Here is a 57,671-nt window from a genome sequence, read left to right as displayed (position 1 = left end):
CGCCGCAAGCGCCGCAAGAAACGCAATCAAAGACTTGGAAACAGGCATGGCCTCTCCTTGGTCGATCGTCTGGGGCGGCGGCGTGTTCGGCTTCCGCGATGAGGTCAAGGTACGGCAAATGACGGGTGTCGGCACCGACGGGGTCACCACGATCTGCTCGCCCGTCCGCAGGGACATGAGGCCGGTCGGCGATGCGGGTGTCGACGCGAGGTAGCCGTCGCCGCGATGGGCGGCAACGAACTGCTTCAATGCATCGGACTCACGCCTCGCCAGCGCTTCATCGCGTGGCGCATGGACGACGAAAGCCGTGAAACGGCGGTCGAGCATGATGGCGTTGTTGCCGTAGCGGTCGTGCAGGGCGCTCAGGCCCCGCGTCGTGGCAAGACATCGCCACGGCGATTCCGCGTCGGTTAGCGCGGCGATGGGCGGAAGCGTGTCGAGGGCATGGGCCACCAGTAACGACGACTCGCCCACGTCCAGCGCCGCCTGCCACTGGCGTATGGCCGATTCGATAAAGGGACCGGACGCGGTGCGCCACCGATCGGGCACATCCAGGTACACAGTCGCTCGCCGCCAGGATGCCGGTGCCAGCCTTTCGCTCCGCGTGGCGGCATCCACGATCGGGTCCGCAAAAGGTGCCAGAACGTCGGAGACACGCTCCCAAACGATATCGATACCGGCATCATCAAGCCCCAGCCACCCACGAAGTCCTCCCCTGGCCTGGAAACCGACTTCAGGACGCTCTGCCAGCATCTGCAGGAAGGCGCGTCGGGATACGTAGTGGACGGCCTGTGCGCAAAGCCGGTGGATATCGCCCGGGGCGGCGGGCGGCGCCTCGTTGTGCGCAGACCGCAGCACGTCGGCGACCACATGCGCCAGGCTGACGAATGCGTTCCGCGTGTGACTGACGATGAATCGTTCGTGTCGGTTCGCTTCGGGGAACCACGCCGCAGCAAGGTGTCGAAGCTCATCGGCCGACAAACCTTGCGGTCCCCACGCGCCGGCCAACGGATTCCAGGCAGGGCCGCCTCCGAAAGGGTTCAGCCGAAGGACGGTCCTCCCGGGTGCCGCGTGTGCGAAGGCAAGGCTGCGGGAGCCGCAGTCGATGACGAGGGTGGACCCGTCTGCGTGTCGCAGCGACGCAAGGACGACGGCGTGCGCCTCAGGGTAATACGGAGCGGATACGATGACTGACGCGGCATCGGGTGCGCCCAGCGTGCGCCCACGCTCTTTCGTTACGTGAATTACACCGGGCTTGATCGCGGTAAGCAGGAGGGACGAGGCTGATAAGCGGTCGAATGGGCCGGACACCGGGACCGAGGGAGCCCGGCGCCGCAAAAACACGATACCCAGGCACCACAGCAATAGCGGCAGCACCAGCCCCGCGCCCGCGCAGATCGCGATGCGCGTTGCGTAGGGGCGGTAAGCCGGCTGATCGAGCACCTGCCAGTAGTCGTGCCACAGGCCGGGTGCGAAGGCCGACATCGGCAGGCCTAGTGAGAAAAGGATCAATCCGCTCGCGAGAGAGGGGGCGATCGCACACGCGCCGAGGGCCGAAACAGCCGCGCCGACGCGCCAGAACCATGGCTCCATGCCATTCCTTGGTGATTGTTTTCCGGGTCGAATTATCGCATGGGTACGGCCACGGCAAACTTGCCGACGCGACTCAGACGATGTTCGTCCACCGCCACCAGTCGGTCTTCTTCTCTTCGCGCACGAAGGTGAAAAGCCCCGCGCCGAGAATCAGCACGATGCCCACGAGCATCGGCCAGTCGAGATGATCGTGGAAAATCAGATACCCGAACAGGATCGCCCACAACATCTGGCTGTACTGGGTCGGTGCCACGCGCGCCGCCGGGGCGTTCTGCGTGGCAAGCATCAGCAGGACCGCGCCCGCCGCCGCGAGCAGCCCGTAGCCAAGCACCAGGAACCACTGGTGCAGGTCCGGCCACACGAAGTGCGGCAGCATCATGATGAAGCCGGCGATCATCGGCCCGATCACGCCCGCGCCGTAGAGGGTGATGCGCTTCTCGGTGGCTCCGGCCATGCGTAGGGCGATGATCGACAAGGCGCCGGTGATTCCGCAGATGATCGCCGCGACGTGGCCCTGGCCCAGGTGACGGAAGCCGGGCCGCAGAACGACCAGTACGCCGAGAAATCCCACGACCACCGCGGACCAGCGTCGCCAGCCCACGTGCTCGCGGAGGAAGACCACCGAGAGAATCGTCACGAAGATCGGCAGCAGGAAGATCAGCGAGAACGCCTCGGCCATCGGCAGGGCCGTAAAAGCCATGACGGCGGTGATGTTGCCGATGGCGCCGGCCATGGCGCGCAGCAGCCAGAGGCCGGGCATCTTCGACACCACGACCTCGCTCCAGCGGTCCCCCGGCTTCTTCAGGAACGGAAACGCCGCCATGGCGAGCACGGCGCCAAAGAACACCGCTTCGTACGGCGGCAGGGAGCCCTCGAGGGACTTCACGAAGGCATCGCTCCACGCGTAAGCCGCGTAGCAGGCGAAACCGAGCAGGACGCCTTTGAACATGGGGAAAATCCTGAAGGCGGGGGCATCCCATTATGCAAACGTTTGCAGCCCTCGTATGCATGTTGCGGGACGCCATGACCCCGACCCCGCGCGGGTCTACAATCGAGGGCTTTCCGGCTGCCCACGTACGAGTACCCGCATGGCTCACCGTCTCGACCCGCTCGATCTTTACGACGTCCGCTCGCTGCTTACCGATGAGGAGCGCGCCGTGCAGGACGCCGTTGGCCGTTTTGTCGACGAAAAGGTGTTGCCGATCATCGGCGACGCGTTCGAGCAGGGGCGTTTCCCGGCGGAACTGGTCTCCGAGATCGCCTCGCTGGGCCTGCTCGGCGCCACGCTGCCCGAGGAATACGGCTGCGCCGGCATGAACGCCGTGAGCTATGGCCTGATCTGCCAGGAGCTGGAGCGAGGCGATTCCGGTCTGCGCAGCTTCGCCTCGGTGCAGAGCTCGCTGTGCATGTATCCGATCTCCGCCTACGGTTCCGAGGAACAGAAACGCGAGTACCTGCCGCGCATGGCCGCGGGCGAGGTGATCGGGTGCTTCGGTCTGACCGAGCCGCACGGCGGGTCGGACCCTGCCAACATGAAAACCGTGGCCCGCCAGGACGGCGGCGACTGGGTGATCAACGGTGCCAAGATGTGGATCACCAACGGCAACCTGGCGCACATCGCCATCGTCTGGGCGCAGACCGACGACGGCATCCAGGGCTTCATCGTGCCGACGGACACCAGGGGTTTCGCCGCGCAGGAAGTCCACAAGAAGATGAGTCTGCGCGCCTCGGTGACGTCGGGCCTGTTCTTCGACGACGTACGTGTTCCCGATAGCGCGCGGCTGCCCAACGTCAAGGGTCTGAAGGGCCCGTTGGGCTGCCTCAACCAGGCGCGCTACGGCATCACCTGGGGCCCGATCGGCGCCGCGCAGGCCTGCCTGAAGGAAGTGCTCGACTACGCCTCGCAGCGCATTCTGTTCGGCCGCCCGCTGGCGGCCAACCAGGCCGTGCAGATCCGCGTCTCCGACATGGCACGCCGCATCACGACGGCGCAGCTGCTTTCGTTGCAGCTCGGTCGCCTGAAAGATGCCGGCCGGCTTCAGCCGACGCAGGTGTCGCTGGCGAAGTGGAACAACGTGCGCATGGCGATCGATATCGCGCGTGACTGCCGCGACATCCTCGGTGGCGCGGGTATCACGACCGAGCATTCGGCAATCCGCCACGCGCTGAACCTGGAATCGGTCATCACCTATGAAGGCACCGAGACCGTTCACCAGCTGGTGGTCGGTCGGGAGCTCACCGGCATCAACGCATTCTGAGGCACGTGCCATGCACGGCCCGCGTATCGAGACCGATCGGCTGATCCTGCGCCCCACCGCGGCGGAGGATTTCGAGGCGTGGGCCGCATGCATGGGCGATCCGGAAGTGAATCGCTTCCTGGGCGGCCCGCAGCCACGCGCCGTGGCCTGGCGCAACTTCATGACCATGGCCGGCTGCTGGAGCATCAACGGCTTCGGCATGTTCTCCGTCATCGAGCGCGCGAGCGGTCGCTGGATCGGTCGTCTGGGTCCCTGGCAGCCCGAGGGCTGGCCGGGCCATGAGATCGGCTGGGGCATGGCGCGGGATACCTGGGGCAAGGGCTACGCGACCGAAGGCGCCGCCGCGTCGATGGACTGGGCGTTCGACCATCTCGGCTGGAGCCAGGTGATTCATTCGATCGCGCCGACGAATATCGCGTCCATCGCCGTGGCGAAGAAGCTCGGTTCTCGCTGGCAGGGGCCCGGCGCGCTGCCGGCGCCGTCCACGGACGTTGTCGTCGACCTCTGGGGCCAGACGCGCGAGCAGTGGCTCGCCCGGCGTCGCTGACGTATACGCCGGGCGGGCTCGTGTGTGGCCTCGCCCGGCTCTCTCTCTTACGAGTATTTCGCCATGTCCGTCCCACATCCCATCCCCGCCCGGCACAAGGGCTTCAACCGCGCCGAGATCGTCGACCAGAACTTCGTCGAGTACGTGCAGTTCTGGCAGGGCGACGTCGCGCGCGCGCCGCAGGACGATGAACCGGTATTGCCGGGCAGCGCGCTGGATGCACGCGATTTTCGCGAACTGCTCGAGTCGCAGCTGATCAGCCGCCATCTCGATCTGATGGCACGGGTGCTGCGCGTACAGAATAAGGTGTTCTATACGATTGGCTCGTCGGGGCACGAGGGTAACGCGATGGTGGCGCGGCTGACGCGGCACACCGATCCGGCCTTCCTGCATTATCGCAGCGGCGGTTTCATGGCCGAGCGGTTCCGCAAGCTGCCGGGCATGGATCCGGTGATGGATTCCGCGCTGTCATTCGCGGCGAGCCGCGAAGATCCCGCCTCGGGCGGGCGGCACAAGGTGTGGGGCAGCAAACCGTTATGGGTGTTGCCGCAGACCTCCACCATCGCATCGCACCTGCCCAAGGCGCTGGGCACGGCCATTGCGATCGAGCAAGGACGCCGCATCGGGCATGCCCTGCCGATCCCTCAGGATTCGATCGCGGTGTGCTCGTTCGGCGATGCATCCTCGAACCACGCGACCGCGCAGACGGCCTTCAATGCGGCGGCGTGGACCGCGTACCAGAAGCTGCCCGCCCCGGTGCTGTTCGTCTGCGAGGACAACGGCATCGGCATCTCGGTGAAGACGCCGGGCGGCTGGGTCGCCAACAACTTCCGTCACCGCCCCGATCTGGATTACTTCCATGCCGACGGGCTGGACCTGGCGGGCGGTTACGCCGATGTCCAGCGCGCCGTCGAACACTGCCGACGCACGCGGCGTCCGACCTTCCTGCACCTGACCACCACGCGCGTCATGGGCCATGCCGGCACCGACTTCGAGATCGAGTGGCGCTCGATCGACGAGCTGGTGGCTCTCGAAGCGACCGATCCGTTGCTACGCAGCGCGGCGATCGCGCTGGCCTCGGGTCTGTACGACAAAGACAGCTTGCTCAATCTTTACAACGCCACGCGCAACCGCTGTTTCGAAGCGGCCGAGGACGCCGATCGCCGCCCGCGGCTCGCGTCGCTCGAGGAAGTCATGGCGCCGCTGGCGCCGTATACGCCGGACGCGGTTCGTGCGGAAGCGGAACGCGCCGCCGATGCCGCCGAGCGGGAGCGTGTGTTCGGCGGCGCCGACAAGCTCCCCGAGGCGCAGCCGCCGAAGCATCTGGCCGTCCAGATCGGTCAGGCCCTGCACGATCTCATGGCGAAGTATCCGGAAAGCCTGCTGTTCGGCGAGGACGTCGCGCAGAAGGGTGGTGTGTACACGGTCACCAAGGGTCTTCATAAGGCGTTCCGCAACACGCGGGTATTCAACACGCTGCTCGACGAAACGATGATTCTCGGCCTCGCGCAGGGCTATGCCAACATGGGCATGCTGCCGCTGCCGGAGATCCAGTACCTGGCGTATTTCCATAACGCCTGCGATCAGATCCGCGGTGAAGCGGCCTCGCTGCAGTTCTTCTCGAACGACCAGTACCGGAACCCGATGTTGATGCGCGTGGCCTCGCTGGGTTATCAGCGCGGTTTCGGCGGTCACTTCCACAACGACAATTCGATCACCGCGCTGCGCGACATCCCCGGCCTTGTCGTAGGCTGCCCGAGTCGCGGGGACGATGCCGCGACGATGCTGCGCACGATGGCGGCGCTGGCGAAGGTGGATGGCCGCGTGACGGCCTTCCTCGAACCGATCGCGCTGTACATGACCAAGGACCTCCACGAGGCTGGCGACGGTCGGTGGCAGTTTTCCTACCCGGCACCCGGTGAGGCCATGCCGCTGGGCGAGGGGCGGGTTTATGGCGACGACGCCGACGACCTCGTGGTGTTCACGTTCGGCAACGGCGTGCCGATGAGTCTGCGTGCCGCGAAGCGTATCGAGGCGGAGCAGGGCTGGAAGGTACGCGTGGTCGATCTGCGCTGGCTGGTGCCGCTGAACGATGGCTTCATCGCGACGCAGGCGGCGAAGGCGAAGCGCATCCTCGTCGTGGACGAGGGGCGCAAGAGCGCGGGCGTCGGCGAGGGAGTGATCACGGCGATCGTCGAGGCAGGCCTCGGACACGTGCCGTTGCGCCGGGTCGTGGGTGCGGACACGTTCACACCGCTGGCGGGGGCGGCGTTTCTGGTATTGCCGGGGGACGACGATATCGTGGCCGCGGCGGAATCGATGCGGGAGCGCACGTAGACCGCAGCGCGGCCTAGTTGGCGACCTTACCCTCGCGCCGCACCAGGGCCGGCCCCGCCGGCCCCGAGCACACCACCCGGTTGCGGCCCGCCAGCTTGGCCGCATACATCGCCGCGTCGGCACGTTCGATCAACGACTGCAACGTATCCGCCGGCGTGCGCAAAGCCACGCCGATGGACACCGTGAGCGGTTCGCTGTTCTCGCCCAGGTGAGCATCCAGTCGTGTGATGCGGCGGCACAACCGTGTGGCAACCTGCATGGCGTTCTCGCGATCCACGCCCTGCAGCATGGCGACGAACTCCTCACCGCCGAACCGACCCAGCAGATCCGAAGGCCTCAGTTCGTCTCGCAATGCCGCCGCCACCGCCACGAGCGCGCGGTCGCCCGCCGCGTGACCGAAGCGGTCGTTGAGTTCCTTGAAATGGTCCAGGTCGAGGAAGAGCAGGGCGATCGGACGCGACATGCCTTGCTCCAGACGCTCCAGCGCGGCATCCGTCCAGGCGCGGCGGTTGTGCACCCCGGTCAGCGGATCGCTGTCGGCCAGCTGCCGCGCGCGATCGCGATCGTGGCGGATGGTGAGTGCGCGGTCCGACAAGCCGATCGACAGCACGATGGCCTCGAAGGCCCCGAAGGCGATCGCCGCGTTGGGCAGCCACGGCGCGTCGGCAAGCATGCCCTGTGCCTGCGCGCCGCATAACGCGGTCAGCAACAGCAACGGTGTCCAGCCCACGAGGAAGAACCAGGCGTGTCGCGAGCCGCGGGCCGCGGCGATGGCGCCGGCGACCAGCAGCAACGATGCGCCGATCAGAAGCAACGGCTGTAGCAGCAAGGCCGCCGTCTGCACGAGGACCTCGATACCCGTCGCACGCAGCACGATCAGCACGGGCATGCCGACGGCGAACGCCAGTACCGGCATGCGCAACAGCGGTGCGTAGTCATCGATCTTGGCGAAGCGAAGCACGAACAGCGCCGAGAACGAGACGGAGAGCGACGTCGCCGCGGCGCCGAGCGTATCGCCCATGCCCGCCAGCGACTCGAACTCCAGGGGATGGAAGATGTAGCCCGTCTTTACGCCCTGGATGAGCGCGTAGCAGACCAGATAAGCCGCGTACCAGCCGAAAGTCATGTCACGCAGGATGGCGGCGAAGCACATCGCCATCAGTGCCATCGTCAGGATGACCGCGAAACAGGCCGTCGCGAAAGCGACCCAGCCACTGTCTTCGCGAAGATAGTCGGCCCACGAGCTGGTCGACATGGTGACCGCTCCGGCGGGCATCGTCGTCGGTTCGAACTTGAGCAGGATCGTGTGCGACGCGGGCATCGACGCGGGCAGGCTGAACATCAGGCGCCCATGTCCATGCACGCCGGGGCCGAAGTCTTCGAGCGAAGTGGACACCGCCCGCCCGTGTTCGTCGTAGAGGGACACGGCGCCGAGCCCGGGCGTGTTGATGCTGAGCACGCGTTCGCCGGCGGTCCAGGGCGGAAGTTGCCGCAGAATGACCCAGGTGCCGTTGGCCGAGGCCGGGAAGACCTGCATGCGCGCCGGGTCGAACGAGGCGAGCGGCCGGTTGTAGGCTTCGAGCAGGACGTCCGACGGGACATCGCCGGGATGGGCCTCACGCCAGTTACCGGTGAGGGTGGCCGCGGGTGTCGCCATGACGGTGAAGAGCAGGCAGGTGACGACCGCCTGGATCAGGCGATGTAACCACTGCCACTGTCTTTCCCTCGAGCTCATGCCAGTCCTGCATCCGACGTACGGCGGCGCGCCAGCCGGGCGCGCGACGTGGATCCGGCGGCATTCCAAGGAAAGCCCGTCTCCCTTACCAGCGGCCACATTGTGCCGCTATTCGGCAAGCATGTCGCCTTGGCCGTTGGGGGTAGGTGAAGGGCCTAGGCGGCCGCCGGAGCGGCCAGACCGCCGAATCGCTCGAGCAGCTGGGTCTGCGCGTCCCGTACCGGCTGCCCGGTTGCCGGCTGGAGCAGCGTGTAACCGCCATCGGCCTGCTGGACCCAGGCCGAATGGTTGTCGGTCAGGTAGAGGTCGAGCTCGCGGCGCACACGCTGGCGCAGCTTCTTGCCCTCGATGGGGAAGCACGTCTCGACGCGGCGGTCGAGATTGCGCTCCATCAGGTCGGCACTGGCCAGGAAAAGTTCGGGCTCGCCATCGTTGTGGAACCAGTAGACGCGGCTGTGCTCCAGGAACCGGCCGACCACCGAGCGCACGCGGATGTTCTGCGACACACCCGGAATGCCGGGCCTCAGGCAGCACATGCCGCGAACGATGAGCTCGACGCGGACGCCCGCCTGGCTCGCCCGGTACAGCGCGCGAATGAGCTTGGGGTCCGTGACCGCGTTGATCTTGAAGACGAGCTCCGCCTTTTTACCGGCGGCGGCGTTCGTCGCCTCGCGAGCGATCAGGTCGAGCAGGCCCTTTTTCAGGGTGAACGGCGCATACAGCATGCGCTTCATCTTCAGTGCCTTGCCCATGCCCGTGAGCAGACGGAACAGGCGATGCACGTCGTCGCACAAGGCCTCGTCCGAGGTCAGCAGGCTGTAATCGGTGTAGAGGCGCGCGTTGCCCGAGTGATAGTTGCCCGTGCCGAGGTGGGCGTAGCTCACCAGTTTTCCGTTCTCGCGACGCTGCACGAGCATGAGCTTGGCATGTGTCTTCACGCCGACGACGCCATAGGTCACCACCGCACCGGCCTGCTGCAGGCGTGAAGCGAGGCTGAGGTTGGATTCCTCGTCGAAGCGCGCACGCAGCTCGACCACGGCGGTGACCTCCTTGCCTGAGCGCGCGGCTTCCACCAGCGCGTCGACGATTTCCGAATTGGCTCCGCTCCGGTACAGCGTCTGCTTGATCGTCAGCACCTGCGGGTCCTTCGCCGCCTGGCGCAGGAAGTCGACGACGGGCGAGAACGACTCGAACGGGTGGTGCAGCAATACGTCCTGTTTGCCGATGACCGCGAACATGTCTTCGGCCTCGGCCAGCACCTTGGGCAGTGCCGGGATGAAGGTCGGGAACTGCAGGCGCGCATACTGTGGCTGCAGGGTCATCTCGAAAAGGCGAGCCAGGTTGACCGGGCCGTTGACTTCGTAAAGGGAGTCGGCCTCGAGCGAATACTGTTTCAGCAGATAGTCGACCAGCGGCTTGGGACAGTTATCCGCGACTTCCAGACGCACGGCGTCGCCGTAGCGCCGCGAAAAGAGCTCGCCGCGCAGCGTGCGCGCGAGATCTTCCACGTCTTCCGGATCGATCGTGAGATCCGCGTTGCGGGTCAGACGGAACTGATACGAGCCCAGAACGCGCATGCCGGGGAAAAGATCGTCCGCGTGCGCATGGATGATCGAGGAGAGCAGGACGTAATTGTCGCCGCCCTCACAGATCTCCGGGGGCATGCGGATCAGACGCGGAAGGATACGCGGGGCGGGAACGATGGCGAGGCCCGAATCCCGGCCGAACGCATCGGTGCCTTCCAGCTGCACGATGAAGTTGAGGCTCTTGTTGACCAGCCGGGGGAACGGATGGGTCGGATCGAGGCCGATCGGCGTGACCAGAGGCGCCACTTCATGGCGGAAATAGCGGCGTACCCAGAGCTTCTGCTTATGCGTCCACTGGTTGCGCCGGACGATGGCGATGCCCTCGGCGGCCAGGGCCGGAAGGATCTTCTCGTTGAGGATCTGGTACTGCCGGTCGATCTGGCGGTGAGCGACCTCGGCGATCTCGGCGAGCACGCGGCGTGGCGGAATGCCGTCGGCGCCGATCACTTCGTGGTCGAACGCGATCTGCTGCTTCAGGCCGGCGACGCGGATCTCGAAGAACTCGTCCATGTTGGACGAAAAGATCAGCAGGAACTTGAGGCGTTCGATCAGCGGCTTGGATTCGTCCAGCGCCTGATCGAGGACGCGGATGTTGAACTGCAGCTGCGACAGTTCGCGATGGACATAGAGGCTGCTGTCGCCGAGGTCGACTTCCGGCAGATCCGGCGGCGCCACCGCTTTGCTGGCGGGGCTCTTGGGTGCCGTCGGCGTCTCGTTGGGTGGCGTCATCGTGTCCAGGGCGTCGTCCTCGTCGCGAATTACGACGACCCCATGGTACGCCGCCCGGGAAGGATATGACCGGGCTCTTACATCACCGTGACACGAGGTCAGATCACGAGTGGCTCGGGCTCGAGGGTGACGCCGAACATGGCCTCGACGCCCGCGATCACTTTCTGCGCGAAGCTCCACAGCTGGGGGCCGCTGGCCTTGCCGTGATTCACGAGAACCAGTGCGTGGCGATTGGACATGCCGGCATCGCCGTCGCGTGCGCCCTTGAAGCCCGCCGTTTCGATCAGCCACCCCGCGGAAAGCTTGGCCGTGCCGCCCGCATGCGGCCACACCGGCAGGCCAGGGTGGGCGAGCGCCAGGGCGTCGGCCTGATGGGCGCCGACGATGGGGTTCTTGAAGAAGCTGCCCGCATTGCCGATCACGGCCGGGTCGGGAAGTTTGCGCGAGCGCAGCCTGACGACGGCCTCGGCCACGTGATACGGGGTTGCGCGCTGCGCGCCCATCTTTTCCATTTCTTCGCGGATGCCCGCGTAGTCGAGTGACAGCGGCCTTTCACGCGGGAGATCGAAGGTCACCGCCACGACGATCCAGCGTCCAGGTTGCCGCTTGAACGCGGAGTCTCGATAGGAGAACGCACAGGCGGCCTTGTCGAGCAGGACGAACTCGCCCTTGTGCGTATCCCAGGCTTCCACCGTGTCGATGAACTCCGCCACTTCGACGCCGTACGCACCGATATTCTGAATGGGCGAGGCACCCACGGTGCCGGGGATCAGGATCAGATTCTCGAGGCCTGCGTAGCCCTGGCCCAGCGACCACCGCACGAAGTCATCCCAGCGTTCACCGGCGGCGACACGGATCAGTACGCGATCGTCGCGCTGAAACGTTTCGACGCCGCGGTTGGCGATGGCAACGACGGTCGCGTCGATGTCGCCCCTGATCAGCATGTTGCTGCCCTCGCCCAGGACCAGCACCTTGCCGTCGCGAACGGCAGGGTAGGCGAGCAGCCCGGGCAGCTTGCCGACGTCGTGCACCTCGGCCAGCAGCCGCGCCCGGGCATCCACGCGCAGCGTGTTCCGTCCGGCGAGCGGTGCGTCGCTGGTGAGCAGGAAGCCACCCATGTCGATGGGATCGTTGTTCATGCCACGATCCCGCGGCGACGGATTTCGGTGACGGCTTCGGCGATCAGCTTCGGGCCGCGGTAGACCAGGCCCGAATAGACCTGCACCAGGGATGCGCCGGCCTCGATTTTTTCGGCGGCGGTGTCGCCGTCGAGAATGCCGCCCACGCCGATGATGGGCAGCCGGTCGCCCACGCGGGCCTTCATGGCGCGCAGGACGCGAGTGGACTTCTCGAACAATGGCCGTCCCGACAGGCCGCCCACTTCGCCGGCATGCGGATCGCCGGCGACGGTGTCGCGGTCGATCGTGGTGTTGGTGCAGATGACGCCGTCGATACCGGAAGCGAGCAATACGTCGGCGATGGCGTCGAGTTCGCCTTCCGAGAGATCGGGAGCGATCTTCAGCAGCATCGGCTTGCGTGCCCCGTGTTTCGCGGCAAGGCTCTCCTGCGACTCGCGCAGCGTGCCGATGAATCGGCGCAGCGTCTCTTCCTCCTGAAGGTCGCGCAGGCCCTGTGTATTCGGGGAGGAAATGTTGACCGTCACGTAGCTGGCCAGCGGGTAGGCGCGATCGAGGCAGATCAGGTAATCGTCGATGGCACGCTCGTTGGGCGTGTCCTTGTTCTTGCCGATGTTGATGCCGAGCACGCCGCGGAAGGATGCCTTCCGTACGTTGCGCACCAGCGCATCGATGCCGCCGTTGTTGAAGCCGAGCCGGTTGATCACCGCCTCGTGATTCGGCAGCCGGAACATGCGCGGCTTGTCGTTGCCGGCCTGCGGACGTGGCGTCACGGTGCCGATCTCGACGAAGCCGAAGCCCATGGCCGCAAGGCCGTCGAGGTGCTCGCCGTTCTTGTCGAGGCCGGCCGCGAGACCGACGGGGTTCGGGAAGTCGATACCGAACACCTTCACCGGCAAGTCAGCCGGCGGCTTGGCTATCAGGCTGGAAAAGCCGCTGCGTTGCGCGACATCGGACGCGTAGAGCGTAAGGCCGTGCGCGGTCTCGGCGTCGAGGGCGAACAGCAGGGGGCGGATCAGGTCGTACATCAGGCGTCCGGGTGTCCCGCGAAGATACGGGTGTCGTAATCGAAATCGATGGTACCGCCGTCCTGCGTGGCGTCGAACAGCGAGCGCAGGGCGAACAACAGCGGTTCGTGGTTGGGGTGGCCGGGTTTCGGCATGTACGACGACGACATGGTCCGGCCGAGCAGCCCCTCGTAGTCCAGCTTCTGGCCGTGCGGAAACGACGCCATGCCGCGATAGCCATGGCCGAACCACTGCGCCATGGCTTCGTCATCGGCGTAGCGCCCGGCCACGCTGACATAGTCGATGCCGTACTCGTGCAGCAGACGCTCGTAGCCTTCGAGGAACGGCGTGCCGGTGAGCCGGCGCGTGTTCCAGAACACCGCCACCAGACCGCGGTCACTGAGCACGCGGGTGAACTCGGTGCGTACCTTTTCCTTGTCGAACCAGTGAAACGCCTGCCCGGCGATGATCAGGTCGACCGACCCGTCGGGCAGGCCGGTCGCTTCCGCGGTCCCGTCATGCGACCGGAAGCGCCCTTCGGTGCCCAGCCATTGCTCGGCCGCGGCGCGCATGGGTGCGTTCGGTTCGACGCCGGTCACGCGGTGCCCGGCGTCGAGGAACAGCTTGCTGGAGATGCCGGTACCGGCGCCGATATCGGCGACGGTCCAGTCCGGCCGCACGCCCTGCTCGTGAAGCCAGCCGACGAGCGCCCGGGGGTAGTCCGGCCGGAAGCGGACATAGTCCGCCACGCGGTCGGAGAAGCGATCCGTGGAGCGCAGGTCGGTCATGTCGTTGTCCGTGGGTCAGAACTCGAACTTGATGCCCTGGGCCAGCGGCAGCGAATCGGAGTAGTTGATGGTGTTGGTCTGGCGGCGCATATAGACCTTCCAGGCATCCGAACCCGACTCGCGACCGCCGCCGGTCTCCTTCTCACCACCGAAGGCGCCGCCGATTTCCGCGCCGGAGGTGCCGATGTTGATGTTGGCGATGCCGCAATCCGAGCCGGCGGCCGACAGATACTGTTCGGCGGCTTTCAAATCCTGCGTGAACAGCGCCGAGGACAGGCCCTGCGGCACGGCGTTCTGCTCCGCGATCGCCTCGTCCAGCGTGTCGAACGGCATCACGTAGAGGATCGGCGCGAAGGTCTCGGTCTGCACGACCTCGTCGGTATTGCTCAGGCCGGTGATGATCGTCGGCAGGACGAAGTTGCCCTTGCGGTCGGTGAGTGCCTTGCCGCCCGTACGCACCGTGCCGCCGGAGGCCTTGGCCTTCTCGACCGCGGCGACGAAGGTCTGCACGGCCTCGGGGCTGTTCAGCGGACCCATCAGGGTGGTCGCCAGCGTGGGGTCGCCGATCTTCTGCTCGACCTGGCCGTAGGCCTTGACGAGGGTGTCGACGACCTGGTCGTGGATGGAACGATGCACCAGGACCCGGCGCGTGCTGGTGCAGCGCTGACCGGCGGTGCCCACGGCGCCGAAGACGATGCCGGGAATGGCCAGCTTCAGATCGGCCGACTGGTCGAGGATGATGGCGTTGTTTCCGCCCAGTTCCAGCAGGCTGCGGCCCATGCGCTTCGCGACGCGCTCGCCGACCATGCGACCGACCCGGGTCGAACCGGTGAAGCTGATCAGCGGAACGCGCTTGTCGTCGACGAAAGTCTGCGCCAGATCGGTGCCCGCATCGTTGAACAGGAAGAAAATGTCCGGGAAGCCGGCTTCCTTGAGCGCCGCGTTGCAGATCTTCATGGTGGCGATGGCCGAGAGCGGCGTCTTCGGCGACGGCTTCCAGATGCTGATGTCGCCGCAGATAGCCGCCAGGAAGGCGTTCCAGGCCCAGACGGCCACCGGAAAGTTGAACGCGCTGACGATGCCGACCAGGCCGATCGGGTGCCACTGCTCGTACATGCGATGGCCCGGGCGCTCCGAATGCATCGTGTAGCCGTAGAGCATGCGGCTCTGACCCACCGCGAAATCGGCGATGTCGATCATTTCCTGAACTTCGCCGTCGCCTTCCGGCTTGATCTTGCCCATCTCGAGTGCGACCAGCGAACCCAGGGCGTCTTTATGCTGGCGCAGGGCCTCGCCGCAAAGGCGCACGGCCTCGCCACGGCGCGGGGCCGGCGTGGTCCGCCAGATCGCGAAGGCTTCCTGCGCGCGCTGCACGATCGTCTCGTAATCCGTGGCGCTCGTGGCCTGTACCGTCGCAATCCGCTCGCCGGTGGCCGGGTTCACCGGCGTGATGTTGCCGGCATCCGTGGTGGCGGCCCACTCGCCGCGACCGAGGTAGGTGCCCGATTCCGTGGCGTTGAGATCGAGCGCTGCGAGGATCTTCGAGGACATGACGAACTCCGGGAGCTAAAACCGCGATTCTAGCAAACGAGTCCTTCACATCCTGTTGTGCGGCGCGGGACGGATGTCGCGGGCGCGTCACGGTCGTCCGAACTTGCGAGCACCCTGCAAAGACACCGGCAAGTCTATGGTCTCTCTCACAATCCTTTAAGGGTCGGAGGCCGCACATGCCGCATATTTATGAGGTTCCCTATCTGCCCGACGCGTCCGGTGCCTGGACCCTCCGCACCCATGGGCGCGTCATGGAGCGCTTCAACTCGCGCGTTGAGGCCCTGCGGGCGGCGGTCGATCACGCGTCGGCCGACGGCGGTGACACCGGCATCGCCGTGGAGGGTGCCGACGGCATCTGGCGACCGTTCGGAGCCGATTTCAAACGCCCCGTAACGATCCCCAGACTGCCGACCCAGAGGCACCTTTCCGCCGTGCGATGACCTGCGCGGCTTCAGTGCTCGGGAGGTACGTTGATGATCATGCACGACACCTTGCCGTCGAGACCGTTGTCTTCGTGGTAGACCTTCGAGTAGACCACCTGGCCGTTACCGAAGTCCGTGTCCTCTAGGCTGTATTCGAAGCCCCAGGCGTAGGTGCGGGGTACCAGCTTCCGGAAGGTGAAGGACACCCAGTCGTCGCCTTTTCCGCACTTCGGATCGTCGTACAGTTCGACAACGGTTCCGGCGGGCACGTGTTCGAACTCGATCGACTTCGCTTCATCGTTGGCGCAATGGCCTTCCTTATCCCGGAAGTGGTACTGCGCGTGTGCTCCGATGGTGAGTGGGACGGAACAAACGGTGTCCTGCGTGAGGTTGTGTCCCTCGTAAAGTCGAACGTAAGGCGGCATGACCTTGGCGTCGCCCGTGCCGTCGGCTTCCTGTTGCGCTGACACGAACCCTCTGGCCTGTTGGACTGGATCCGCATAACCGGCGCTCGCGGCTAAAAGCATCGACAGAGCGATCGGCAAGCGGGCGAGCAACGTCGTGTTGTTATATTTCATGGCACTTCCCCTACATTTTGGCAATGGTGAGTTCATTGACCTTCGCAACGAACGACAGGGTAAGTGCGTGATCGTTGCCGTAAGCGTCCACGATGTGGATCGGCGTGCTTCTCACGGGGGCGACTGGCTTCTTCTCCTTGTCAAGGAGTCGGCCTGCCAAGTTGCCCATGAGTAGCCCGACGACCACGCGTGCCGGCGACGCGCCTTCGATCCTGCCCACGCATCGGTTGAACATCTCCAGAGGCGTGTACGACGCGGGCGGCTCTGCATTCCCGCCGCTTTCGACGGAAGGCGACGGTACCTCGATGGTCGCAAGGGGAGGAAGCGGAAAGTTTTCCGGTTTGTCGGCGCCAGGCTGGGCGTAATAGGCGACGCTCCATTGCACATGGTCGTTGAGGCTGCCGTTACCGTAGATCGAAAAACCCTCTTGCTTACCGGCGCTTCTGCTGACGGATCGGAGGCCCAGTTCGCGGCCGTTGTAAGAGACGTAAATGTAGTGCTCGTTGACCCAATAGAAGTAATCCGGGCTGCCGACTTTCACCGGCGCAAGGCGGCCGTCGGCGGAGGTGGCCCCGTAGCTGGTGATGGGCAGCGTCGGAAAAGCGGAAGGCCTGACGTTCACCCAGGAATTGAACTGGCCATCTTCGCCTTTGCCCACCGGGTCGTCGACCCCGATGCTGTTCGTGGTGATGTAGACCGGCGTCGCGGTGCGTGTGTTCGATGACGGGATCGGAATGCGCGCGGCGATCTGGCGCGACGACAGCGCCGAGGTGGACACATAAAGTGTGACGACACTCTGGTGAGGCGCGGGGCGCTGGACATCCGCCGATGGCGGACGGGTGCTCTCCGGGGACGCAGCCGTGTCGTGCTGCACCGCGCCGATAAGCGACTCGTCCCAGAGGTAGCCGTCATCGTGGGTCGAAAACGCCCAGTCAGGGTGGGGCTGGCCCGGATCGCGCCGGGGCAGGGGTTCGCCGCTGCTGTAGTCGATCAGTTCGATCGTATCGAGGTCCGCCTGCGTGAGATCGACCGGCTTGCGGTCGCTGTCGATCGCCTGCAGCATGACCCTCACGGCGCATTGCTGTCGCGTATTGTTGAACAGCTTCAGTGTGGGGCTTGTTTCGTTAAACGTATCCTTGTAGATCCTGAACAGCACGAGCTCCACCCAGCGACCTGCCTCTGGTGTCGTGACGTGTTTTTTCATCGGAACACTCCTGTTGTGGTGGCAAAGCCGAGCGGGTTGCAGCCGGCCCGGTGATCCATATGCATCCGAAAACGGTTAGAAGGTATAGACAGTGACTTCCGGCAAGTTGAGCACTTCCATGAGAATCGGGTCGGCGGCGGAGTAGCAGTGCCCGACGATGATGTCGCCGGGCTGAGAAAGCCACTTTCGAATCTTGGCCGGACTTTTGCCAGCGATATTTTTGGTTCTGATTTTCAGGCCGGGGTTGCCATATTTGAAGAAAGCATTAGCTGCCGAGAAGTTGTCTTCCGGTTGAAAACGGCTGTCAGCATGAACTCTGATCCCATTTTTATAATTGTCTCCGAGCGCGTTTCCGTGACCGCCAGTAAGGCCGATAATTTTATGCTTGCTCTTCTGAGCTGCCCTTTTTTTCGCGATCGCATCCATCACTTCGCCGACGATTGTGCCGTTCGTCATGGTGTCGGTGAAATAAACAGTGCCCCCAGCGGCGTTCTTAGCTTTGAACCATTGGGGGGCGATGTTTATCTTGTCGGGATCGTTAAGAATAATTCGGTTCGGTATTTGAGCACTTACGGCGGGCGCGCCCACGTAATGGTTAACCTTTCCCCCAAAGGGATGGACGGCCTCAATCAAGCCTGAGTCGGTAGTTCCTGGATGAAGGGTGGTCGCTGTCACGGTCGGTGTTCGCCCGGTCGCCCCTTGCGTCGCTGACCGCCGGGCGCCCACGAATCTCCCACGCGGCGCTCCCATTTTTGGTGCTGTCGACATCGCACCCGACGCCAGCCCCGTTCCGAACGCTATCCATCCCAGGATGCCGGCGGTCTGTTCATCGCCGGTCGCCGCCGAGGCCAGGGCGCCGACCTCCACGGCCACCGACGTGACCTCGAGTACCGCGGCGGCGGCCATGACCATCATGGTCGGTGTCGATACCGCCGCGGTAAGGCTTCCGGCGGCGGCCGCGGCGACGACGCCGAGCAGGGCGCCGCCGGTCGCAACCACCGCGACGGCGGCACCGATGGCGCCCAGCGCGAGGCCGAGCCAGTCCCACCACGCGCTCCCCGTGGGATCGATGCGGTTGATCGGATCGCCCGCGCAATAGGCGTAGCGATTGACGCCGCCCGCGCCGAAGGGGCTCGCGCGGTCGGGGCTGAGGAAACGCCGCAGTGCTGGCGAATACGGGCGCTCACCCAGCAGATACCAGCCGGTATCCGCGTCGCAGACCTCCCCGGCGAAACCGGACCGCGCCGCGTCGGAGGTCGCTTTGCGATCGCCGTAGGCCCCGTAGGTACGCGTCGCGACGGCATCGCCGGCCTCGAGAATCACCGAACCCTGCGGGTCGTTACCCAGCAGCCATGTCCTGCGCAGGTCACGGCTGAGGACGGACTCGGCGACGACCGTGCCGCCGGATCGCAGGAAACGCCTCTGCTCGTCGTCGTCGAATTCGCCGTAAAGTTGTCCGTCGTCGTAATAGCGGAGGGTGCTGCGTTCCTGCTGGACGACCTGTCCTATCCGGCCGTCGGGACCGTAGGCGTAGTCGGTGCGAACGTTGCTGGCCGATGTGACCGAGGCGAGCCGACTCGCCGCATCCCACGTCAGCACATTGCCCAGCCCGTCTTCGATCACGTTGCCGTTGTCGTCGTAGCGGACGACCAGCGGGGTGCCGTAGCCCGGGTAACTCGCGAGGCTGCTTTCCACGCTGACGAGGCGGTCGAGGTCGATGGCATCGTAGCCGTAGGCGGTCCGGTTGAAGCGGCCATCGACGAGCGTGGTCTCGACGCTGCGCAGATTGTCGATGCTGTCGTAGTCGAAGCGTTGCGTGCGATAGGCATGACCTGCTTCGTCGACGGGATATTCCCCGTCGATGGCGTCGATAGTGTGGACGACGAGCCGGCCCCGGGTGTCGTATTCCATGCTTTCTTCGCGCAGGGGCGACACATCGTCGTTACCGAACCACCGCTTGCCGGTCACCTTGCCGTCCCTGCGCCACTCCAGGACCAGTTTCCGCCGTGTGCGCTTGCCGGCGCGCTCGGCCAGCCAGGTAGTGCCGGCCACACGGCCGAGATCGTCGTATTCAAGGCTCTCGGTCACCGACCCGCCCGCGTCGGTCGTCGCGGTGCGTGAGGTCGGGCGTGAAAGACCGTCGTAGGCAAAGGTCACATCGACGAGCCCAAGACCTTCTTTTGTCACGTGCTCGAGGCGCTCGGTACGCCCGCATTTGTCATAGTGAAAAACCTGGGTGGCTCCGTCGATCCCGCTTTTGACCAGTTCGACCCCACACGGTGAAACGATCACTTCGCTCGAGCGGGACGTGTCGCCCATGGTCACCGTCTGCTTGGTCATCCGGCCCAGGTAGTCGGTTTCAATCCCCATCTCGCCGCTGTCGCTCTTGATCGACTTAGGCATGCCGCCGATCGGATGGTAGGCAGCCGTTCTCAGCACGACCGGCGGGTCGGATGCGAGCGTTTCCGTCACTACCGCCTCGTTGAGCCAGGGCTCGTAAGTCCGGCGGATCTCTCCGCCCGCGGGCAAGTGCTCGCTGGCGGCGTTGAACTGGTCGGGCCTGTAGTCGTAACGTCGCGTCAGGCTGCCGGAGGTTTCGCTGAGGAGACGGCCCAGGCCGTCCCAGTCCTGGCGGCCGAGGCGCAGGGCAGGGGCCCCGTCCGCGGGCGTCACGGACATGCTGGTCGGTAGTGCCTCTTCGTGCCCGGCCGCGAAGGTGTACGCGACCGCCGTTCCGTCGGGGAGCGTCACCTCGGTCAACCGTCCGAGAACGTCCCAGTGCTGCGCCGTCACCTGGCCCAGCGGATCGACGATCTCGATGCAACGACCCAGGCCGTCGTAGCGCCATTGGGTCACGGCCACTTCGCGGGCCGCGCCTTCGTCGTCCCAGATACCGGATGCCGCCCGCCGTTGTCGGCCGGCCGCGTCGGTGTCGGTCGACTGCCAGCCACCGATGCGCCGTCCATCGGCCTCCTGCCACGCTGTCGTGCGGGTGACGACCTCACCGTTCACCTCAATGAGAGCCGTTTCGCTCCGGGCATGACTTCCGTCCGGTGCCGTCCGGTCGCTGCATCGGCCCCAGTCGTCGTACTTGAATTCCGTGCGAAGCCGTAGTGGCGCATCGCTCGCCAGACGATCGTAAAGGACCTCGGCCAGCACCTGACCGAAGTGGTCGTAACTCACCTCGCGGACGGTCATCATGCTCCCGTCGGGCAGCGGCTCTTCCTCGGCGGTGACCCGTCCCTGTTCGTCCAGCCTCGTCCGGTGTGGCAGGCCGGTCACTCCCCTGCGTTGCACCCAGCGGCTGGTTGTCGACACATGGTATTGCCACTCGCTTGTGATCACTTCCTGTTCCCGACCGCGTGCGCGGCTTTGTGTTTTCGGCCGGGAGAGATTGTCGTAGATGGTGTAGGTGTGATTGCCCAGCGCGTCCATGCTGCCCCGCAGCTGACCGCCGACAAGGGCGACCTCTTCTTCCGTGGTACTGGTCACGCCGTCAAAGGTGGTTTCGATGACCGTTGTGACGATGGTCTGCCTGCCTGTGTCGGTTCGGTATTTGAACTCGCGGGTCAGGCTCAGGCCGTCCTGCGTGCGCGATTCCTTCGACAACGCGCCGTGACGATCGCTGTGATCCAGGATGAAATGCTGCTCGCTGCGGGTCAGCGGGTCGTCGCGGTCTTTTTCAACGAGGGTTTCCTCGCAAGCCTGCACGTAGAACGTCGGCGCGCGAGGGGATGCCACGGCGCGCGCTGCGCCGGCCGCGACCCGTACAGGCACGTCACGGTACTGGTAACGCGTCGTGAGCACCGGACCGCCGCCCGGTCCCGGCTCGACGGTTTCGCTCTTCAGCCGATACGCCAGTCCGAGCGGATCCGGTGGGCAGAGACCGCTCTCACCGCCCAGGGGGAAATACGCCGAGCGCTCCACGATACCGGTGGCGCCGTCCCGGTGCGAGATCAGGTTGCCGTCGTCATCGTAGGTGTTATCGGCGATGGTCACCTGTTTTACGGTCGGGTTGCGCTTGTCGTACAGCGTGGTAGTGATCGAATGCGGTAGCTGGAAGCTCGTCTTCTGTCGGACGAACGGGACGCCGCGCTCCTCGCCATAGACCGTCTTCACCTCCTGGACCACCGTGCCCCGGGTCGTGCTTTCGCGGACGATCAGATGGAAATGGTTGTAGGTTCGTTCGATCGTGCAAAGCGTGTCGCCGTTACTGGCGACCTGGGTTTCCCGCGACCCGTATACGAATCCTTCGGCGTCGCCGTGATGCAGCAACTGATCGTTTCGGTTTTCCCACGACGTGACAAGGGGATGGCCGAGGTAATTGTTGGCACCATGCGTGTTGTAGGCATACCGGCTGGTTTGCAGCACCGTCGTGCGATCGGCGTCGAGTACGCGGCGGCGTTCGGCGACGGCGGGCATGTAGCGTCGCCCCGCCCCCGGTGGAAGCTGAATGGACTCCTCCGCATACTCCACGACATCGAGGATGCCATCGGGCGATGTGACCGAACGCAGCAGTGCGAGATAGGGCGGTTCCAGGCTGTTCTTGTAGCCGAAAGCCCACACGGCTTCTTCTTCGTCGCGAACGGGCTCAGCGTTGAGTTCCGTGAGCGCGGGGATGCGAACGCGCTGCAAGGTGTCGCCCACGCGCGAAAAATGCAGTTCCACCGGCGCTGTCAGCCCGGTGAAGATGGTCAGGTGGATGTTGCCGCGATCCGGGTAGGAGAGTATGAGCAAGGGCTGACCCTCGTCATCCACGACCCGTGTCAGAACAGGCGTGCCGTGTGGCCCGCTTTCCCATGTCAGGTGAATGGCGTCGCCACTGGGGTTGACGATACGCTGGGGACGCAGACTACTGGAAGAGCCGGCGGCGGGGGCGAGATATTCGATGACACCCGTGGCGTGCTCGAGTACCGCGGTACTGTTATCGCCAGCGGTGAGCCGAAAGCTCTTTAGCTTACGGTCGGGAAAGCCCGAAGGAGTGCCGGGGAACAGACGGTCGAAACGGTGACTGGCGCCGCTGCCGAGCACCAGCATGCCGACGTCGCGTTCCAGCCGGGTGACACCCAGATGCCAGCCCGTGCCGAAACCATCATCATTGCTGCTCAGCGCATCGTAGTTCAGGCGGAACTCGAACGAGGGACCGCGTAGCTGGTTGCCCTTGCCGGTGGTCAGATCGATGCCTGCCGAGTACATCCCGGTGCGAGGATCGACGTCACCACTGACGTGACTGTAGAAGCTGAAGGCACCGGAGTAGAAGTCGTCATTGGCGAGGGCGCCTTGTGTTTCGGGAGACCGACCGGTCATGAGCGTGCACTCCTTCGCGTCAGAGGAACCTTAGTTGATCGCGCGTTCCCGTGACGAATCCGAGTCGGCACGTATGCTTGTTGCCGTACATGTCGGTCACCTCTATGTCCACCGGGCCACGCGGCACGAGCTCGTCGTCGGCTTGCGGCACATCGTCGTCGCTGGGTTGCGGGATATCGATGCGTCCACAAAGCATGATGACCCCTTGTTCGGGATACACCTTATCGAGCAGGGGAAGCGGCTGGCCTCCCACAGGTACTCTGTCGTCCCAGTGAATTTCGCTTTCTCCCGGACTTGCATAGCCGGTGAAACACGGGTTCTCCGTGAAAGGGAGTTCGTTTTTCCAGTGGATCATTCCCGCCGGGCTGCAACGCATGGACCTGATGGTCGGACCAGGCGAGGCGGTGGGCTGCAGGAACAGCAGGTGGACCTCATTGAAGATGCCCGCCCGCGAGGACCCGGTCCCACGGGTACCGGACGGGCCGAGGCGGAACTCGGCTGGCGTATAAACGGGTGGGGTCACGGCTCGGACCAGCTTGTCCGCACCCGTGTCGAGTCTGCTGTTGTACGGGCCTTCCTGGCCGTCCGGGTCCAACACGTAGCCATCGGTCCGATACGTCCACTTGTTGTCGCCGGTAACGCGGAAAGCGAGTGCAAGAGGCGCGCGCAAGGCGTCGGCCGCCGCATCGACGTAGAATTCCAGGTAGTCCCCGCCCGCGAATGTCGTGTCGGGTCGGCGACCAAGACCGGGGTGAGGCTCGTAGCCTCGGAAATCGCGTTGTGCTGACCAGCCCCGATGTCGCTCGCCGCCATCTTCCGAGATGGGGATTTCGACTTCCGGCTTCGCGTAATCGATCAGGCGTACGCTGTCCTTTTCGCTCTGCGTCAGCTTCACCGGTTCGAAATTGTACTCGGCCTCGATGTAGAGACGGACGTAGGCTTGTTGCCGGCCGTTGGTGTAGACAAGGCTGTCGACATGGAGCGAAACCCGGGCGATTCTCCAGCTGTCATCCGCGGCGTTGGGTGTCTGCGCGTTCATTGCTACTCCCTTTGCAATTCAATCCCTGGTGGTCGCGTCATACGGTAACGAGCGAGCGCCTTGTCACAGTTGACGGCTTACTGGCCGTGTTGTCGATATGGCATGGGTTGTAAGCCTGCCCGGCGCTTAACCGGCAGGATCGATGCAAGTCGCCGTCGGCATGGCGTCAGTGGTATCCACGGAGCGCGAGGTACACCCTCACACGGCGTAGAGGGTGATTGAAAAGATGTTGAACCGCTTCATCAACCGTCGGTCGGCGCCGCTGAAGCAGTACGCGTTGATGATGTGTGCATCTTTCATGTTCCAGTACTTTTCGATTTCGGATTTCGACATCCCCGATATATCGACGACGGAGATGTTGCTCTGGCTGTTTCCCGAGATAAGCGACATTTTCGGGATGCGAGCCTTGTCGTCCCAAAAAAATTGCTTGTGCCCCCAGAGGCGCCAGCCGGCGAGCCAGTTGAATCCCGCGAAGTTGCCATGGACTCCGGTCAATACGATGATTTTCTTCGAGTCGTTCAGTTTGCCGATGTTCCGTATGACGCCATCGGTGACGTCGCTCGCATCGATGGGGGCGTCGTTGAAATGCACGATGCCACCGTTGCCGTTCGGTCGGCTCGACCATTGAGGCACGACTTCAGGGCGTCCTTTATAGCCGGTCCGGATGAGTCGACCATCAGGCAACTGGCCCCTGGGCCCTTTTTTTGCGAGGTGAAGCGTGACCGAGCGTCCACCGTAATCGAATTGAAAGGTCGAGTGCCCGGCGCCGCTCCTTCGCCATGTGGGGAGAGGCAAGCGACGTGCGCCTGGCGCTCCCGCGGCATGCTTCGTGCCGACAAATCGAGTCGCGGCGCGTCCCGCCGCAGGTCCCACGGACAGCGCGCCGGAGGCCACGCCGGTGCCGAAGGCGACCCAGCCCAGAATGGAGGCGGTTTCCTCGTCGCCGGCGGCGACCGCGGCGAGCGAGGCGATCTCGACAGCGGCCGAGGTGACCTCCAGGATCGTGGCGGTGGCCATGACGACCATCGTTGGGGTGGACACGGCAGCGGTGAGGCTTCCGGCGGCGGCGGCTCCGACCACGCCTAGCAGTGCGCCGCCGGTGGCGACGGTGGCTACGACCGCGCCGATGATACCCAGGGCCGCGCCCAGCCAGTCCCACCAGGCGTTGCCACCGGGATCGATCCGGTTGACCGGATCGCCCGCGCAATAGGCGTAGCGATTGAGGCCGCCAGCGCCGAAGGGGCTGGCCCGGTCGGGGCAGAGGAAGCGTTGCAGCCTGGGCGAATACGGTCGGTCGCCGAGCATGTACCCGTCGATGTCCTCGTCGCGGGCTTCGCCCGCGAAGCCGGTGCGCGCACCGTCGTCGGTCGTATCCCGGTAGCCAAACGCGCCATAGGTACGCATCGTCGTCGCGTTCGCGCCGCTTTCGACGATGGCCGAGCCTTGCGGATCGCTGCCGACGAGCCAGGTGGTGCGCAGGGCACCCGCGAGCACGCTCTCGGCGACCACGGTACCTCCGGCACGCAGGTAGCGACGTTGATCCGTGTCGTTGAACTCGCCATAGACCAGGCCGTCGTCGAAGTACCGGTAGGTGGTTTGCCCCGCCCGTCGTATCCGCCCGATCCGGGCGTCAGGCCCATAGCCGTAGTCGGTCCGGACGCCGTCGGCCTGGCGTACGCCGATCAGCCGGCCGGCGCCATCCCAGTCGATTCTTCGCCCCATGCCATCGTCGACGAGGTTACCGTTGGCGTCGTAGCCAAGGCGGAGCGCCGTGCCGTATCCGGGATACCCGGCGAGCGTGCTGTGGACACCGACCAGACGATCGCGGTCGATCGTGTCGTAAGCGTAACCGGTGCGGTTGACGCGTCCGTCGACGAGCGTGGTCTCCACCGCAAGCAGGTTGTCGATGTCGTCGTGAGTGAAACGTTGGGTGCGATACGCGTTGCCTGCCTCGTCGACCGGGTATTCACCGGCGAGGGCCATGGCGATGGTATGGGTCTCGAGCCGGCCCCGGAGGTCATAGTCCATGGCTTCCTCGCGCAGCAGTCGATCCTCGGCGTCGTACCACCGTCTGCCCGCCAGTTTGTCGTCGTCGCGCCAGTGCAGGGTGAGCGCGCGTCGCGTCGCTCCGGCCTCGTTGTCGATGAGCCAGGTCGTGCCCGACACGCGGCCGCGTCCGTCGTAGGTCACGCGCTCGGTCAGCGAGCCAAGGGCATCGGCGATCGTGCACGTCGACGGTCGTGACAGCGCGTCGTAGTCGAAGGTGATTCCGACGATCGCCAGGTCGTCGTCGGCAAGGTGGTCCACGCGGACGACGCGCCCCAGATCGTCGTAGACGGACACCCGACGCACGCCGTCGACGCCGGTCCTGGCCAGCTCCAGGCCACCCGGGGATACCTCGACGTTGCAGGAACGCGTGGAGTCGTCCATGCGTATCTCCTGTCCGGTCATGCGACCGAGATAGTCGGTCCGGATCCCCATGACGCCGATGTCGCTGCTGAGCGACACCGGCACGCCGACGCGTGGATGGTAATTGGCCTTTTTCAGCGGTACGGGTGGATCGGTCAGCAGCGTTTCGGTCAGCAGGGCCTCGTTGAGCCAGGGTTCGTAGGTACGGTGGATCTCCCCGCCGGCTGGCAGATACTCCCGCTCGGGGTTGAACTGACCCGGCACATAGGCATACCGACGGGTCAGGCTGCCGGCGGTTTCGTGTGTGAGCCGACCCCATCCGTCCCAGTCCCGGCTGCCCAGCGGGATCGTATCGCCGCCCCCGGCAGGTACGAGGCCGATCGTGGCGAGCAATTCACCCTCGTGCCCGGGAGCATAGGTGCGCCGGACGACCGCGCCATCGGGCAGCGTGGTGTCGAGCTGGCGGTCGAAGGCATCCCAGCTTTGCCCGGTGATCCGGCCGAGCGCGTCGACCGTCCGGACACAGCGGCCCAGGCCGTCGTACTGCCATTGCGCAAAGGGCCCCTCGACGGCGTTGCCGAGCCCGTCCCACTCGCCGACCTGGCTACGGCGTTGCCGCCCGGCGGCGTCGGTGTCGGTCGACTGCCAGCCACCTATGCGCTCGCCGTTCGCTTCCCGCCACACGGTTGTCCGGGTGAATACCTCGCCGTCGAGCCGGACCAGTACGGTCTCGCTCCGGACATGACTGCCATCGGGGGATGTCACCCTGGCGCACTGGCCCCAGTCGTCGTAGGCGTAGCACGTGGTCAGCTTCAGCGTCCTGTCGTTCGCGAGGCGATCGTACCGTGTCTCCCCGGCGACCTCGCCGAGGGGGTCGTAGGTCAGCGTGCGCACCGTCACCAGCTGACCGTCGGCCAGCGGTTCGTCTTCCCTGACGACGCGCCCCAGCTCGTCCAGCCACGACCTGTGCGGCAGGTCGGTGGTGCCGATGCGCTCAACCCAGCGCTCCCGCGTCGACAGCTGGAACCGCCAGCGCGTCACCGAGAATTCGTCGGACCTGTCCCGGTATCGGAGCGCTTCGGTCATGCGTCCCAGCCGATCGTAGCGGAAGTTCGTGTAGATGCCGTTGCCTTCCATGTTGCTCAGAACGAAGCCGCTGAGCAGCATGCGGGTCTCCCGCTCGATCTGGACGATGCCGTCGTGTGTGGTCCGCTTCGTCTGGGTGGTCAGCGTCCTCATGGCCGTGTCGAGTTCGTAGCTGTAGTCGACGCGTGCCATCAGGTTGTCCTGAACACGCGTTTCCCAGAGGATTGCGCCATGCTGTTCGCCCTGGTCGACAATGAACGCCTGCTCGCTTTCCCATAGCGGCTCGGCGACGCCCTCGATATGCACGGCTTCGGCGCACGCTTGCACGTAGACCTCTGGCGTGTACGCCGTCACGGCGTTCCTTCGGCGGACGGGCAGCGCCGTATACCGGTATCGCGTGATCAGCGTGGGGCCGGCGCCCGGCCCAGGTATCGCGACCTCGCTCGCGATCCGGCGCGTGAGCCGCAAGGGATCGGGTGGACAACGGTCGCCATCGCCGTCGAGCGGGTAATACTCGAATCGCTCCGTAACGCCCGTGCCATCGTCATGACGGTAAACGACGTCGCCTTCGGTGTCGTAACGGCTCTCGACAGCGACGGTCCGGCGGACGTCATCGTGGCGCGCGTCGTAAAGGGTGGTGACGACCTTGTGCGGCAGCTGAAAGCTTTTGGGCTGGCGCGCGAACGGCTCGCCCGGAATCTCGCCGTATTCCGTGGCGACGTCCTGCACCACATGGCCCCGGGTGGTCACCTCGCGCACCAACAGGTGGAAATGGTTATAGGTGCGCTCGATGGTACACAGGACAACGTCATGATCGTCCAGTTGCGTCTCCTTCGAGCCGTAAAAGAAGGAACTGGCAGCGCCATGGTGCAGTAGCTGGTCGTTACGGTTCTCCCATACCGACACCAGCCCGAAGCCGTAAAAATTTTTGTCGCCATGCACGTCGTAGGTGTAGCGACTGGTCTGCAACACGCGGCTGCGATCGGCGTCGAGCACGCGGCTGCGTTCGGAGACAGCGGGCATATAAGTCATGGGTGCGCCTGTCGGCAGGCACAGCGCGGTTTCCGTATATTCCACCTGATCGCGTACGCCATCGGGCGAGGTCACCGCGGCGAGCAGGGGCAGGTAGGGCGGATCGAGACTGTTGCGATACTCGAACGCCCAGACCGGCTCTTCCTCCTCACGGACAGGCGTCGCGTTCAACTCCATGAGTGCGGGAATGCGAACGCGATCCAGCTGGCTGCCGGTGCGCTCGAAGTTCATCTCCAGCGGCGCCGAGGGTCCGGTAGCGATAACGAGCTGGACGCGCGAGGGATCCGGATAGATCAGACGAAGCAGGTCGACACCATCGTCGTCGACGACCCGGGACAGTACGGGCGTGCCGTTGGGTCCGAGTAGCCAGACGAAATGGATGGCGTTGCCGCCAGGATTGACGATGTGGGCGGGACGCAGGACCGACGGGCGGTCGTCCAGTGGCCTGAGGTACTCCACCACGCCGGTCGCGTGTTCGAGCACGGCCGAGCCGTCCCAGGCCGGGGTCAGCCGGAAACTGTCGAGTTTGCGGTCGGGAAAGGTGGTCTCATGCCCAGGGTAATACCATTCGATGCGGTGACTGTCGCCGCTGCCCAGCGTCAGTATGCCGCTGTCCGTATCGAGCTCGGTGATAGCCAGCCGCCAGCCGACACCGAAGCCATCGTCGTTCGTGCCGAGCGCGTCGTAGTGGAGACGAAATTCGAAATGCGGGCCGCGCAGGAGGTTGCCCTTACCGGTGGGCAGATCGATCGCGGCCGAGTACATGCCGGTGCGGGGATCGACATCCCCGCTGACATGGCTGTAGAAGCTGAAGGCGCTGGAGTAGAAGTCACCGCTGGCGAACGGCGAGGCATCGCGGTTGGTTCCGTTCCCTTCCTGCATGACGAGACTTCCTGTTGAACGTGCCGCGCAAGTGCCGAGCGTGCCGCCGCGCTTTCAGCTGACCTTCAACGTGTCGCGCTCGCCGGCGACGAACCCGATATGGCAATGTTGTTCGCTGCCGTAGGTATCGCGCAGCGTCACCTTGACGGGCTCCTGCGGCGCGCCGCCATGGTCGGCGCGCCGGATGTCGTTCCGGCCACACAGCATGATCGTTCCCTTGCCGGGTATGGCGACGCTGAGTGTCGGCCTCGGGAGGCTGCCCACAGGTACCTTGTCATCCCATGTGATCGCGGTGCTGCCCGGCTCGGCATAGCCCGTGTAGCATGGGTTGTGGGTGTCCGGAAGCTCATCGATCCAGTGGATCATCCCCGCCCGCTCACATTTCATGCTGCGCAACTCCACGACGCGCCCACCGTTGACGATGGACACGGTGACGATGTCGTCGAAAATGGTGACATCGGGCGCGTCGCGGTGTCGGTAGCCCGCCCGTCTGTCGAGGACGAATTCCGAAGTCGCGTAAACGATCGGCGGCTCGGCGCGAACGGCCTTATCCGGTCCGGTGTCGTAAAGGGTGTTGAATGCGCCTTCGTCACTGCCGGGCTCGAAGACATAACCGTCCGTGCGATACCGCCAGCCATTATCCCCGGTGATGGTGAAGCCAAGCATCAGTGGGCCGGCCAGTGCTTCGGCGTCAGCCGAAAGGTAGAGTTCGACGTACTCGCCTCCGGCGCTGGGCGTGGAAGGCGAATGGCCGTTCCGCGCGGCGGCCGGGTGATAGGCATATTTATTGTAGACGCGCTGCGCCGACCAGCCTTTCCAGGCCGTGGCACGAGCCTGCGTCGAGAACGGTATGGCGTTCCGCGGCGAGTTGTAATCGATGAGACTGACGCTCGCTATTTCGGTCGGGGTCAGGGGCACGGGATTGCCGTTGTTTTTTGCCTCGATATAGGCGCGAACACGCACCTGCTGGTGCTCGTTGGCATAGAGCAGATCGTGATCGACGTAGAGGGCGACACGGGTGACTTTCCAGTCGGGAGCAGCGGTGGTCGAGGTGGCTTTGCTGCGTTTCATGGCACATCCTTGTGCAGAGCTGCGTGCTTCGGTCACATTCAACGACCTGGCCCTCCTGATGTCGATAGGACGTGTGTCGTAGGCGCATGCGGCACCTAATAGGCAGGTGGGGCGCACATCGTTCTTCCGATACGGTGTTTCGGTGTGGGCGTGCGGGCGCTTTCGCTGGAAGGGCGGCCTCAGGTATCCTGACGAATGTTGGCCCCGTAGCTCAGCTGGATAGAGCGTCCCCCTCCTAAGGGGAAGGTCGCCCGTTCGAATCGGGCCGGGGTCACCATCATTCTCAGCGCCCCCGGAGTTCCCCATGAGCCGTTCCTTCGACGCCATCATCGTGGGGGCCGGTCAGGCCGGACCCGCGCTCGCCGCCCGCCTGACCGCCGCCGGCAAGACCGTCGCCATCATCGAACGGCATCTGGTCGGCGGAACCTGCGTCAATACCGGCTGCAAACCGACCAAGACCCTCGTCGCCAGCGCCTATGCCGCGCATCTGGCGCGTCGCGGTGCCGAATATGGCGTGCGCGTGGGCCAGGTCAGCATCGACATGCCGGTGGTCGCGGCACGGGCGCGCAAGGTGATCATGGACTCGCGCAAAGGCAACGAGGACTGGCTGGCCTCCATGCCGGGGCTCGAGCTCATCCGTGGGCACGCACGTTTCGTCGGGCCGCGCCGGATCGAGGTCAATGGTGAAACCCTCGAAGCGCCCCAGGTTTTCCTCAACGTCGGCGGTCGGGCAAGGGTGCCTGACTTCCCCGGTCTGGACGAGGTCGACTACCTGACCAACAGCACGATCATCCCGCTGGAATCGCTGCCGAGCCACCTGGTCGTGGTCGGCGGCAGCTACATCGGTCTGGAGTTCGCGCAGATGTACCGTCGCTTCGGTTGCGAGGTGACGGTCGTCGAGATGGGTCCGCGGTTGATCGGTCGCGAAGACGAAGACGTTTCTGCTGAAGTCCGGTCGTTCCTGGAGGACGAAGGCATCACGGTGCGCACGGGCGCATGCTGCATCACCGTGCATAAGGACCCCGCCGGCGTGCGCGTGGGCGTCGACTGTTCGGAAGGCGCGCCTCAGGTCGTCGGCAGCCACGTGCTGCTCGCCGTGGGTCGTCGCCCCAACACCGACGATCTCGGGCTCGATGCGGCGGGCATCGCAACGGATGAGCACGGCTACATCGAGGTGGACGATCACCTGAAAACCAGCGCCGACGGCATCTGGGCGATGGGCGACTGCAATGGCAAGGGCGCCTTTACCCACACGGCATGGAACGATTACGAGATCGTCGCCGCGAATCTGCTTGACGGGGAAGAGCGCAAGGTCAGCGACCGCATCCCCGGATATGCGCTCTACGTCGATCCGCCGCTGGGTCGGGTGGGTATGACGGAGACACAGGCCCGTCAGTCGGGCCGGCCCTTGCTGGTGTCGAAACGCATGATGACCCGCGTCGGGCGTGCCGTGGAGAAGGGCGAAACGCGTGGCTTCATGAAGATGGTCGCCGATGCGGAAACGAAGCAGATCCTTGGCGCGGCGATCCTCGGCGTCGGCGGGGATGAGGTGGTGCACGGTGTGCTGGACATGATGAATGCGAAGGCGGACATCGGTACCTATCAGTGGGCCGTGCCGATTCATCCGACGGTGTCGGAATTGATTCCGACCCTGATCGGGGATCTCAAGGCGGCGGACTGAGGCGCTTACACGATATCCATGCCGGACACCGGCTGGCTGAAATCCACAGCCTGCAGATTCTGCGTCAGCCGAAACACGCCTTCCGCCACGCGGCGCGACAGCACCACATCAAGGATCGTCGTCTCATGCGGCCCCAGCGCGTCGAGCAGGTCGTCGTCAGACGCCGTGGCGGCGACGATGTGCCGGATCAGCCCGGTGACATCGGCGGGCTGGATGCGCACGCCATAGGGCCGGTGCGACGGCTGCGCCGGGCGCAGGACGCCGCCGGGCTGGCGCGGATCGGGCACGGGGGCGTCACCGGCGAACAAGGCGTAATTGAGGAACATCGTGACCGTCGCCGCGCTGCGCGAACTGGCCTGGCGGTCGGTCGAGAAGCCCGGTGGCAGATCGTTTGGCGACGCGGTGGGCCCGGCGGTCAGGAGGAACCGCGCATCGCGGAGCGGTTCACCGCGATCGTCCAGCAGGCGGAATATGAGCAGGCTCCGCGGATCGTGGATGTGCGTGCGCGAGGTGAGAAGCTTTTTTTCCGTCTCGACCTTGTCGCGGTCGCGCTGCGCGTTCTCCGTGGCGAAGGCGTCGCACAATGCCGCGTACGATGCCGCCGAACTGACGGCGAGACAGCGCAGGATCGCGTCGATCGTCACGGTGGAAGGAGGCTCCGACGCCATGATGCCGTGCTCGCCGCCGGAATGAGCGAGCCCGGGCAACAGCTTGAACGCACTGCGCGGCGCCTTGCTGATCGTCATGTCGAGCGTCGCCGTGCCGGCTCGCTGCGTAAGCACGCAGTGCCGCGCGTTGAGATTGGCCGCCGCCATGCGCACCACACCGTCCGACCCGTCTTCTCCGGTGTATGAGTTGACGAAGTCGTAGAACTTGCGGTCCGGTCGATCGCCTGTCAGGTTGAACAACCACGTGCCGTGCGCGGCCGGGTCCGGACCATGGATTACGTCGAGCGCCTGCGCTACGGATTCCGGACTGCCGTGCTCCAGCCAGTCGAGGATGCGCTGCCCCGGCTCGACACCGTCGAACCAGGCCTTGAGGTGGCCGACGACGCTCTTCCCCAGCGTTGCCAGAGCGGACCCGAAGTGTGCCGGCGCCAGCATCACCAGATGCCGCAACCGGATCGGAGCGAACAGGGTCGGGCGGTCACGCTGGGCATGCAGCCAGGCCATGGCGACCGGCCCACCGGTGGAATGGGTGATGCAGTCGAACGTGCCGTCAGGCAGGGAAAGCCCGCGTAACGCGTGATCGAAGGCGCGGACGATATCGTCCATCGTCACGCTGTCGTCGAACGTGACGTATTCGGACAGGTGGATGTCGAGAACGCGGAGCGTCGACCCCGCCTGGGCGGCGCGGTCAGCCAGTGCCTTCGGCAGGCTGCCGTAGGTGGACGTGTTGGTAACGCTCCAGCCATGCACGAAAACCAGCGCGCTCATGCCCCGTTCCTCGATTACCGGATCAGCTGAGCATAGCCGGGGTCGCCGGGCGAATCAGTCCTCGCGACGGACTTTGAGCTCGCCATCGCCGAGCATCACGCGCAGACGGTCGCCGACGGCGACGTCTCCCGCGCGGCGCACCACCGCGTCGCGCTCGTCGAAGACGATCGCGTAGCCACGTTCGAGCGTCGCCAGAGGACTGACCGCGTGCAGCGTGCGCGCCTGCTCGGTGACGCGTGCGCGATCGCGTTCGATGCGACGTGCCATCGATGTCCTCAGGCGCAGGCGCAGATCCGCGATGCGGCGCTGCGAGGGGGCGAGGCGAAGCCGCGGATGCTGGGCGGCCAGGCGCGCCTGCAGGCGGTCGAGGCGGGCACGGCGAAGCGCGTTCGACTGGGCGGTCGCCGTGACGAGGCGGCGACGAAGTGCCTCGAGCCGCTGGCCATCCCGCGCGAGGCGCGCCTGCGGACGTTGCGCATTGAGGCGTGCCTGCCAGTGATCCGCACGCTGGGCGGCCGCCTGAAGGCGACGAGCGATCAACGTGGCCATGCGCTGGCGCAGGCGATCGAGCCGACGTTCGAGGTCGCCGGCGTCCGGTACCAGGAGCTCGGCGGCAGCCGATGGCGTGGCGGCGCGCAGATCGGCGACGAAGTCCGCGATGGTGAAGTCCACCTCGTGGCCGACGGCCGAAACGACCGGAACGGCACTGGCATGGATGGCGCGAGCCACGGCTTCGTCATTGAAGGCCCAGAGATCCTCCAGCGAACCGCCGCCACGGGTCACCAGCAGCACATCGTAGCGTCCGCTGGCCGACGCCCGCCGCAGCATGGCGGCAATGGCGGGCGGTGCTTCACGGCCCTGCACGGGCACGGGCAACACGTCCACGTCGGCGAGGCCGAAGCGACGGCCGAGTACGCTGAGGACGTCGCGGACCGCCGCGCCCGAGGGCGAGGTGATGACGCCGATACGCTTCGGATAGGCAGGCAGCGCGCGCTTGCGCTCCGCGTCGAACAGACCTTCGGCGCCGAGACGCGCCTTCAGCTGCTCGAACTCACGCTGCAGGGCGCCTTCGCCTGCCGGCTCCATGTGGTCGGCCACCAGCTGGAACTCGCCGCGCGCCTCATACAGCCCGACCTTGGCCCGCATCAGCACGTGCATGCCGTCCGTGGGACGAAAGCGGAGCCGCGATGCGGCCGTGCGGAACATGGCGCAGCGCACCTGAGCGCCCGCGTCTTTCAGCGTGAAATAGACATGGCCCGACGCGGGGCGCGCGACATTCGACAGCTCGCCTTCGATCCAGACGCCCATGGGCAGGGCGTCTTCCAGCAGATCGCGCACCAGCCGGTTCAGGCCGGATGGCGTGAATATCTCGGGAGGGGAGCGGTCGTCGAAGGCGGGCATGGACCGGGAAGCGTAAAGCGTAACGGGCCACCCGTAAACCCGGAATCGTGAACAGGAATGCCTTTTCGGTTAGCGCCTTACGTGTAACGGTTAACCCATTACATGCGGAACACGCCGAACCGGCCCTGTTCGATCGGCGCATTGAGCGAGGCGGAGATGGCCAGGCCCAGTACCCGACGGGTGTCGGCCGGATCGATGATGCCGTCGTCCCAGAGCCGCGCGCTGGCGTAATACGGGTGACCCTGACGTTCGTACTGGTCACGCACGGGCGCCTTGAACGCCTCTTCGTCGTCGGCGCTCCACGAGCCACCGCCGGCCTCGATGCCATCGCGGCGCACGGTGGCGAGCACGGACGCCGCCTGTTCGCCACCCATCACGCTGATGCGCGCGTTCGGCCACATCCAGAGGAAACGCGCGCCGTACGCGCGACCGCACATCGCGTAATTGCCCGCGCCGAAGCTGCCGCCGATGACCACGGTGAACTTGGGCACGTGCGAGCAGGCCACCGCGGTCACCATCTTCGCGCCGTCTTTGGCGATACCTGCGTTCTCGTACTTGCGGCCCACCATGAATCCGGTGATGTTCTGCAGGAACACGAGAGGTATGTTGCGTTGGTTGCACAGTTCGATGAAGTGCGCACCCTTCTGCGCGGACTCGCCGAACAGAATGCCGTTGTTGGCGACGATGCCCACCGGATAACCGTGGATATGTGCGAAGCCCGTGACGAGCGTCTTGCCGTAGCGTGCCTTGAATTCGTGGAATTCGGAATCGTCCACGATGCGTGCGATAACTTCATGGATATCGAACGGGCGCCGCGTGTCCTCCGGAATGACCCCATACAGTTCGTCCGCGGCGAAGCGCGGTTCGACAGGCGCGCGCACGGCCAGCGGCTGCTTCTTGACCCGGTTCAGCGATCCGACGATGTCGCGGGCGATAGCCAGGGCGTGCGCGTCGTTCTCCGCGAAGTGATCCGCGACGCCGGACACCGCAGTGTGTACGTCCGCGCCGCCCAGCGCCTCGGCGTCGACCACTTCACCGGTGGCGGCTTTGACCAGCGGCGGGCCGCCGAGGAAGATGGTGCCCTGCTCGCGAACGATGATGGTCTCGTCGCTCATCGCGGGCACATAGGCGCCACCCGCGGTGCATGAGCCCATGACGACGGCGATCTGCGGGATACCCTGCGCGCTCATGCGCGCCTGGTTGTAGAAGATGCGGCCGAAGTGCTCGCGGTCGGGAAAGACTTCGTCCTGCAGCGGCAGGAACGCGCCGCCGGAATCGACCAGGTAAATGCATGGAAGGCGATTCTCCATCGCGATTTCCTGGGCACGCAGGTGTTTTTTCACCGTCATCGGGAAATAGGTGCCGCCTTTGACCGTAGCGTCGTTGGCCAGTACGACGACTTCCTGTCCCATGACCCGGCCGATACCTGCGATGACGCCCGCCGCCGGTGCGGCATCGTCGTACATGCCGTGCGCCGCGAGCGGAGCGATTTCGAGAAACGGAGAGCCGGGGTCGAGCAGGGCGCGGATGCGCTCCCGGGGCAGCAGTTTGCCGCGCGCCACGTGTTTTTCGCGCGCCTTCGCGCCGCCGCCTTCCGCCGTCCGCTTCAGCGTGTCGCGCAGGTCGTCGGTGAGTGCGCGCAGGCGGAGGCTTGCCGCCTGGAACTCGGAAGAACGGGTATCGAGCTGCGAATCGAGAATGGGCATGGGGACATTCGCGCGAGGACTAAACGAACATCATAACGGGGCGGACCCGAAGGAAAACGCTGCAACGCGCCAAGAAAAAAGGGCCGCCCGAAGGCGACCCTCTTTCGTCCGTAAGCCGTGAGGCTTACTTCTTGGTGCTGTCGTCCTTAGCGCTGTCAGCGTTGGAAGCAGCGTCCTTCGCCTGGTCAGCCGACTTGTCGGCCTGATCAGCAGCGTTGGAAGCGGCGTCCTTGGCAGCCTCGGAAGCGCCACCGGCGGTCGAGGCCGAAGCGGCCTGCGAAGCCTGAGCGGCAGCGTCCTTGGCCTGGTCAGCGGACTGCTGAGCCTGGTCGGCAGCCTGCGACGTGGCGGCATTGGCCGACTGGTCGGCGGCCTGCTGGGCCTTGTCAGCCTGCTGCTGGGCGTCGGAAGCCGACTTCTGGGCGTCCTGCGCGGAATCCTGCGCGCCGTTGCTGCAAGCTGCCAGAAGCGCGACGAGCGCAGAGGCGAGAAGGGTACGCGTAAAATTCATTGTGTTTCTCCTTAGCCGTGGAATGCCGTGAGGCGGGCGTATTAATAGCCTAGTTGTCGTGACATAGCTATAAACCTCATCGTGCCGCTTCAGTGGGCATTAAAGCCCATGTATTTGGCGTGATCACGTTTCGGTGCGAGCTTTATCCCTTCGACCCCGGTTTCACACCAGTTCGATGGCGATTGCCGTTGCCTCGCCGCCACCGATACACAGCGCGGCGACACCCCTTTTTGCGCCACGGGCCGTCAACGCATTGAGAAGGGTGACCACGATGCGGGCGCCGCTTGCGCCGATCGGGTGGCCCAGTGCGCATGCGCCGCCGTGGACGTTGACCTTGTCGTGCGGCACGTCCAGCTCGCGCATGACCGCCATCGGCACCACGGCGAACGCCTCGTTGATTTCAAACAGATCGACGTCGCCGACGGACCAGCCCGCCTTCGCGAGCACCTTCGAAATGGCGCCGACCGGCGCCGTGGTGAACCACTCCGGCTCCTGCGAATGCGTGGCGTGGGCGACGATACGAGCCAGCGCGGTGACGCCACGCGCCTTTGCCTCATCGGCGGAAAGCAGCACGAGCGCGGCGGCGCCGTCGGAGATGCTGGAGGAGCTGGCGGCGGTGATCGTGCCGTTTTCCTTGCGGAAGGCGGCGCGCAGGGTCGGGATTTTAGCGGTATCGGAGCGGCCCGGCTGTTCGTCCTCGGCGAAGTCCTGCGGGCCCTTGCGACCCTGCACGGTGACCGGAACGATCTCGCCAGCGAACGCGTCGGCCTTCTGCGCCGCCTGCGCGCGTTCGACCGAAGCGATCGCGAAGGCGTCCTGCTCTTCGCGGGTGAAGTGGTACTTGTCCGCGCACCGTTCGCCGAACACGCCCATCGACTGACCGTCGTACGGGTTGGTCAGCCCGTCCCACGCCATGTGGTCGACCAGCTGACCGTCGCCATAGCGGATGCCTGTGCGCGCGTTGACCATGTGCGGCGCGTTGGTCATGGACTCCATGCCACCCGCGACGACGATGGAAGCCGACCCGGCCTTGATCAGGTCGTGGGCCAGCATCATGGCCTTCATGCCGGAACCGCACACCTTGTTGATGGTGGTGCAGCCCGCCGAGGTCGGCAGGCCGGCCTGGAGAGACGCCTGGCGCGCGGGCGCCTGGCCGAGATTCGCGGGCAGCACGCAGCCCATGATCACTTCACTGACATCGGCCGGCGCGATGCCGGACTGTTCGAGCGCCGCCTTGATGGCGACCGAGCCGAGCGTGGGCGAGGGGACGCCGGTGAACTGACCGAGGAAAGAACCGATGGCGGTGCGCTTGGCACCCGCGATGACGATCTCAGACATGGGGACTCCGTGGGACATCGTATGGCCGCCCTGGGGAGGACGGAAACCGGTCGAGTATCGCAGTGGCAGCAGGGGAGGGGCAATCTGCGCTGCGACACGCCCCTGGGCGGCCCCGCGATGCCGTGCCGGCGGCAGTTTTCACGGACGGGTTCAATATTTTGCCGACTGGATGAGATTTTTCGCAAAGTCGTGTGGCACCATCCGTTCCACATGTCCGCCAGAGTCGGCGTGGGACATTGACGTCTGAAATCAGGGGTATAACGTGAATACGACGAATCTGCTGCGTCAGCGCGAGCTTGCGCTGGCCGTGTGCGTGAGCCTGGGTCTGACCGCCTGCGGTGGCGGCGGCAGCAGTGCGCCGAGCCGCAACATTCCACAGGTGGTGGCGCCCCAGACGCCGCAGACGCCAAGCCCTCCGGTCGACCAGCCACCGGTGGATATCCAGCTGACCGCGACAGGTGCGAACGCCGCGCATGCCGCGGGCCTGACCGGTTCGGGCGTCGCCATCGGCATCGTCGACAGCGGCGTCACGGCGGCGAGCCCGGCGCTTTCCGGCCGGGTGACCAACAAGTTCACTTACGTCGATCCGGGCACCAACAACCTCAAGGTCGACGATGTTGTCGGACACGGCACCGCCGTGGCCGAAATCGCCGCGGGCAAGCCGTTCGGCCAGTTCGCCGGGGGCATCGCTCCCGATGCGACGATCGTCTCCGCGCGTATCGTCAGCGATACGACGCCGAAGGACGACGGTTCGGGCAAGGGCAACAAGGTGACTTCGGCGGATCCGCTCGGCACGGTCAACGAAGCCGTGTTCCAGGCGGGAGCGCGTATCTCCAACAACTCGTGGGGCGGCTTGTACTGGGACGCGTCCGATGCGGCCACCACGGCCAGCTTTGCCGATGCGTATAAACACGCTGCGCTTTCCTCCAGCGGAACGGTCTACGTATTCGCGGCCGGAAACGATGGCGCGGCGAATCCGTCCGATATCGCGGCGCTGCCGCTTCGCGCGCCTTCCGTGGCGGGCGGCTGGATCGCCGTTGTCGCTCTGAACAGCCACGACACGAGCCAGATCGCCTCGTATTCGAACCGTTGCGGAGACGCGAAGGCGTTCTGCATCGCGGCGCCGGGTGAGGTGCTGACACTGGCCGCGTCGTCGACCGCCGCCAGGCCGGCCTACCAGGTGTGGACCGGTACGTCGCTCGCCGCCCCCAGGTCGCCGGCGCGGCGGCCGTCCTCCTGCAGACCTTTCCGCATTTCGACAACGAAGCGCTGGCCGACCTCATGTTCAGCACGGCCGACGATCTGGGCGATCCCGGTGTCGACGCCATTTATGGGCACGGCCGCCTCAACCTCGGCAAGGCGATGCTTGGCCCGGCGAGGCTCGATCATTCCTTCCGCGCGGACATCGGCTCGGCCAACGTAACGTTTTCGAACGACATTTCCGGCGACGGCCTCAACGTCTACGGTAGCGGCAAGCTGACCATCACGGGCACGAATACGTTTTACGCGCTGAATGCGCAGGACACGACGACCGTAGAGGTCATGAAAGACCTTCCCGCGGCGCGAATCACCGTGCAGGACGTGGGAGCGAAGCTCATCGTGCACGGCGATCTCGGACAGGGCCAGACCAACGGCTTCCGCGACAGCGTGGACGTCAACGGCACGCTCGAACTGACGGCGCATCCCACCCAGATAAAGGCGGATCTCGGGCTTTACGGGCCATCGCGTCTTTCGCTGCTCCTCGGCGCTCCCGTGAACGTCGCCGGCGCCGTACGGATTTTTGGCGGCGATCTGTATGTCGCCGGCGCCGTGCCCGGCTACACGGTGACCAGTCACCAGTCACTGGTCACCGCTGATTCGGTGACCGGCACGTTCACCAGCACGACGTTCGCGCAAGGCGTCTTCCTGTCATCGACGGTCCAGTACGCACCTAAGGAAATCTGGCTCGACACGACCAGCCTGAGCGTGACCGCCGTGGCGAACTCGAATGCGGTGATGGCGCGCTCGGCCGCGGCGACGACCTCGGCGACGCGCCTTGACGGAGCCTTCCAGCAGATCGAGGGCTCGCTGGCGGGCCCGGTGGCGGCGGCATCCGCGCCGCCCGTGACGACGCTCGTCGCCGCCGGCCAGATCCAGCAGTCGCGCACGGACGCGGTGGCGAGGGCCTCGCTGGAGTCTCTCTCCGGCCAGCTGTATGCCGCTGGCACCGCCGTGACGCTCGCCGGTATCGATGCCAGCAACGACGCGCTGATCTCACACCTGGACCAGCAAGGCTCTGGTGCGTGGACGCAGTCCCTCGATTCACGCGGGGGCATGAGCCGCGGCGGGTTCGGCAACGTCGGTTTCAACCTCAACGGTGGCCTGGTCGGCAACGACATCCGTCTCGGCCTCAACGGCTTCGCCGGCGTCGCCGTCGCGCAGATGTCGAGCCACGGCCAGCTCGACGGCAGCTTCGATCGCCAGCGCAGCCGTTCCACCGCCGGCATGTTCTATGCCGGCTCGCGTGGCGCCAACTGGTACGGGGTGGGGCAGTTCGGCTTCGGCAGTTTCCGTGGCGACATGCGCCGCCTGCTGCGTTTCGGCGACCAGGCCGCGTTCGCGGGCAGCGACCAGAACGGCAGCTACCAGTCCGCTTACGGCGAGGTCGGCTTCCGCAGCCATGCGGGCGCGTTCACGCTCACGCCGTTCGCCAACGTCGAGTACGCGAGCATCCGCCGCGATGGTTTCTCGGAAACCGGTGGCGACGGCTTTGGACTGACCGCCGATGGCCACACCACCTCGCGCTGGCAGGCGGGGTTCGGGCTTCGCGCGGGCGGTTCGTGGCTCACCACGCGCGGTGCGCTACATCTGGATGCGAAGCTGGGTTGGCAGAATGCGTTCGCGACGAAGGGCGAGGTCTTCGCGGCACGCTACACGGGCTTTTCGCAGTGGGCGCCGGTCGACGGCATCGGCCTGTCGCGCCGGGCCGGCACGGCAGGCGTGTCGCTCGGCTGGGACATGACGGCCAGTACCCAGCTGGGCTTCAACGTCGACCAGCGTTTCGCGGACCGCGATCACTCGCGTTCGGCGAACGCGAGTTTCCGGATGAACTGGTAGGCCGGCGGATTACGACTTGCCGTGGAACAGTTCACGGCCGATCAGCATGCGACGGATCTCGTTGGTGCCGGCGCCGATCTCGTAGAGCTTGGCGTCGCGCAGCAACCGGCCCGCCGGGAATTCGTTGATGTAGCCGTTTCCGCCCAGTGACTGGATCGCTTCCAGGGCGACCTTCACCGCGTTGGTCGAGGCGTTGAGCAGGCAGGCGGCGGGGTCGATGCGCGACTTCACCCCGTTGTCGAACTGCTGGGCCACCATGTAAGCGAACCCGCGTGACGACTGCAGCGCGGTGTACATGTCCGCGACCTTGCCTTGCATCATGCCGAACGTACCGATCGGCGCGTTGAACTGCTTTCGCTCGCGGACATACGGAAGCACGAGATCCACCGCCGCCTGCATGATGCCGATGGGACCGCCGGACAGCACCAGGCGTTCGGTGTCCAGCCCGCCCATCAGCACGCGCACGCCTTCGTTCACTTCGCCGACGATGTTTTCGGCGGGAATCTCGCAGTTGTCGAACACCAGTTCGCAGGTGTTGGAGCCGCGCATGCCCAGCTTGTCGAGTTTCTGCGCCGTCGAGAAACCCTTCATGCCCTTCTCGACGATGAATGCGGTCATGCAGCGGCTGCCCGCGGGGCGCGGGGCGGTGCGCATGTAGACCAGCAACACGTCGGCGTCGGGACCGTTGGTGATCCACATCTTGGTGCCGTTGGCCACCCACTTGCCGTCGATCAGTTCGGCCTTGCAGCTCATCGATCCGACGACGTCCGAACCGGCGCCCGGCTCGCTCATCGCCAGCGCGCCGACCCACTCGCCGGTCGCGAGTTTCGGAAGGTACTTGCGACGCTGTTCGTCGTTGCCGTTGTGGTAGATGTTCTGCACGCAGAGATTGGAGTGCGCACCGTAGGACAGACCGACCGAGGCCGACGCGCGCGAGATCTCCTCCATCGCGATCATGTGCGCAAGAAAGCCCAGGCCGGAGCCGCCGTATTCCTCGGGAATGGTGATACCGAGCAGGCCCATCTCGCCGAACTTGCGCCAGAGGTCTTCCGGAAACACGTTTTCGCGATCGATGCGATCCGCGCGCGGTGCGATTTCCTTGTCGGCGAACGCGCGGACGCTTTCACGCAGGAGGTCGAGGTCGTCGCCGAGGGAGAACGGGCGCATGGTGCAACTCCGGAAAAGGGATGGGGAAACCTGCCCATCGTAGCGTGCGCACGCCGTCAAGCCACGGCGCGACGCAGCAATCAGGCCTTCGGAATGGCCGCGATACGGTCGTGCACTCGGATCAGCAGCAGGCACTGGCGATCGACCAGGCGTACCGTTTCGGCGCCCAACATGACCCGCTTCGACGTGCCGACCAGGAGCGCCGGCGTGCCGAGCGGCGGTGCGACCGTGCCGGTGCGGATGTGCCCCGCCAGGGCGTCGAAGCCGTGGGTAATGTGGCGAGCCAGCGCCTGCAGCGCCAGCGCGTCGTCCGCCGGCAGGGATTGCCGGTGTGCACCCAGGGTCGACAGGTGGGACAGTCCCGCCTGAAGTGCCGTGAGCAGGCGAAGGGCACGCTCACCGAGATCGCGCGAATGGCCGGGTTCGCCCAGTAGTTCCGTGACATTCCCGGCCACGGCGGCCTGTGCCGCGTGCGCATCCCGTCGGGCGATGCGATAGGGCAGGTCGTCCACCTTGCCGTGAGCGTACTGGTCGGCGATCCGCTCCAGGTAGCGTCCATAGGCCAGCAAGGCATCGGCCACGATGTCGTCGAGCCGGCGCACCCGCCAGTCGGGCAGCACGAAGCGAATGACCGCGGCGGCGACCACCGCGCCGAGCAAGGTATCGAGCAGTCGCGGACCGATGGCGTCGTACCCGGCACCGACGCGATCGAAGCAGAGCAGCACGAACAGCGTGATGACGCCGGTCGCCAGCGCATAACGGCGGAGCCGGAAGGCGAAGAACGCGGCACCTGTCGCCACGAGCACCGGCAGTCGCCAGTCGCCCGGCGGCAACAGACGCAGCAGCGCCCAGCCGACGACCAGCCCGGCCGTGGTGCCGGCGATACGCTGGACCATGCGACGTCGCGTGGCGCCATAGCTGGGCTGACAGACGAACAGCGTCGTCAGGAGAATCCAGTAGCCGTGGGTCGGGTGCAGGCCAAGCATCAACGCGTAACCTGCGAGCATACCGATCGCCAGGCGCATGGCATGACGAAAATGCATCGAGCGGCGGTTCAGACGGAGGCGCACCCTGCCCAATGCTTCGCGGATCGACGCGGGCTCGTTGCCCTGCAACGAAATGTCGGCGTCCTCGCGCAGGCTGCCTTCGTCTTCGATGCCGGCTTGGAGGCGGTCCATGTTGCTCAGCAAGGCCGACAACGCGTCGTCGATCGCTTCGTCCGGCGGGTCGCTGCGGCGGCGGTACGCCAGCGCCTCGCGCAGGTCGTCCAGTGCGGCGCGCGGCAAGGCAATGGATCGCAGCGGAGCGACCTCGCGAATCGCATCGGCGCGCTCGCGACAGGCGATGGCCTGCAATCGCAGAAGTCGTCCGAAGCGGAACATGAGGTCGCTGTGGTAGAGCGCGCCTGCCAGTTCGTCGTACGGGTAGTGCGACGAGCTGATCCGCTCGTGGATGTCCTGGGCGACGAAGAACATGCCCAGACGAGCCGCGGAACGCCCGCGTGGCTGGCGGCGTCCGATGCGATCGAGCAGCGCGATGCGCGCAGCGGTCAGCGCTTCCACCGTGCGCAGGTTGCGCTTCGAGAACTCGATGTGCAGCGCGTCGCGATCGAGGCCGCGTACGGGTTCGAACAGCGCCGCCTTCGCCTCGATCAACGCGGCCAGCGATTCGAACAGCCGGGCGAGTGCATGGCGGACCGCACGCTGAGGTGCGAGCGCACTCCACAGCAGTGAGAGCGATCCGTACCATGCCGCGCCGGCGAGGATCGCCAGCGTGCCATGCCAGCCGCCAGCTGCCGCGCCTGCGCTGTCGGTGGCGATCATGGTGTAGACCGAGAGGATCAGCGTGGCCGTGGCGATCGTGGCGTATCGCCCGCTGGCGGCACCGAGCATGACAAGAAGAAACGTGCCCACCGGCAGCAGTATCGCGAACAGCGGTGGCGTGCCGATGCAGGCCTTCACCGCGGCCGCGGCGAGCGCGAAGCACAGCAAGGTCACGATCAGCCCGCGCAGGCGGCCCCGCCAGGCGTCATCGGTCTCGGCCAGAGCGCAGGCGATGGCGCCGAGCAGCGCGGGGACGATCGCCTCGGCCGGGCCGGCGAGCGTGCACCATAAGGCGATGCCGGTCAGTGCGAGGAGCACCCGCATGACATCGGCGAAGCGGTCGGATTCTGCCAGGTGACGTAAGGAGAGCATGGCCTTAGCTTAGCCCGCTACCGCGCCGGCGCGAGCCGGTCCTCCTGGCGATATTTTGTCGCGGAGCTCCTCAGCAAAGCCCGCCATTCACCGCCAGCACCTGTCGCGTGATGTAACCCGCTTCCGGACTGACCAGAAAGCGTACCGCCGCCGCCACTTCTTCCGGCGTACCCGTACGCTCCATGGGAATCACCTTGAGAATCTGCTCCACCGGCACCTCGGGGTCGAGCATGTCCGTGTCGATCAGGCCCGGCGCCACACAGTTCACCGTGATCTTGCGCTTGGCCAGCTCGACGGCCAGTGCCTTCGCCGCGCCGATGACACCGGCCTTGGACGCGCTGTAGTTCACCTGTCCCCGGTTGCCGATGATGCCCGAGACCGACGTGATGCAGACGATACGGCCCGGCTTGCGCCGACGGATCATCGGCATCACCAGCGGGTGCAGCACGTTGTAGAAGCCATCGAGGTTGGTCCGCAGCACCTGGTCCCAGTCGTCGGAGGTCAGTCCGGGGAACGCGCCGTCACGGGTGAGGCCGGCGTTGCAGACCACGCCGTAATACGCACCGTTTCCGGCGACGTCCGCCTCGAGAGCGGCGGCGGATGCCGCGCGGTCCGAGATGTCGAACTGCACGACGCGGGCGTTGCGGCCCCTGGCGACGATCTGCGCGACGACGGCGTCGGCTTCCTCCCGGCGTGAGCGGCAATGCACCACGAGGTCGTAACCGGCGTCCGCGAGATTCAACGCGATCGCGCGGCCGATGCCACGGCTGGAGCCGGTGACGAAGATGGTGTCGGTCATGGTGGAGTACCTCTGGAGTCGAGACGATTGTGGCGAGGGTCGAGAAAGGGTGTCGGGTCCGGCGGGCTGAACACGGTCAGGCGTGCCTCGGCATGCAGACCTTCCGCGTCGATACGGCAGGCGAACGCACCCATGCCTTCCTCATCATGAAAGTGGCGTACGGCTTCGATGCGCAGCAGTGCCCCGGTCGCGAACGTATCGACATCCGCGCGGTAGGCCCGTGTGCCCAGGAGAAAGCCGGGCCTGACCTGACCGCCCGCCGTCAGCACCTGGCAGCCGTTCCACGCGGCGATGGTCTGGGCCATCAACTCGACGCCCGCCCACGCGGGGAGACCGGTCGCTTCGACAAAGGCATCGCCGCGTCGGACGAGACGTTCGCAGACGACACGATCGGCATCCCATTCCACGACACGGTCGAGCAGAATCATGCGACCGGCATGCGGCAGCAGGGTTTCGACAGGCCAGATCGTCATGTCGCGTCCGCCAGGATCAGGCTCGCGTTGTTACCGCCGAACGCGAAGGAGTTGCTCATCAGGTGACGTGTGCCCGCTGGCGACCGGTCACCGACCGTTGTGAAATGCAACGGGGGCAGGGCGGGATCCGTCCCGCCATCCCATACGTGCGGTGGCAGCCGGCGTCCCGCATCGGTCAGCGCCAGCCAGCAGAAGGCGGCTTCCAGGGCGCCGGCCGCGCCGAGCGTGTGGCCAGTCAGGGCTTTGGTCGAGGAACACGGAACCGGCCGCGCGAAGGTATGCGCGACGGCGTGGCTCTCCATCGCGTCGTTATGTTCCGTCGCCGTGCCGTGCAGGTTGACGTAATCGATGGCGCTCGCCTCGATCCCGGCCGACGCGAGCGCGCGACGCATCGCTTCGGCCGCGCCACGGCCGTCAGGTGCCGGTGAGGACATGTGGTATGCATCCGAGCTAGCGCCACCGCCGACGAATTCGACCTCGGCGGCGTCCCGGGTCATGAGAAACAGCGCGGCGGCCTCACCGATGTTGATACCGCGCCGTGAAAGCGAGAAGGGCACGCAACGCTGTCCGTCGGTGGCTTCGAGCGCATGGAAGCCGTGCGTCGCCAGACGGCACAGCGTGTCGGCACCGCCGCAGATCACGGCGTCGCACAGGCCGAGGCGCAACAGGCGTCGCGCGCTGAGCAGCGCGCGGGCGCCTGACGTACATGCCGTCGAAATGCCGTAGGCGGGACCGGCGATGCCGAGCCATTCGGCGAGAAAGGCCGCGGGTGCGCCCAGTTCCTGATCGGAATAACGGTAAGCGTCCGGCCACGTGCCGGTCTGCGTGCGGGTGGCGATATGGCCGGTCGCCTCCTCGATTCCCGTGGTACTGGTGCCGATCACGACGCCCACGCGGTCGGCACCATAGCGGGCGATCGCGTCACTCAGTTCGGTTTCGATTTCCTGTGCGGCGAGCAGCAGAAGGCGATTGTTGCGCGTGTCACGCGCTCCCATGCCCTGCGGCATCGACGGCAGAGGATCGACGACCTCGCCGAGGGGAAGCGTCCGGCCGGGCGCCCAGCCATCGATATCGCGCAACCCGCGCGTGTCTCCGGCAAACAGCGCCTCCGCGACGGCGGCCTTGCCCGCGCCCAGCGAGCAGGTCACGCCCAGTGCGTTGAGATAGGTCTTCATACGGCGTCGAGCGGCTTCCACGCGGCCACGTTGACCAGCGTTTCCTCGCGCTTGCCCGGCGGTGGCGGATTCCTGATACCCCAGCGCTCCAGCAGGCCGAAGTCCTTCGACCGGCTCCACCACAGATACGGCAGAGAGACGTTGCGCGGCTCGAAGCGGAAGCCGCGCCCGCGGATCATCGCAAGGTATTCGTCGGCGGTTTTCTGCACGTGCATCGGGTGGCGGAAGAACCAGCGAATCACCCACGTATCGATGTACGCCTTGGTCGACTCCGCGAACAGCAGCAGACCGCCGGGCTTCAGTACGCGCCAGAATTCATCGAGGGCGCGTTCCTGCTCCACCAGGTGATGAAATGTCTGATGACAGAACAGCACGTCCACGCTGGCGTCGGGCAGATCGATGCGCGCGCAGTCGGCGACCATCAGCGTGACGTCGATGTCTTCGCGTCGGGCCTCCGCCCTCGACAGCTCGATGCTGTGCGGGTCGGCGTCGAGGCCCAGCATGCGCGCCGGGCGGAACGCGTCGCGCAGATATCGGAACGAGCGCCCCTGGCCGCAGCCGACGTCGAGCAGTGTGCCGCCTTGCGGCAGCGGCTCACCGATCAGGCGCTTGTGGTCGTTGATGGCGACACGCAGCACGTGGTGCTGCCAGGTATGGGTGCGCAGGAAGACGAAACCGATCCGGGTTTCTTCGACGTACGTGGCGCTGGCGTATTTCATGACAGGCATTCCATTCGATCAGGGTGACGACGTGCGGGCCAGCCGGCGTTCGACGTCGTCGGTGAAGACTCGGGGCGAGACGAGCTGCATTTCGCCATCGGGGACGCTGACCGCGACCTGGATGGTGCTGGCGCGTGTGAGCCGTGCGCCGGTGATGGCGTCGCTGAGCGTGTAGTGGATCTTGAGCCGGTTCTGCCACTCGATCAGGTCGGCGCGCACGGTGAGCTTCTGGCCGAAGCGTGCGGCCTGCGCGTAGCGCAGCTGGAGGTCGATGATGGGCCAGGCGAAGCCTGTTTCCTTCATGCGCACGTAATTGTGGCCGACGTCGTCGAGCAGGGCGCAGCGCGCCACCTCGAGGTACTTCACGTAGTGGCCGTGCCAGACCACTTCCATCGAATCGACGTCGAAAAAGGGCACGATGACCTCGATCTCGGTCGCGAGCACACCGTTAGCGCGCATGGGGAGCTCCGTTCGTACCTTGCCAGTACGGGTGAAAATTGAACCATTGAAGCGGAGCGTCGAGGCAACGGGCGGCCAGCCAGTCGGCATAGCGCGCGACCGCCTCCTGAATGAGGCCGGCGCGGCGGGCACGATCCCAGGCGGCGGCATCCTCGAAGCGACGCAGATGAATGCGATAACGCGAGCCGTGCTTGAGACAGCAGACCACGTTGACCGGGCAGCGCAGCATGGCGGCCATCAGCCACGGGCCCTGAGGGAAGCGGGCTGGCGCGCCGAGGAAATCGGCCTCGACCGTGCGGGCACCGTGTGGGGGCACGCGGTCGCCGGCGATGGCGATCCACTCACCGCGATCCAGCCGTTGCGACAGATCCATCATGGTGGCGGTGTCCAGGTCGCCCACATGCATCAGCCGCAGTCGCCGATCGCCGGACTCACCGAGCAGCCGGTTGAAGTGCGCCGCGTTGGGCAGGTACATCAGCACGTTGAGCGCCACGCCCTCTCCGATCTCGGCCATGGCGCGGCACACGTCGAGGTTGCCCAGATGGGTGCAGATGAGGATCTGGCCGCGCCCGCCGCCGATCAGCGCGTTGCGTACGCCGTCCGGATCGTCCATGTCCACGGATGACAGGCGGAGCTTGCCGCGCCAGACGTCGAAACGGTCGAGCATGCAGTCGCCGAAAGCACGGTACTGTGCGAAGGCCGCGCGTCGACGCGGGAAGAGATCCGTACGACCGCTCCAGGCGGCGAGGCGCCGCTGGTAGTCGGCCACGTTGCGTCGCGTGGTTCGCCCCGTCACGTAGAAATAAAGCACCACCAGCCAGATGACCGGCGTGGCGAGGCCACGACCCAGCAGGCGCACCGCGATCGCGGTGAGCTTGAGGCCGAGGAAACTGCCGCGTTCCTTCTGCGCGGTCCAGTGTCCGCTGGCAGCGGAATCAGACATGCGCGCCGTCCAGGCGCAGATACGCGGATGAGACGGGCTCCCCGTTCATGCGATACGCGAACTGCAGGCGACCGCGCTCCTTATCGTGGCGGAGCAGCAGTTGTGGCCGGTCGCCCGGCCGAAGCAGGCGCTGGAACTTCAGTGCATCCATGCCACGACACGTCGTCGGCGTACCCAGACGAACAGCGGCGAAAGACAATGCCCAGCCGACCTGCAGCACGCCCGGCACGACCGGCGCCTCGGGAAAGTGCTCGGCGAAGCAGGCCAGATCGAGCGGAAGCTCCAGATCGATGACCACGCCCTCATCGTCACGATGCTCGCCGAGCACGACGGGCTCCGTCGGAAGCCCGGCCCGCAGTGCGTCGTCGATGTGCTGCGTGCCCGGCAAGTCGGCGACGAAACGCCAGACCAGCGGCGTCGACAGGGCGTCGTCGCCGGCGGCCTGTTGGCCCAGCTCGTTGAGCAGGCCGGTGCGTCCGTGGCGAAGCAGGGCGGTGCGGCCCGCGGCACTCAGCGCGACAACCATGCCCGGGCCCTTCTTGCCGGCGTAGCCACCCGCCGCACCGGCAACCCAGGGATGGGAACGCAGCCGTGAGGCGGCGGCGTCCATGGGCGCCTTGTTGATCCGCCGACGCAGACGCTGGCGCAGGATCCACTCGCCGAGGAAAAGCACGCCCATGACCGAGTAAGCCAGGATGCCGTTGTAGAAGGTCCACCACGACAGCGGCGCCCATCCCGCCAGCAGCGCGGAGGCGGTGCCATTGAGAAAGAAAAAACCCACCCACACCGAGGTGACCTTGCGTGTATACGCGACAGCCACCGGAGGCAGGTCGGGCTCGGTGACGCGCGCGATCCGCTCGATCATCGGCGGCCCGAACTTCAGGCTGAGGCCGAACGCGCCGAAGAGCAGCGCGCAGATCAGGCTCGGGTACCAGCGCAGCAGGCGCTCTTCGCCTCCGAAGGCGAGGACGGTGCAATAGATCAGCGTGATGCCGAGCATCCATCCGCCGCCGGGCTGACGCAGGAGCGCAGGCGCGCGGATCAGCCACAAGCCGCCCAGGATCAGGCCGAATACCGGTGTGGACACGTGGTCCATGCCGAAATAGACGATGAACGGAAAGAGGATGCCGACGATGACCAGCACCATGTCGCTCAGTTTACGCATGACTCGCCGTTCGCTTTGACGTAGAGGGCCAGACGGTGGACCGTTTCGAAATGTCGGCGTGCATCGCGCGAATCCGAGGCGATCTTCAGTCCATATCGGGTCTGCAGGGCGAGTGCGAGTTCGAGCGCATCGACGGAATCCAGGCCGAGCCCTTGCCCGAACAGGGGCTGGTCCGCTGCGATGTCGTCCACCGTCAGGTGATCGAGTGCGAGTGTCTCGATGATGAGGCGGGCGATATCCCGCTCCAGGTCGTTCATGGCTTCCGTTCCCTGGCGTAGAGGCTGTGGAGGTGTTCGTTGAGACGGCGCGAGGCTATCGGCGCCGGGGTGTCTTCGCTGAAGGCTCGCACATCGAGGTCGTCACCGACGCGTATACGCACGTGCACGCGCCGGTCCGGCACGTGATACCAGCGATCCGCCTTGGTCAGCGTGGTCGGCTCGACGGTGATGTAGACGGGCGTGACGATCCGCGCGCCACGTACGGCGATGGCCGCCGCGCCGCGATGGAAGACCGGATCCTGCCCGGGCGTGGTACGCGTGCCCTCGGGAAAGACGATAAGCGTCTGGCCCTCACGCAACACGCCCGCCGCCCTTTCCAGCATCTCGGCGCTGCCGTCGTTGCTGATGTACTGGGCAACCGTCACCGGTCCGCGCATGTACGGATTCTTCCACAAGCTGTGTTTCACGATGCAGTTGGCGTCGGGCACGTGACCGAGCAGATACACGACGTCGATCAGCGATGGATGGTTGGCGACGATCATCTGGCCGGGCTTCCCCAGCCGCTCGCAGCCCTCGAAGTGCAAATCGACGACGCCCATGCGGCACATGAACCGCGAGTGGAGCCAGAAGGCGCGGCCGACGGTACGCCGCGCACGACGGCGTCGCACCGATGCTTCGCCGGGCCAGCGCAGAACCACGGGCAGGACGATCCCGCGGAGCAGGAGGCCGCCGATGCCGAACAACGCGAAGCTGAGCGCGGTGCCGATGAAGCGCCAGGCCCAGGCGTCGCGGCGTCGTTTCACGCTATGGGCTGCCAGGTCCATCGTCGTGTCTTCCACGGGTGGTCGAGGGAAGCGCCATGGTGCAGCGCACGGATAAAGCGCAGGGCATGCTGGCCGTCCACTGGCGCGGTCGCGTCGATGTTGCCGCGCAGGGACAGCTGCCAGCGCGCGCCGTCCCCGGGCATACCCGCCCGGGACACGCGCAACGCGACGGCGTATGAGAACGGCACGTCGTCGATCCAGCCGTCGTAAGCGACCGGCGGCCGCTCCTCCGCGACGACGACGATGACCGTCGGGGCACCGTCATCGAGCAGCGCCGCGGCTTCCACCATGGCGTGCTCGAAGGTATCGCCCTCACCCGCGATGGCGACGGATTCGTCGCGCTGGCCGCGCAGGATCGACCACTGCCCGGCGATCGCGTTGTGGACGGAAAGTCCGAAGCGGGTCGGTGACAGGGGGGCGTCGCGGCCGATCTCCTCGAGCATGGCGAAGGTATGCGTGGTTTCGCCGTGCCGCGAGGCGTAGACGAAGGGCAGCTGCTCGTCCTCGGCGCATAACGGCCACGCGGTGTGCATGACGATGCGCGCAAGGCGGCTGAGTCGCCGGCGCTGCATCGGCGGCACGAAATCGCAGGCGGGCTGCTGGCCCGTATCGGCGGGCACATGCGGGGCCGAGGCCCAGTGCGCCCACGCATCGGCGTCCTCGATGCCGGGCGCCCACGCGCGCCAGTCGTCGATGCGCAGGGAGATCATGCGCCAGCCCCGTCGAACCGGCGCACGACCAGCGCCGCACAGCTGCCGCCGAAGCCGAACGTGTTCGACAGGAAGCTGCCGATGCGCGCGGGGCGCTCTCCTTCGATCAGGGGCGCGTCGGCGAAGGCCTCGTCGAGTTCGCGCACGGGAGCGCCGCCCAGCAACACGCCGGCCTCCATCATCGCGATGCCCGCGATCGTGTCGAGCGCACCGGCCGCGGCCGGCGCGTGCCCGATCAGCCCCTTGATCGAGGACATCCACGGCACGGCGAACCCGCGGTCGCCGAACACGCGGCACAGCGCGTGCCATTCGGCGAGGTCGCCCTGGATCGTGGCACAGGCATGGGTGTTGATGTAGTCGGGGATCGTTCCCGCCAGGTCGATGGCCTGGTGCATGGCCTCGGCCATGCCACCGGCCTCCGGGCTGATCATCCCGTCAGGATCGGAGGCGGCACCGTAGCCCGCCATTTCGGCGAGGATCGTGGCGCCACGCGCCTGCGCATGCTCCAGCGATTCGAGCACGAGTACACCCGCGCCACCACCCAGCAGGATGCCGTCGCGGTCGGCCTCGTAAGGGGCGGACACGCGCTCGCCCGGAGCACTCGTCGTCGACAGCGCATTCATGACGTCGAAGCACATCGCGGCTTTGTCGTGCAGTTCTTCCGCGCCACCGCAGATGACGACGTCCTGCCGGCCCAGCTGAATCAACTCCATCGCCTGGCCGATCGCATGCGTGGCGCTGGTGCACGCCGAGCTGACGGTAAAGGCACGACCGCCGAACCCGAACGCGTGCGTGAGGGTTGCCGCGACCGCGCTGCCCATGCTGCGCGGAACGATGAAGGGCGACAGACGCGAGATGCCGCGCGCGTGGAACATGTCGAGACCGGCTTCGTATTCGCTCAGCGCGGCGGAGCCGCCCATGACGATACCGACATCGCGTTCGCGCAGCCGGTCCTCGTCGAGGCCGGCTTCGGCAAGGGCTTCGCGCGCCGCATGCCACGCGTACTCGGCCGCTTGCGGCAGATAACGACGCAGCTTGCGGTGCGGTGGTTCCAGCGCGGCGATATCCGCCGGCGCGCCCACCCGACAGCGCATGCCCAGCGTCGCGAAGTCGGGCATCTCGCGGAAACCCGCGCGCTGCGCGCGCAACCCGTCGAACAGCGCGCGACGGTCCGGTCCCAGACAGGACACCGCGCCCATGCCGGTGACGACGACGCGTCTCATCAATCGACCGCCCTGAAGATCAGCGAGGTGTTGATGCCGCCGAAGGCAAAGTTGTTGTTCATCACGTAACCCGTGCGGATCTCGCGACCCTGGCCCGTGACGAAATCGAGCGCCGCGCACTCGGGGTCCGGGGTGTCGAGATTGATGGTCGGCGCGAACCAGCCGCGACGCATCATCTCGATCGCCCACCAGGATTCGAGCGCGCCGCACGCGCCGAGCGTGTGGCCGACATAGCTCTTCATCGAGCTGATCGGCACGCCGCCGCCCAGCACGTCGGCGGTGGCATGGGTTTCGGCCACGTCGCCGCGATCGGTGGCGGTGCCGTGCGCGCTGACGTAGCCGATCGCGTCGGGCGTGAGGCCCGCATCGGCCAGTGCCATGCGCATGGCGGCGGCCATCGTTTCGCGCGTGGGCTGCGTGATGTGCTGGCCGTCGGAATTGGTGCCGAAGCCGACCACCTCGGCGTAGATCGTCGCGCCGCGAGCCATCGCGTGTTCGTATTCTTCGAGGATCAGCGTCGTCGCACCTTCACCGACCACCAGGCCGTCGCGCTTGGCATCGAACGGGCGAGGCGTGAGTTCGGGTGAATCGTTGCGCGTGCTCGTCGCGAACAGGGTGTCGAACACCGCCGCCCCGGGGCCGGAGAGTTCCTCGGCACCGCCACAGAGCATCAGCGTCTGCTTGCCCTGCTGGATCGCCTCGTAACCGTAGCCGATGGCCTGGCTGCCGGAGGTGCATGCGCTGGAGGTGGTGATGATGCGACCGCGCAGGCCGAAGAACACGCCCACGTTGACCGCGGTGGTGTGCGCCATCATCTGGATGTAGCTGGTCGCGGTGACGCCCTGCATCGAACCGGTCTCGAGCATGCGCCCGATGGTCTTGGCCGGCGCGATGCTGCCGCCCGACGAGCCATACGCCACACCCATGCGGCCGTCGGTGATGGAGGGATCGTTGATCAGTCCCGCGTCGATCAGTGCGCGCTCGCTGGCGGCGACGGCCAGCTGGGCCACGCGGCCCATCGAGCGCACGTGCTTGCGCGACCAGTGCACGGGCATCGCGAAGTCATCGACCGGGCAACCCAGACGACCGTTGAGCGCGTCGAAATAATCCCATTCGCCCATGCGGCGAACGGCATTGTGGAAACCGCGAAGCCGCGCCTCGATGGCATGCCAGTCGTGGCCCAGCGGCGTGATGCCACCGAAACCGGTGACGACGACGCGTTTGAGGGTGCGCGCTACCGGTGCGTGTGCGGCGGTGTTCATGCGGATGACTTCTTCGGTGCGGGGACGCTCACCGGCGCGATCAACGCCGTGAAGCCGATCCCGAGGAGCAGGGTGAGGCCGAAATGTTGCAGCGCCGGCATCGTGCTGAGCGCGAGCAGACCGAACGAGAGCAGGGCGGTCACGGCGGACAGCAGAACACCGGCATAGGCTGCGCCGGGAATGTGCGCGGCATGCGGCTCGCCTTCGCGCAGGAACACCGCGTAGTTGGCGCCGACGCCGAGGACGAGCATCAGCGCCATGATGTGGAACAGCGTCAGCGGCTGGCCCAGGTAGCCCAGTGCCGCGACGCTGAAGACGATGCCGGCCAGCGGCGGCAGCAAGACGCGGCCGACCGCGCGTGGCCCGTAGCGCCACAGGAAAGCGAGACCGACGAGGGCGAGCGCGCCCCCGAGCCACACGTCCGCATAACCACGGTAGCGACCGAACAGGGCGGAAATGCTGGCCGGCTTGTCGACCAGCGACACGCCGGGCAGGCCCTCGGACGCCTGGCGCAGCAGCGTGACGTCGTCCTGGCCTTGCGGCACGACGATACTGCCGGTGCCGTGTGAGCCGCTCAGCCACAGGTAGCGGAAGGGTGTGTACGCCGGCATCGCAAGCCAGTCATCGAGCGTGAAGGCGCGTCCGGGGTACGCGGTGACGAACGATGCCATGCCCTGGGGCCTGAACCCGGCAGCGGCGAGCCACGCGTTCATACGGTCGGCCGGTGTGAACAGCGGGGCGAGCGCCGCGATGTTCTCGGCCTGCCGCTTGGCCGACGGCAGCATGGCGGTGATGCCCGTGAAGCCGGTGAGCTTGCCGTCCGCGATCCATGTCCGCAGTCGATCGGTCAGCGCTTCTTCGCGCTGGAGTACTCCCTCGGCGCTCGCACCCTCGACCAGCCAGAACTGCGTCCCGCCGCCGAAGCCGGCGACGTCACGGATTGAGCCCGTCTGTGCTTCGAGTGTCTTCGGCGGGGAGATCAGCAGATGGATATCGTCGTCGTGGCCGAGGCGCAGCCAGCCGGGTATCGCCGCGACAGCGAGCACCGCGAGCACGACCAGGGCGCGCCGGCCGGACGCGGCGCGCTGCCAGCCCAGTGCCAGCCGGACCAGCGCGGGCGACAGCGGCGCACGCGCGGGTTTCTGCGCCAGCGCGGGAAGCAGCCAGAAGACGCTGGCGCATGCCACCGCCATACCGGCCATGGCGAACACGGCCATCTGTTGCAGGGCAGGGAAGGGCACGATGCCGAGCAAGGCATAGCCCAGCAGCGACGTGGCCAGCGCGAGCAACAGCGCAGGGCGCACCTGGCGCACGCCACGCTCCGCGTTCCACGCGGCGCCGGTGTTGGCCCGCGCACACAGGTACTGGATCGAATAATCGACGGCCTCACCCAGCAAAGCGGCGCCGAAGACCAGCGTCAGCAGGTGCAGCTGACCGAACACCAGCACGGTGGCGACGATCGCACCGACCACGCCCAGCGCGGTGGAAAGAAAGGCGATCAGCAGCGGACGCAGCGAGCGGAACACGAGCAGCAACAGCACCGCGATGCCCACCGACGAGGCGATGCCGACCACGTGCGTGTCGCGCTCGGCCCCCGCACGGGCGGCAGCGGCGTAGAAGATCGCACCCGTGCGCTGCAGCGTGGTGCCGGGGTGCTTCGCGAGCATGGCGGACTCCGCCGTCGCCAGCGTGGCCAGGGCCTTCCGCTGCACCACGTCGTCGTACGAGGAGCCCTTCAGCGTGGCAATCACAAGCACATAGGTGGTGTCACCCTGGTGTGCCGTGAGCATGTCGTCCTCGGGGACGAGGGTGGAGCGGTTCCACGGCTGGCGATCGAGCCAGTGCTGCATCCAGCCGAACGGATCGTCGGTCAGTTTCGCGCCGACGTTCGCGCCGAACGGCTCGTTGAGCCGGCGCCTGAGCGCGGCGACCGCATCGAAGCCCGGGCTGGTAAGGGCGGCCCGGTCTTCGGGGGTGAGCAGGTGGAAGCGGAACGGGAGGAACGGCGTAACCAGCTGATCGAGATCGAACGGCGGCAGTTCGGCGATCACCGAAGCGAATACCGGATCCTTGCCCAGCGCCTCACCGAGTTCGCGCGCCGCGGTCTTGGCCGCGTCGTCGTCATCGTTCGACACCAGCAGGATCATGCGGTCGCCGCTGGCGCGGGCCAGTCGCTCGACGGCGTCCTCCGCCAGCGGGTGGCGTTCCGTCGCGGGCAGGATCGTCATGATGTCGGTCTGCAGCGGCGAGGTGCCGCGACCGAAGAGGAGCCACGCGCAGAACAGGCAGATGCCCAGCGCTACGAGCGTGAAGAGCCCGGCCCGCAGCGTTGTCGGGGACGGCCTCATGGAACGCCGAGGACCTTCGCTTCGACCGGGGTCAGCGAGTCGGCGTCCCGCGTATTCGTGAACGTGATCAGGGTGCGCTCGCCGCTCGCGAGGTTCACTTCGATGGACTCGAGGAACGCGTCGCCCTTCAGTGTGATGCCGGCCAGGACGCGTGCCACGCGTGCCTGCCGCGGCACGAAGGTCAGGGTCCAGCGGTCGATGCTGCCGTCGGCCGTGATGGTGAACTGGCGAGCGGCTTCCTCGGACTTACCGGCGAGCAGCGACTGCAGCATGCCCGAGACCTGGCTCACGCCACGGTTGCCGTCACGGACCCGCTCCAGCTTGCCCTGCGCGTTCAGGCGGCGCGTATCGCCGGACGTGAGTACCAGGGTGTCCTCGAACGGATCGCGCGTGTGCCAGACCATGCCGTGTCCGATGACGAACAGCAGGTCGCCCTTGCTGATCTGCGGCTCCGCAAGGGCGGGGTTTTCGCGGCTCTGGCTGAATTCGGCGCGCACCTGGGGGTGTTTGGCCAGGCTGCCGAGG

The 57,671-nt window shown here is 66.0% G+C and carries 41 protein-coding genes, 1 tRNA gene and 1 pseudogene (2 of these 43 only partly in view); 8 read left to right on the top strand and 35 right to left on the bottom strand.

Annotated features, from left to right (window positions below; all coding sequences use genetic code 11):
- On the bottom strand, positions 1-1,593 hold the 5' portion of the coding sequence (locus tag FA85_RS04415) for a hypothetical protein (RefSeq protein ID WP_036111499.1). Its footprint begins 774 nt before the window's first position; 1,593 of the gene's 2,367 nt are visible here — the first part of the coding sequence; its start codon is at positions 1,591-1,593; the stop codon falls past the left edge of the window.
- A 73-nt stretch (positions 1,594-1,666) separates the two neighbouring features.
- Complete coding sequence (locus tag FA85_RS04410) at positions 1,667-2,542, bottom strand: DMT family transporter (RefSeq protein ID WP_036111503.1); 876 nt, start codon at positions 2,540-2,542, stop codon at positions 1,667-1,669.
- 139 nt (positions 2,543-2,681) lie between these two features.
- Between FA85_RS04410 and FA85_RS04405 the strand changes: the two genes are divergently transcribed.
- The 3 genes from FA85_RS04405 to FA85_RS04395 all read left to right on the top strand — a co-directional run bounded on the left by FA85_RS04405 (position 2,682) and on the right by FA85_RS04395 (position 6,735).
- Complete coding sequence (locus FA85_RS04405) at positions 2,682-3,851, top strand: acyl-CoA dehydrogenase family protein (protein ID WP_036111506.1); 1,170 nt, start codon at positions 2,682-2,684, stop codon at positions 3,849-3,851.
- Positions 3,852-3,861: 10 nt separating this feature from the next.
- On the top strand, positions 3,862-4,398 hold the full coding sequence (locus tag FA85_RS04400; protein WP_036111508.1) for a GNAT family N-acetyltransferase: 537 nt from the start codon (positions 3,862-3,864) through the stop codon (positions 4,396-4,398).
- 63 nt (positions 4,399-4,461) lie between these two features.
- Positions 4,462-6,735 (top strand): thiamine pyrophosphate-dependent enzyme, encoded by a 2,274-nt coding sequence (locus FA85_RS04395; protein WP_036111510.1) that lies wholly within the window; start codon positions 4,462-4,464, stop codon positions 6,733-6,735.
- 13 nt (positions 6,736-6,748) lie between these two features.
- Here FA85_RS04395 and FA85_RS04390 read toward each other — a convergent pair whose 3' ends face one another.
- The 6 genes from FA85_RS04390 to amaB form a co-directional block, all read right to left on the bottom strand.
- Positions 6,749-8,470 (bottom strand): sensor domain-containing diguanylate cyclase, encoded by a 1,722-nt coding sequence (locus tag FA85_RS04390; protein WP_081907405.1) that lies wholly within the window; start codon positions 8,468-8,470, stop codon positions 6,749-6,751.
- 155 nt (positions 8,471-8,625) lie between these two features.
- Positions 8,626-10,785, bottom strand: coding sequence for a polyphosphate kinase 1 (ppk1, locus tag FA85_RS04385; protein WP_036111513.1), 2,160 nt, complete (start codon positions 10,783-10,785; stop codon positions 8,626-8,628).
- Between the two features lie 98 nt (positions 10,786-10,883).
- Positions 10,884-11,924, bottom strand: a complete 1,041-nt coding sequence (murB, locus tag FA85_RS04380; RefSeq protein WP_239739766.1) for a UDP-N-acetylmuramate dehydrogenase — start codon at positions 11,922-11,924, stop codon at positions 10,884-10,886.
- Complete coding sequence (locus tag FA85_RS04375; protein ID WP_036111516.1) at positions 11,921-12,949, bottom strand: quinone-dependent dihydroorotate dehydrogenase; 1,029 nt, start codon at positions 12,947-12,949, stop codon at positions 11,921-11,923. Before FA85_RS04375 ends, murB begins: the two co-directional genes overlap by 4 nt.
- On the bottom strand, positions 12,949-13,716 hold the full coding sequence (locus FA85_RS04370; RefSeq protein WP_036111518.1) for a class I SAM-dependent methyltransferase: 768 nt from the start codon (positions 13,714-13,716) through the stop codon (positions 12,949-12,951). Before FA85_RS04370 ends, FA85_RS04375 begins: the two co-directional genes overlap by 1 nt.
- Positions 13,717-13,731: 15 nt before the next feature.
- Positions 13,732-15,267: an L-piperidine-6-carboxylate dehydrogenase gene (amaB, locus tag FA85_RS04365; protein WP_036111521.1), complete on the bottom strand. Its 1,536-nt coding sequence runs from the start codon at positions 15,265-15,267 to the stop codon at positions 13,732-13,734.
- 176 nt (positions 15,268-15,443) lie between these two features.
- Here amaB and FA85_RS04360 point away from each other — a divergent pair, with 176 nt between their 5' ends.
- The gene (locus FA85_RS04360) at positions 15,444-15,707 is read left to right on the top strand and encodes a hypothetical protein (RefSeq protein ID WP_036111524.1); all 264 of its coding nucleotides are present in this window, start codon (positions 15,444-15,446) and stop codon (positions 15,705-15,707) included.
- A gap of 11 nt (positions 15,708-15,718) precedes the next feature.
- On the opposite strand, the gene FA85_RS04355 is transcribed toward FA85_RS04360, so the two are convergent.
- The 6 genes from FA85_RS04355 to FA85_RS04330 form a co-directional block, all read right to left on the bottom strand.
- Positions 15,719-16,267 carry a hypothetical protein gene (locus tag FA85_RS04355; protein ID WP_036111527.1) on the bottom strand — a complete coding sequence of 183 codons (549 nt, stop codon included), beginning with the start codon at positions 16,265-16,267 and terminating at the stop codon, positions 15,719-15,721.
- A gap of 10 nt (positions 16,268-16,277) precedes the next feature.
- Complete coding sequence (locus FA85_RS04350; protein WP_036111530.1) at positions 16,278-17,471, bottom strand: hypothetical protein; 1,194 nt, start codon at positions 17,469-17,471, stop codon at positions 16,278-16,280.
- 75 nt (positions 17,472-17,546) lie between these two features.
- Positions 17,547-22,778 (bottom strand): RHS repeat-associated core domain-containing protein, encoded by a 5,232-nt coding sequence (locus FA85_RS04345; protein ID WP_036111533.1) that lies wholly within the window; start codon positions 22,776-22,778, stop codon positions 17,547-17,549.
- Positions 22,779-22,797: 19 nt separating this feature from the next.
- On the bottom strand, positions 22,798-23,817 hold the full coding sequence (locus tag FA85_RS04340) for a hypothetical protein (RefSeq protein WP_036111535.1): 1,020 nt from the start codon (positions 23,815-23,817) through the stop codon (positions 22,798-22,800).
- A gap of 198 nt (positions 23,818-24,015) precedes the next feature.
- Complete coding sequence (locus FA85_RS04335) at positions 24,016-29,226, bottom strand: RHS repeat-associated core domain-containing protein (RefSeq protein WP_036111537.1); 5,211 nt, start codon at positions 29,224-29,226, stop codon at positions 24,016-24,018.
- A gap of 54 nt (positions 29,227-29,280) precedes the next feature.
- Positions 29,281-30,297: a hypothetical protein gene (locus tag FA85_RS04330; RefSeq protein ID WP_036111539.1), complete on the bottom strand. Its 1,017-nt coding sequence runs from the start codon at positions 30,295-30,297 to the stop codon at positions 29,281-29,283.
- A gap of 200 nt (positions 30,298-30,497) precedes the next feature.
- Between FA85_RS04330 and FA85_RS04325 the strand changes: the two genes are divergently transcribed.
- Positions 30,498-30,574 (top strand) — tRNA-Arg (locus FA85_RS04325).
- Positions 30,575-30,601: 27 nt separating this feature from the next.
- On the top strand, positions 30,602-31,978 hold the full coding sequence (locus FA85_RS04320; RefSeq protein ID WP_036111542.1) for an FAD-containing oxidoreductase: 1,377 nt from the start codon (positions 30,602-30,604) through the stop codon (positions 31,976-31,978).
- Between the two features lie 5 nt (positions 31,979-31,983).
- Here FA85_RS04320 and FA85_RS04315 read toward each other — a convergent pair whose 3' ends face one another.
- From FA85_RS04315 to FA85_RS04295, 5 genes are all read right to left on the bottom strand, one after another.
- Complete coding sequence (locus FA85_RS04315; protein WP_036111545.1) at positions 31,984-33,414, bottom strand: esterase/lipase family protein; 1,431 nt, start codon at positions 33,412-33,414, stop codon at positions 31,984-31,986.
- A gap of 54 nt (positions 33,415-33,468) precedes the next feature.
- Positions 33,469-34,815, bottom strand: a complete 1,347-nt coding sequence (xseA, locus tag FA85_RS04310) for an exodeoxyribonuclease VII large subunit (protein ID WP_036111547.1) — start codon at positions 34,813-34,815, stop codon at positions 33,469-33,471.
- 98 nt (positions 34,816-34,913) lie between these two features.
- A complete protein-coding gene (locus tag FA85_RS04305; RefSeq protein WP_036111550.1) occupies positions 34,914-36,521 on the bottom strand; it encodes a carboxyl transferase domain-containing protein in 1,608 nt (535 codons plus the stop codon).
- 124 nt (positions 36,522-36,645) lie between these two features.
- Positions 36,646-37,032: a hypothetical protein gene (locus tag FA85_RS04300; protein WP_036111552.1), complete on the bottom strand. Its 387-nt coding sequence runs from the start codon at positions 37,030-37,032 to the stop codon at positions 36,646-36,648.
- A gap of 162 nt (positions 37,033-37,194) precedes the next feature.
- Positions 37,195-38,370, bottom strand: a complete 1,176-nt coding sequence (locus FA85_RS04295; RefSeq protein ID WP_036111556.1) for a thiolase family protein — start codon at positions 38,368-38,370, stop codon at positions 37,195-37,197.
- A gap of 262 nt (positions 38,371-38,632) precedes the next feature.
- Between FA85_RS04295 and FA85_RS22340 the strand changes: the two are divergent.
- Together FA85_RS22340 and FA85_RS22655 are read left to right on the top strand one after the other, a co-directional pair.
- Positions 38,633-39,651: pseudogene (locus tag FA85_RS22340) on the top strand (S8 family peptidase); the annotation flags it as partial.
- Positions 39,652-41,466 carry an autotransporter family protein gene (locus FA85_RS22655; protein WP_051974344.1) on the top strand — a complete coding sequence of 605 codons (1,815 nt, stop codon included), beginning with the start codon at positions 39,652-39,654 and terminating at the stop codon, positions 41,464-41,466. It abuts the pseudogene before it with no gap.
- A gap of 9 nt (positions 41,467-41,475) precedes the next feature.
- Here the strand turns inward: FA85_RS22655 and FA85_RS04285 are convergent, their stop codons facing one another.
- The 16 genes from FA85_RS04285 to FA85_RS04210 form a co-directional block, all read right to left on the bottom strand.
- Positions 41,476-42,633: an isovaleryl-CoA dehydrogenase gene (locus tag FA85_RS04285; RefSeq protein WP_036111563.1), complete on the bottom strand. Its 1,158-nt coding sequence runs from the start codon at positions 42,631-42,633 to the stop codon at positions 41,476-41,478.
- 80 nt (positions 42,634-42,713) lie between these two features.
- Positions 42,714-44,828, bottom strand: a complete 2,115-nt coding sequence (yccS, locus tag FA85_RS04280; RefSeq protein WP_051943404.1) for a YccS family putative transporter — start codon at positions 44,826-44,828, stop codon at positions 42,714-42,716.
- Between the two features lie 70 nt (positions 44,829-44,898).
- Positions 44,899-45,627, bottom strand: coding sequence for a 3-oxoacyl-ACP reductase FabG (gene fabG / locus FA85_RS04275; RefSeq protein ID WP_036111564.1), 729 nt, complete (start codon positions 45,625-45,627; stop codon positions 44,899-44,901).
- Positions 45,624-46,100, bottom strand: a complete 477-nt coding sequence (locus FA85_RS04270; protein ID WP_036111567.1) for a hotdog family protein — start codon at positions 46,098-46,100, stop codon at positions 45,624-45,626. The genes fabG and FA85_RS04270 overlap by 4 nt, the downstream gene beginning before the upstream one ends.
- Positions 46,097-47,275 (bottom strand): beta-ketoacyl-ACP synthase, encoded by a 1,179-nt coding sequence (locus FA85_RS04265; protein WP_036111570.1) that lies wholly within the window; start codon positions 47,273-47,275, stop codon positions 46,097-46,099. Before FA85_RS04265 ends, FA85_RS04270 begins: the two co-directional genes overlap by 4 nt.
- Positions 47,272-47,994 (bottom strand): class I SAM-dependent methyltransferase, encoded by a 723-nt coding sequence (locus FA85_RS04260; protein ID WP_036111575.1) that lies wholly within the window; start codon positions 47,992-47,994, stop codon positions 47,272-47,274. The genes FA85_RS04265 and FA85_RS04260 overlap by 4 nt, the downstream gene beginning before the upstream one ends.
- A gap of 18 nt (positions 47,995-48,012) precedes the next feature.
- Positions 48,013-48,453: an acyl-CoA thioesterase gene (locus tag FA85_RS04255; protein WP_036111577.1), complete on the bottom strand. Its 441-nt coding sequence runs from the start codon at positions 48,451-48,453 to the stop codon at positions 48,013-48,015.
- Entirely contained in the window at positions 48,443-49,396 is a 954-nt protein-coding gene (locus FA85_RS04250) for a lysophospholipid acyltransferase family protein (RefSeq protein ID WP_036111579.1), read from the bottom strand. Before FA85_RS04250 ends, FA85_RS04255 begins: the two co-directional genes overlap by 11 nt.
- Complete coding sequence (locus FA85_RS22330; protein WP_239739768.1) at positions 49,389-50,561, bottom strand: ApeI family dehydratase; 1,173 nt, start codon at positions 50,559-50,561, stop codon at positions 49,389-49,391. The genes FA85_RS04250 and FA85_RS22330 overlap by 8 nt, the downstream gene beginning before the upstream one ends.
- Positions 50,549-50,818 carry a phosphopantetheine-binding protein gene (locus FA85_RS04240; RefSeq protein ID WP_036111583.1) on the bottom strand — a complete coding sequence of 90 codons (270 nt, stop codon included), beginning with the start codon at positions 50,816-50,818 and terminating at the stop codon, positions 50,549-50,551. Before FA85_RS04240 ends, FA85_RS22330 begins: the two co-directional genes overlap by 13 nt.
- Complete coding sequence (locus FA85_RS04235; protein WP_343122852.1) at positions 50,815-51,582, bottom strand: lysophospholipid acyltransferase family protein; 768 nt, start codon at positions 51,580-51,582, stop codon at positions 50,815-50,817. Before FA85_RS04235 ends, FA85_RS04240 begins: the two co-directional genes overlap by 4 nt.
- Positions 51,579-52,313, bottom strand: coding sequence for a beta-ketoacyl synthase chain length factor (locus FA85_RS04230; RefSeq protein WP_036111589.1), 735 nt, complete (start codon positions 52,311-52,313; stop codon positions 51,579-51,581). The genes FA85_RS04235 and FA85_RS04230 overlap by 4 nt, the downstream gene beginning before the upstream one ends.
- On the bottom strand, positions 52,310-53,536 hold the full coding sequence (locus FA85_RS04225) for a beta-ketoacyl-[acyl-carrier-protein] synthase family protein (protein ID WP_036111592.1): 1,227 nt from the start codon (positions 53,534-53,536) through the stop codon (positions 52,310-52,312). The genes FA85_RS04230 and FA85_RS04225 overlap by 4 nt, the downstream gene beginning before the upstream one ends.
- Entirely contained in the window at positions 53,536-54,798 is a 1,263-nt protein-coding gene (locus tag FA85_RS04220; protein WP_051943406.1) for a beta-ketoacyl-ACP synthase, read from the bottom strand. The genes FA85_RS04225 and FA85_RS04220 overlap by 1 nt, the downstream gene beginning before the upstream one ends.
- On the bottom strand, positions 54,795-57,146 hold the full coding sequence (locus tag FA85_RS04215) for an MMPL family transporter (RefSeq protein ID WP_036111594.1): 2,352 nt from the start codon (positions 57,144-57,146) through the stop codon (positions 54,795-54,797). Before FA85_RS04215 ends, FA85_RS04220 begins: the two co-directional genes overlap by 4 nt.
- Positions 57,143-57,671, bottom strand: partial view of a LolA family protein gene (locus FA85_RS04210; protein WP_036111596.1) — the 3' portion only. It continues 80 nt past the right edge of the window; only the last 529 of its 609 coding nucleotides appear in the window; its start codon lies beyond the right edge, outside the window — the gene reads right to left on this strand; its stop codon occupies positions 57,143-57,145. Before FA85_RS04210 ends, FA85_RS04215 begins: the two co-directional genes overlap by 4 nt.

The sequence above is a fragment of the Luteibacter mycovicinus genome (genome assembly GCF_000745235.1).
Classification (GTDB): Bacteria; Pseudomonadota; Gammaproteobacteria; order Xanthomonadales; family Rhodanobacteraceae; genus Luteibacter; species Luteibacter mycovicinus.
This window is presented reverse-complemented; position numbering and strand designations above follow the sequence as displayed.

What these genes read in the sequence shown, in the direction of transcription:
- FA85_RS22330 (WP_239739768.1), bottom strand. Translation starts at nt 50,561, where the DNA reads ATGCGTAAACTGAGCGACATGGTGCTGGTCATCGTCGGCATCCTCTTT.
- FA85_RS04255 (WP_036111577.1), bottom strand. Translation starts at nt 48,453, where the DNA reads ATGCGCGCTAACGGTGTGCTCGCGACCGAGATCGAGGTCATCGTGCCC.
- FA85_RS04335 (WP_036111537.1), bottom strand. Translation starts at nt 29,226, where the DNA reads ATGCAGGAAGGGAACGGAACCAACCGCGATGCCTCGCCGTTCGCCAGC.
- FA85_RS04350 (WP_036111530.1), bottom strand. Translation starts at nt 17,471, where the DNA reads ATGAAAAAACACGTCACGACACCAGAGGCAGGTCGCTGGGTGGAGCTC.
- FA85_RS04330 (WP_036111539.1), bottom strand. Translation starts at nt 30,297, where the DNA reads ATGAAACGCAGCAAAGCCACCTCGACCACCGCTGCTCCCGACTGGAAA.
- FA85_RS04360 (WP_036111524.1), top strand. Translation starts at nt 15,444, where the DNA reads ATGCCGCATATTTATGAGGTTCCCTATCTGCCCGACGCGTCCGGTGCC.
- FA85_RS04390 (WP_081907405.1), bottom strand. Translation starts at nt 8,470, where the DNA reads ATGAGCTCGAGGGAAAGACAGTGGCAGTGGTTACATCGCCTGATCCAG.
- FA85_RS04285 (WP_036111563.1), bottom strand. Translation starts at nt 42,633, where the DNA reads ATGCGCCCGTTCTCCCTCGGCGACGACCTCGACCTCCTGCGTGAAAGC.
- murB (WP_239739766.1), bottom strand. Translation starts at nt 11,924, where the DNA reads ATGAACAACGATCCCATCGACATGGGTGGCTTCCTGCTCACCAGCGAC.
- FA85_RS04240 (WP_036111583.1), bottom strand. Translation starts at nt 50,818, where the DNA reads ATGAACGACCTGGAGCGGGATATCGCCCGCCTCATCATCGAGACACTC.
- yccS (WP_051943404.1), bottom strand. Translation starts at nt 44,828, where the DNA reads ATGCTCTCCTTACGTCACCTGGCAGAATCCGACCGCTTCGCCGATGTC.
- FA85_RS04250 (WP_036111579.1), bottom strand. Translation starts at nt 49,396, where the DNA reads ATGTCTGATTCCGCTGCCAGCGGACACTGGACCGCGCAGAAGGAACGC.
- FA85_RS04300 (WP_036111552.1), bottom strand. Translation starts at nt 37,032, where the DNA reads ATGAATTTTACGCGTACCCTTCTCGCCTCTGCGCTCGTCGCGCTTCTG.
- FA85_RS04305 (WP_036111550.1), bottom strand. Translation starts at nt 36,521, where the DNA reads ATGCCCATTCTCGATTCGCAGCTCGATACCCGTTCTTCCGAGTTCCAG.
- FA85_RS04400 (WP_036111508.1), top strand. Translation starts at nt 3,862, where the DNA reads ATGCACGGCCCGCGTATCGAGACCGATCGGCTGATCCTGCGCCCCACC.
- FA85_RS04265 (WP_036111570.1), bottom strand. Translation starts at nt 47,275, where the DNA reads ATGAAGACCTATCTCAACGCACTGGGCGTGACCTGCTCGCTGGGCGCG.
- FA85_RS22655 (WP_051974344.1), top strand. Translation starts at nt 39,652, where the DNA reads ATGTTCAGCACGGCCGACGATCTGGGCGATCCCGGTGTCGACGCCATT.
- fabG (WP_036111564.1), bottom strand. Translation starts at nt 45,627, where the DNA reads ATGACCGACACCATCTTCGTCACCGGCTCCAGCCGTGGCATCGGCCGC.
- FA85_RS04270 (WP_036111567.1), bottom strand. Translation starts at nt 46,100, where the DNA reads ATGACGATCTGGCCTGTCGAAACCCTGCTGCCGCATGCCGGTCGCATG.
- amaB (WP_036111521.1), bottom strand. Translation starts at nt 15,267, where the DNA reads ATGTCCTCGAAGATCCTCGCAGCGCTCGATCTCAACGCCACGGAATCG.
- FA85_RS04230 (WP_036111589.1), bottom strand. Translation starts at nt 52,313, where the DNA reads ATGATCTCCCTGCGCATCGACGACTGGCGCGCGTGGGCGCCCGGCATC.
- FA85_RS04405 (WP_036111506.1), top strand. Translation starts at nt 2,682, where the DNA reads ATGGCTCACCGTCTCGACCCGCTCGATCTTTACGACGTCCGCTCGCTG.
- FA85_RS04340 (WP_036111535.1), bottom strand. Translation starts at nt 23,817, where the DNA reads ATGAACGCGCAGACACCCAACGCCGCGGATGACAGCTGGAGAATCGCC.
- xseA (WP_036111547.1), bottom strand. Translation starts at nt 34,815, where the DNA reads ATGCCCGCCTTCGACGACCGCTCCCCTCCCGAGATATTCACGCCATCC.
- FA85_RS04315 (WP_036111545.1), bottom strand. Translation starts at nt 33,414, where the DNA reads ATGAGCGCGCTGGTTTTCGTGCATGGCTGGAGCGTTACCAACACGTCC.
- FA85_RS04375 (WP_036111516.1), bottom strand. Translation starts at nt 12,949, where the DNA reads ATGTACGACCTGATCCGCCCCCTGCTGTTCGCCCTCGACGCCGAGACC.
- FA85_RS04345 (WP_036111533.1), bottom strand. Translation starts at nt 22,778, where the DNA reads ATGACCGGTCGGTCTCCCGAAACACAAGGCGCCCTCGCCAATGACGAC.
- FA85_RS04215 (WP_036111594.1), bottom strand. Translation starts at nt 57,146, where the DNA reads ATGAGGCCGTCCCCGACAACGCTGCGGGCCGGGCTCTTCACGCTCGTA.
- FA85_RS04225 (WP_036111592.1), bottom strand. Translation starts at nt 53,536, where the DNA reads ATGAGACGCGTCGTCGTCACCGGCATGGGCGCGGTGTCCTGTCTGGGA.
- FA85_RS04295 (WP_036111556.1), bottom strand. Translation starts at nt 38,370, where the DNA reads ATGTCTGAGATCGTCATCGCGGGTGCCAAGCGCACCGCCATCGGTTCT.
- FA85_RS04395 (WP_036111510.1), top strand. Translation starts at nt 4,462, where the DNA reads ATGTCCGTCCCACATCCCATCCCCGCCCGGCACAAGGGCTTCAACCGC.
- FA85_RS04320 (WP_036111542.1), top strand. Translation starts at nt 30,602, where the DNA reads ATGAGCCGTTCCTTCGACGCCATCATCGTGGGGGCCGGTCAGGCCGGA.
- ppk1 (WP_036111513.1), bottom strand. Translation starts at nt 10,785, where the DNA reads ATGACGCCACCCAACGAGACGCCGACGGCACCCAAGAGCCCCGCCAGC.
- FA85_RS04370 (WP_036111518.1), bottom strand. Translation starts at nt 13,716, where the DNA reads ATGACCGACCTGCGCTCCACGGATCGCTTCTCCGACCGCGTGGCGGAC.
- FA85_RS04355 (WP_036111527.1), bottom strand. Translation starts at nt 16,267, where the DNA reads ATGAAATATAACAACACGACGTTGCTCGCCCGCTTGCCGATCGCTCTG.
- FA85_RS04220 (WP_051943406.1), bottom strand. Translation starts at nt 54,798, where the DNA reads ATGAACACCGCCGCACACGCACCGGTAGCGCGCACCCTCAAACGCGTC.
- FA85_RS04260 (WP_036111575.1), bottom strand. Translation starts at nt 47,994, where the DNA reads ATGAAATACGCCAGCGCCACGTACGTCGAAGAAACCCGGATCGGTTTC.
- FA85_RS04410 (WP_036111503.1), bottom strand. Translation starts at nt 2,542, where the DNA reads ATGTTCAAAGGCGTCCTGCTCGGTTTCGCCTGCTACGCGGCTTACGCG.